Source organism: Microcoleus sp. Pol8_D6 (genome assembly GCF_036700965.1).
Classification (GTDB): Bacteria; Cyanobacteriota; Cyanobacteriia; order Cyanobacteriales; family Microcoleaceae; genus Microcoleus.
Window position 1 is genome coordinate 1 of sequence record NZ_JAUBPW010000036.1, and the last position, 57,671, is coordinate 57,671.

The following is a 57,671-nucleotide window of genomic DNA, read 5'->3' on the forward strand; positions in this document are numbered from 1 at the left end:
ATGCTTTCATTAGGTTTGATTACACAATGATATTTCATTATTATTGATTGTACCTCATTACAGCGGGAACCGCTGTAGGAAAGATGCAAAGCTTTTTAAAGTCTCCGTCCTGAGTCTGCGAAAGAATGAATCCGGGGGCTTATGACCACATTACTTTCGGTCAGTCGATTGTAGATTTAAAACTTTTTCCATAGAATTAATGATGAGAGGCTTGGCGATCGCCCGCGTTCGACGGGCGTCCTCGAACACAAAAAACTCGCGCCCGCTTGCGAAAAGCCCCGTATGCCGAAAATTTTGGATTGGCCTAGAGAAATCAAACTAAACTAAATCTATCTAAAGACGTAAAAAAATACCTTAACCCCCGGCAGATGGAATACTTTAAGGTTAAAAAATTCCAAATTTCACCGTATTTAGCAGCTATTTCGGTATCAATAGCAATTTTGGTCGGAGTTGGCATTTTAGATCGATCTGAACAGCGGCGGTTTTTTCACTACAACCGCGCTACCACGCTCGATCGCCTCAGCACAGTGCGTTCTAAGCTGGAAGGATCTTTGAATTCTCGCCTGTTTTTGATGCGGGGTTTGGGGGCTTACCTTTCCAATAACCCAAACATCACCGAAGCCGAGTTTACAGCGACGGCGAGAATTCTGGTGGGACAGCAACCGGGCATTCGCGCCATCACTTTAGTTAAAGGCACGACGGTCGCTTACATTTACCCGCGGGAGGGAAATGAAACGGTGATCGGGGTTGACTTGACGGCGCTACCCGAACAGCGGCAAATGGTCCAAGAGGTCATCCGAACCAGAAAAACTTTGCTTGCCGGGCCCGTGAAATTATTGGAGGGGGACGAGACTTTCATCAGCCGATCGCCGATTTTTCTCACACCCTCCGGCGCCGAGCCTGAAACAGGAGTTTACTGGGGCTTGACAGGTTTGATCATCGACAAAAATTCCCTGATTGAGGAAGCAGGACTCAACGACTCCTCAGCGAAGCTGCAATACGCTCTGCGGGGCAAAGACGGGAAGGGAGCATCCGGCCCTGTGTTTTTCGGTGACGGGTCAATTTTTCAGCACAATCCCGTGCTGCTGGAAGTGACTTTGCCCAACGGTTCCTGGCAGTTGGGAGCAATTCCGGCGGGAGGATGGGCTGCGAATTCGCCGTTTCGGGGCTGGCTGCTTTTTGGAGGTGGCTTGCTGGCACTTTTGAGCGGGGCGGCGGTTTTTAACTGGGTGTACGGCCGTGCGAAACTGCGATCGAGCGAAGTTAAGTATCGGCAATTAGTTGAGAATGCTAACAGCATGATTGTGCAGTTAGACAGTGAAGGCAAGATTACTTTTTTTAACGAGTTTGCTGAAACTTTTTTCGGGTATTCAGAAGCAGAAATCATCGGCAAAAGTGCGATCGGCACAATTATACCGAAAACAGAGTTATTTGAAAGTGACCTCGCGACAAAGATTCGAGACTGTTTGGCACAGCCGCAAAAATACTTCCAAAACGAAAATGAAAACATCCGCAGCAATGGAGAAAGGGTGTGGATAGCGTGGACAAATAAACCTTTACTAGATGCGAAGGGAAATGTGGCAGGACTGCTTTGTATCGGGACGGATATTAGCGATCGCAAACAAACTGAAATCGCTCTACAAGCTTCTGAATCGGAACTTCGAGCTTTGTTCGCTGCCATGAACGATGTAATTTTTGAGTTCGATATTGAGGGACGGTTCCTGAAAGTTGCCCCGACTAATCCCCAATTATTGTACAAAGAGACGGCGGAATTTGCCGGTAAAAAAATTAACGATTTATTCGCTCCCGAAAAGGGAGAATTTTTTCTGGAGCAAATTCGCACCGCCTTCGCTACAAATAAAACCTGTACTTTTGAATATCACCTGGAAATTGCCAGCGTACAAAAGTGGTTTGCAGGTACCATTTCGCCAATGAAAAAAAACACGGTTCTGTGGGTTGCCCGCGACATTACGGAGCGCAAGCAAGCTGAAAATTGGTTAACCGGTCAAAAACAAATTTTAGAAATGATTGCTAAGGGCGCTCCTCTTGGCGATACTTTAAATACCTTAGTTGAAATTATGGAGCTGCAATCTAGAGATGTCATCGGTTCGATATTGCTTCTAGCCCCAGACGGCAAACATTTACTCCACGGAGCCGCGCCCAGTTTACCCGACAGTTACAATGCGGCTATTCATGGCAGACCCATCGGCCCGGAGGTAGGCTCCTGCGGCACTGCTGCGTTTACCCGCCAACAGGTGATCGTTACAGATATTGCCAGCGACTCTTTGTGGGAAAATTATCGAGATTTAGCCTTGAGTTTTGGACTGAGAGCTTGCTTGTCTACTCCTATTTTCTCATCTCAGGCTCAAGTTTTGGGAACTTTTGGAATGTATTATTCCCAACCGTGCCACCCCCCAATTGTTGATCTGCAATTGATAGAAGCGGCGATGAATTTAGCAGGAATTGCGATCGAACGCAACCAGGCAGAAGAAAGTCTCAAACAGCTCAATCAAGAACTAGAAAATAGAGTCAAAGATAGAACTGCTCAATTGATGCAAACTGAAGAACGCTGGCAGTTAGCACTCAAAGGCAACAATGACGGCATTTGGGACTGGAACTTGCAAACAGGGGAACTATTCCTGTCCGATAGATTTAAAGAAATAACTGGATACGAACACAGCGAAACTCTCGATTACTTTGACGAATTGAACAGGGGTACGCATCCCGACGATTTAGCCTTAGTAATGCAAGCTCTCCAAGACCATTTAAACAAGAAAACGCCACATTACATCATCGAATACCGCTGCTGGTGCTACAACAGCGCCTACAAATGGATATTGAGTCGGGGACAAGCTTTGTGGGACGCATCTGGAAAAGCAGTCCGCATGGTTGGTTCAATTACTGACATTACGGAGCGCAAACAAGCAGAGGAAGCACTACGGGAAAGCGAGGCAAGATTCCAAAAGCTGTCGGGTAATGTGCCGGGAGTAATTTATCAATTTGTATTGCGTACAGATAGCTCTTTCAGTTTCCCTTACATTAGTCCGGCTTGCCGAGAAATGTTTGAGCGAGAAGCCGAAGCTGTTATGCAAAATGCGGCTTTGATTACAGATTTAATTCATTCCGATGACCGCCAAAATCATGACGAATCCGTTGCTATTTCATCCCAAACTTTGCAACCTTGGCACTGGGAAGGACGGTTCGTACTACCTTCCGGCAAAATTCGATGGTTTCAGATAATTTCGCGTCCTGAAGCTAAAGAAAACGGTGATATTATTTGGGACGCCATCGCCGTTGATGTTACGGATCGCAAACAAGCTGAGTTAGCTTTGCAAGAAAGTCAGCAGTTCATTCAAAAAGTAGCATCGGCTACTCCCGGTATTTTGTATCTCTACGACTTGGAAGAACAGCGAAATATCTACACTAATACTTCAATGATCCAGCTTTTGGGCTATACCAGCGACGACATTACAGCGATGGATTCGTCACTGATGCCTCAGTTAATACACCCGGAAGATTTGCCTAAAATTGTGGAACATCACGCCAGCTTTGCAGGAATTGAAGATGGCGAAACTAGGGAAATTGAGTACCGGGTGCGGGCAGTAGACGGTCAATTGTTGTGGCTGCAAAGTCGCGATACTATTTTTAGTAGGAATGGGGAGGGTCAGGCTAAGGTAATAATTGGAGTTTCCCAGGATATTACGACTCGCAAGCAAGCAGAGGAAGCACTGCGACAAAGCGAGGCGCGAGAAAGAGAAAAAGCTCGAGATTTAGAGTCGGCGCTCCTGGAATTGCGCTCTACTCAAACTCAGCTCATTCAAACTGAAAAAATGTCTTCTTTGGGGCAATTAGTTGCCGGGATTGCTCACGAAATCAATAATCCAGTTAACTTCATTTACGCTAATATTGATTATCTCAACCAGTATACAAAACAGTTGCTCGATCTGGTGAGTCTTTACGAACAGGAGTATCCCAAACCTAATTCACAAATTGTCGATCGCATTCAAGAGATTGATTTGGACTTCATGGCTGAGGATTTAAGAAAACTTGTGGGCTCGATGCAGGTAGGAACCGAGCGCATCCGGCAAATTGTTTTGTCCCTCCGAAATTTCTCGCGGCTGGACGAATCGGCAATGAAGCCGGTCGATATTCACGCGGGAATTGAAAGCACTTTGTTAATTTTGCAGCACCGCTTGAAGAGTCGGGAGAGTCGCCCGGAAATTGAAGTAGTTAAGGAGTTTGGAAAACTGCCACTGGTGGAGTGCTATGCGAGCCAACTGAATCAGGTGTTTATGAATATTATTGCTAATGGAATTGATGCTATTGAAGAACAATATCACCAGTTATCGGTTCCACAATCAGAGACAAAGAGTGGACGGATTGCTATTTCCACAGGTGTAACTCCCCAGAACACTGTTAGGGTAGAAATTTCGGACAACGGTACGGGAATTCCCGAAGGGATAGTCGATCGCATTTTTAACCCGTTTTTTACTACAAAAGCTGTGGGGAAAGGTACGGGTTTGGGAATGTCTATCGCGCACTCGATTGTGGTGGAAAAGCACCAGGGCAAGATTGACTGTATTTCGTCCATAGGATGCGGAACAACTTTTAAGATTGAGATTCCGATCGACAAAGTGGATAAATAGTAGGGTGCGCCAGTCGATTTGAGACTTGAGATTTGAGATTTGAGAATTAACTCCACAGTGGTAGGGTTCGTCAGTCGATTTTAGATTTAAGATTGAGTCCACACTGCTAGTATGCGTCAGCAGTTATTGATTTTCAGGCGCGCCGCGATAAGCTGACGCACCCTACAAGTTAACGACTAAAATAGACTGAAGCTGCTAACGAAGCGGTGCTGCATCAAACCTTTAATTGTATAAAAATTGACATGATGGGATTAATCCTGGAAGCCCTGCAAGCAATGGGACACAATGTCCGCTGGATGTCTTGGAATTTGTTTTTGGGTTTAGTACCGCTGGGCCTGAGTTTTTGGCTGTTCCGCAAACCTCGATCACGCTGGCTGCTGTGGGGTACGGGCATTCTCCTGGGCGCTACTTTTTTGCCCAGTATGCGCCATGTTTTAGGCTATCTGAAGCACATTGTGCAAGATGTGGGCAAAACTTACGTTTTGGGGGCGATCGCCATTACACTCGCATTGATGGCTGTAGACATCTGGGTACTGCGGCAGCGCGGAGTTCGCTCTCTTCGATGGTGGGTCGGCTTTTTCTGGTTTATCGCATTCTTACCCAATGCGCCCTATGTTTTAACTGATATCATTCACCTGATTCGCCAGATTAAAGAGGGGAACTCGGTGTGGACTGTGACTCTAGCTTTGATCCCACAGTATCTGGCGTTTATGCTGGCCGGGTTTGGGGCTTACGTGCTGTCGGTGATGAATTTGGGTTACTATTTGAAGCAACAGGGTTGGAGTAAATTTATCCTGGCAACGGAGATAACTATACACGCACTTTCGGCGATCGGCATTTATTTAGGGCGATTTATCCGCTTCAACACTTGGGACATTCTGACTAACCCCGATGCGCTAGTTAACACAGTAATGAACGATTTGATAGGCAAGCGTCCGGTTTTAGTAATGGCTGTCACTTTTCTAGTAATTGCTGTTTTGTATTGGCTAATGAAACAAGTAATTTTAGGGATTAGCCAACGATTTTACAGCAGTAAGTTGCAGTCGGACTTGGCCGGCGATAGCGCAACTTCTTCGAGCTAGAGCGATTTGAGATTTGAGATTAAAGAATTGATTCAACAGATGAATCTCAGAGCGTGAACTAATTTCCTAAGTTTTTTTTTCCCACCCGTTAACTCGGAAAACAAGTTTCCGTCTGTGGGTGAGACAAATTTTTTCGCCAAACTCCCAAATAAATTACGGCTGCATTTTGTCACAAAACTTGATATGTTAGAACAGTCAAAGTAGTTTTGTAAACAGCAAAGATGAATCGATTTGACCGTCACTTGTGGCAGAGATTTATTGCGATCGCCCAACCTTACTTTTATCCTTTAGAGCCTGGGGGAGGCAGAATCTTTTTAGGATTAGTAGCGCTGTTGTTGATATTTCTCTTCGCTGCGATGTTTGTGTTCGTCAGCGCTGTATGTTTGGGTACTCAAGTCTTATTCCCAGAGGCTTTTAATGGAGTTGCGGCTGGTTTAGCTACTTTAATCAAAGGAATTATCTACTCACCGAAAATTGCGATCGTTGGTTTAATGCTAATCCTCCCGCTAGCTGCTTTTGTCTTTTTTAGAAGCAAGTTGATACCGCGCTGGAAACAGTGGATTATGTTAGCTCTGCTGGTATTTTTGTCGCTGTCTGTTAGCGGAATTAACGTAATTATTAGCTATATTAGTAATTTTTTCACGACAGCGCTGGCTGAAAAAGATCAGATTACTTTTTGGCGGTTTATGTGGGTTTATGCTGGAGTTTTTATTATCGCTACCCCGATAGTTGTTATTTATGAGTATACCCAAGATAAACTGGGATTATACTGGCGAGAGTGGATGACTGATAGTTTCCTGGGTAGTTATTTTCAAAACCGCGCTTATTACGAAATCAATTCTCAGAAGAAAATCGACAATCCCGACCAGCGGATTGCTGAAGATATCAAATCTTTCACTAGCACAAGTTTAGAGTTTTTGCTGCTGATATTGGGGGCAATTATCGATATTATTTCTTTTACCGGCATTCTGTGGTCTATTTCCAAAGGTCTTTCGATCGGACTAATTATTTACGCTGTCTTTGGCACGACAGTCATGATATTTTTTGGCAAAAAGTTAATATTTTTGAACTTCAATCAGCTCTCCACAGAGGCTGACTTTCGCTATGGATTGGTTCACATTCGGGATAATGCAGAATCAATTGCTTTTTACCGGGGAGAAGCACAGGAATCGGTTCAGGTAAAACACCGATTTTTAGCAGCAGTTCGGAACTTTAATTTCCTAATTGGTTGGCAGCGAAGCCTGGGATATTTTAGAGTTAGCTATAGATATGCAACTTATATTATCCCCTCTTTATTCTTGGCTTCTATCTACTTTGCGGGTGAGATCAGATACGGCGATATCACTCAAGCTGAATTTGCTTTTCGTCAGGTTTCAGAAGCATTTTCTTTGGTGGTATATAGGATTGAAAGTTTGAGTTTTTTTGCGGCCGGCATTAATCGTTTAGCCACGTTCAATGAGGCTCTAAGAGATGAAAAAAGTGCTGTAAAACTAGACTTCAGAACAATCGATACAGTTATAAGTTCGCCATTGACACTGGAACACGTTACTTTAGATACTCCGCAGCATCAAAAGACTTTGATTAGGGATTTGTCGGTAGCCGTGTCGCCCGGTGAAGGACTGTTAATTGTCGGTCAAAGCGGTGCTGGGAAGAGTTCTTTGCTGCGGGCAATTGCGGGATTGTGGGAATCGGGAACCGGCCGTTTGGCGCGGCCGGAATTGGAGGAAATGCTGTTTTTGCCACAGCGTCCTTATATGATTTTGGGGAGTTTGCGATCGCAACTTCTCTATCCTAACAGCAGCAGCGAGGTTGATGAAGAAAAATTGCGCCGCGTTTTGGCATCAGTAAACTTAGCAGATTTGCCGGACAGATTGGGCGGTTTTGAGGCAGATTTAGATTGGGGTGAGATTTTGTCACTGGGAGAACAGCAACGTTTAGGTTTTGCTAGATTGTTATTGACGGAACCGAAATACACTATTTTAGATGAGGCGACCAGTGCTTTGGATTTGAAGAACGAGCAACATTTATACGAGCAGTTGCAAGCCACTAAAACTACGTTTGTGAGTGTCGGCCACCGATTGAGTTTAGTGAAATATCACCAGCAGGTTTTGGAACTTCTGGGCGATGGGAGTTGGCGGCTGCTTTCGGCCCAAGAATACCGCGCTAGTGCGACAAATTTTAGCTGATACAGCCCTGCTTTCAAGAATTGTGAATTTACCCGGTTGTTGGTTCGCGGTGGGTTGTGGTGCGGTTGGAAATTTATGGTTGGGTGCTATAAATTAAGCGTCGCGCCTCCACTCTACAATAGGTTTTAGTGGTAGGGCAATAGCAACAATTAATGCAGATTAACTCCCTCCTTTCTCATACCATCTTAGATTAAAGGATTAAAGAATTGAGAATGACTGATTGTGTATTGGTTTGGAGCACAGGTCTAGAGTTGCATTTTTTTAAACTGGTATCACAATCGATAATTGGGTATAAATATCTAAAACTGCCCAAACAACAAAAAGCAAGCTGAACGTTAGTAGATTCGATTCAATTGCTCGCCTACGATAACTCACACAATATAATAGAAGATAGATTTTTAGTATAGGCGAGATTCCTACCTTGACTACTCCGATTCCTCAAAACTTTGTGCAAACGATCGCCAAACAGCGCGGTGTCACAGATGCCGAGTTAGAAACTGTGTTTATGGCTCTCGACGGTCAATCTACAGCGACCATCGCCACAAAGCTTGGCATTAGCGACATCGCCGTTCGCAAAAGACTCGGCGAAGTTTACAAAAAGTTTCAGATCGGGGGGAACGGCCCTGGAAAGCTTTCGGAATTGAGGCATCAGTTGCTGTTTTCATACCACATCGATCAGGGAACGAGCGATTTTAGTGGAGGTAAAGGCTCTCTATTGAAGATGGCGATTGGACACCGACAGGAAGATTGGGGCCAAGCACCGGATGTTTCGGTTTTTTACGGACGGACTGAAGAATTAACTACTTTAAAGAAGTGGATTGTATCAGATAATTGTCGCGTCGTAGCGCTGCTTGGTTTGGCTGGTAGCGGCAAAACAACTCTGTCGGTGCAGTTGGCAAAACAGGTACAGAATGAGTTTGATTTTGTGATTTGGCGATCGCTGCGATCGGCACCAGCACCATCCGACTTCCTAGGAAGCTTAATTCAACTTTTTTCTAACCAACCAAAACCCGATGTGCCCATCGACCTCAACAGCAAAATTTCGCGCTTGGTCGAGTATCTGCGGAAACACCGCTGTCTGGTAATTTTAGACGATTTTGAAGCGGTTCTCAAACCCGAAGAATTAGCGGGACACTACCGGGAAGGCTGCGAAGGATATCGAGATTTAATTGTGCGGCTGTGTGAGGTCAATCACAATAGCTGTTTAGTCCTAGTTAGTTCGGAAGAACCTACGGAACTGGCTTTGCTGGCGGGAGAAAAAGTGCGGTCTTTAAAACCTGCTATTTCCTCGGAAATAGCGCGGGAAATTTTCCAAGAAAAAGGTTTGTCGCCTCAAGAGCAAGAGTTGAAAATCTTGTTATCCAGGTACGGAGGCAATCTGTTAGCATTAAAGATTGTAGCGACAACAATTAACGAGTTTTTCGAGGGAAATGTTTTAAAGCTTTTGGAAGCAACGGCGTTATTTATTGAAGAACATATCAGCAATTTGCTGGCGCAGCAGTTCGATCGAATGTCGAGTTCCGAACAAGATATTGCCTACTGGATTGCTATTGCTCAAAGCCAGATTTCCCTGGCAACTTTACGAGAGCAGATGTTGGTCAATTCATCGCTGTCAGATTTGCTGAAAAATCTCGATTCTATGGGTCGTCGCTCGCTGATTGACAAAATCAGTGAGGGCGGGGAAACTGTTTTTATGCTTCAGCCTTTGATCGTGCAATATGTAACGGACAGATTAGTGGATCAGATTCGAGCTGAGGTTTTGGAGACGGTTAAGACCCAAGGAATAGAAAGAATGCGACTGTTGAAAACTCACCAATTGAGCATCAACATTGCTAAACGGAAAGGGGATAAAGGCGCACAAAGTAGCTCTATTTTAGTATTAGTAAAAAATCGGTTGCAAGTGTTGTTTTTGAAGACGACAGGCTCTGAAGAACCTCTAAATATCTTGAAGAAAGTTGCCTCTGATCTGGAAAATAAATCGATCCTTGAGGTGGGATATGCTAGGGAGAATCTGGCGCAGATTATTTCAGAAATTCAGCGATAAGAAAAAAGCGATCGCCTTTTGACAAAAGCGATCGCCCAATTTTCAACACAAACAGAGTTCGATAAAATTATTTGACAATGCCAAAAACCGATGCAGATTCAGACCGTGTAATTTTGTCCAAAGCAGGCGATTTTTGAGCTTGGGCAATCTTGGGAACCAAAAGTTGATTCGCATAAATCCGAGGATTTTGTTGAGCAATTTGGATGTAAGATTGGCGGACTTCTGCGTTGACTGCGACAGTCTTGGCATCGTAGACTTGCATCGCCATGTTGGGATAAAAACCAATGCCGACAATCGGTATCAAAAAGCAAAATGCGATCGCCACTTCCCGAGGTTTAGCATCAATAAACGGTGCATCACCAGGCAAAACGCAACTATTACCAAAACAAACCGCTTCATCCAGATTGTTTCTCTGATTCTGCAAATTTAGATCCTCAAGGTCGCAAGCCGCGAGTGTCCCACAGTTGTAAAATAACTGTCGCAGCATCGAGAGCAAATAAATCGGCGTCAAAATCAGTCCTACTGCCGCCAGGAACACTGTCACCGCGCGGAAAGAACCGCTGTACATATCGCTAGTTGCGACGCCCACAAACACTGACAATTCGCTAGCAAAACCGCTCATTCCGGGGAGTGCCAAGGATGCCATCGCGCCTGCGGTAAACAAAGCAAACACTTTCGGCATGACTTTCCCAATCTCGCCCATCTCGTCCATGATCATTGTATGGGTGCGATCGTAAGTAACGCCAGCCAGGAAAAACAATACTGAGGCGATTAAACCGTGGGAAATCATTTGCAACAGCGCCCCGTTGATTCCCAAATCCGTGAAGGAAGCAATACCCAACAACACGAATCCCATGTGAGAAATCGACGAATTCGCTAGGCGGCGCTTCATGTTGGATTGACCGAAGGAATTCAGCGCGCCGTAGATAATGTTGACCACGCCCAGCACCGCCATAATCGGTGCAAAGTAAACGTGTGCTTGGGGAAGAAGTTCCAAATTCAGGCGAATCAGTCCGTATCCGCCCATTTTCAGCAATACGCCGGCCAGAATCATCGACACGGGAGAAGATGCTTCGCCGTGGGCATCAGGTAGCCAAGTGTGGAAGGGGAAAATCGCCAGTTTCACACCGAAGGCAATCAGCAATCCCGCATAAAGCAGTAATTCTAAACCCAGTGGGTAGTCCTTCAAGCCAAGTTCTACCATGTCGAAGGTGGGGGTGCCTCCGCCGTAGAATGCCATTGCTAAGGCCGCTATCAAAATAAAGATGGAAGCGCCTGCGGTGTAAATCAAGAATTTGGTAGCTGCGTAGCGACGGTTTTGTCCGCCCCAAATCGAGATTAGGAGGTACACCGGAATTAGTTCGAGTTCCCAGACAATGAACAACAGCATGATGTCTTGGGCGACGAAGACTCCTATTTGTGCGGAGTACATCACCAGCATTAGGAAGTAGAAGAGTCGTGGCTTGCGATCGACTTCCCAGGCTGCAAAGATTGATAGTGTCGTCACCAATCCCGCCAACAGTACCAACGGCACAGAGAGTCCGTCAACCGAAACAGACCAGTTGAGGCCTAAAGAAGGTATCCAGGGATATTGTTCTACGATTTGGAAACTAGAGATGCTTGGATCGTAATGAGTCCAAAACACCCAGCACATTAATACAAAATCTGCAATGCCTACGCCTAGGGCATACCAGCGAATGGTTTTGCCGTCTGTATCCGGCAGAAAAGGGATGGCGAGGGAAGCGAGGAGGGGTAGGATGACAATTGCGGTCAGCCAAGGAAATTGATCCGCTATCATAGTGAGAATAAATACTTAGTGGGAAGTTACCAAAATTATAATACTAAATTTAATTAAAACTTAAGATTTATTCATAAATATTTTTTATATCCAGATAAATGGGGTTTACAATATCACGAGTTGCTACACACGTCAATTGATTTTTGATTTTCGATTTTCGATTTTCGATTTTTGATTTAGGACTTACGAACAAAAAAATATAGCGTTTTGTAGGCGCAATCTGCCTGGGGTTGCGCCTATTGTGGTAGATGGTTGGGTAAGTCCTGTGTATTAAGGGCGATCGTAAATTAGCTGTCAATCAGCTTTCAATCTGGATCAACTCCCAATTCGCGCAACTTAGCCGCCAATCGTTCAGCCCTTTGGCTTTCTTGGTCAGCCCTTTGGCTTTCCTGATCAGCCCTTTGCCTTTGTGGCTCAGCTTGTTCTGAAATCCACAGCAACAAATTACCTAAATTATCCCACCAGCGCAGCCAGTTCATGGTTTGTCCCAACCTTTCCCCCGACCAAATCCCCAGATATAGTTCCAGTTATGGAATCCACACCCGCCCCTGCTCATTGGCTGAATGTGAACTACCCAACACCCATCTGACTACAGATAGGGTGTGGGCTTCCCAATTCAACGGGGATTGCCTCAGCCTTCATGGATTTTTGGCGTTGCTGATTTAGGGTATGAAAGGCTAAATATGCAAGTCATAGAAACCAGTATTCACAAAACTTCGGGATTTTCAATTGATTTTTTTCATACCCTGATTAAGTAACGCCAATTATTTATCTGGTTCCTGGGAATTGTCACCCTTGATTTAAAACCTTGCCTAACAGATTACCAATTAACAGTAATTGGGCGATCGCCATTTTAATTAATTATTAGAAAATTTCATGATCACCCATTATCCCACACACTTTTGAGTTTAAATCGGTTTGTCTTCTCCTGCTTGCTTGTGACGGAAATATTCGCGGATCGCATCAATACCTTGTTCGGCAATTTCAATTGGGGGGTCTTCGAGGGGGTTGCGACCTAAATAAATTTGGGATAAATTGGTTAGACGGGTGATAGTTGATGGTACTATCGTCAGTTGGTTGCAAGCTAAATCGAGATAAGATAAGTTAATCATGCGAGTGATAGCATCTGGTAGGCTTGTCAGTTTATTTCCACGTAAATCAAGTACGGATAAGTTAGTCATACGGGTGATAGCTTCTGGCACGCTCGTCAGTTGGTTTAAAGTTAAATTAAGTTCCGATAAATTGGTCATCCTGTTTATAGCCTCTGGTAGGCTCGTCAGTTGGTTAAAAGTTAAATTAATTTCGGATAAATTTGTCATACGGGTGAGCGCTTCTGGTAAGCTTGTCAGTTTGTTGAAACTTAAATTAAGTTCGGATAAATTTGTCAGAAAGTTGAACGTTTCTGGCAGGTTTGTCAGTTGGTTTAAACTTAAATTAAGTTGGGATAAATTGGTGAGACGGGTGAGCGCTTCTGGTACGCTCGTCAGTTGATTGGAACGCAAATTAAGTTGGGATAAATTGGTGAGATGGGTGAGCGCTTCTGGTACGCTCAGCAGTTCGTTGTTACCTAAATCTAGTTGAGATAAATTGGTCAGAAGTTTGAGCGTTTTTGGTACACTTGTCAGTTGGTTGTAACTTAAATCTAGTTGGGATAAATTGGTGAGGTCGGTGAGCGCTTCAGGTACGCTCTTCAGTTGATTTGCAGCCAAATTAAGTTGGGATAAATTTGTAAGACGAGTGATAGCTTCTGGTAGACACGTCAGTTTGTTTCCACCTAAACTAAGTACGGATAAATGTGTTAAACTGGTGATAGCTTCGGGGACAGTTATTAGTTGATTTGAAGCTAAATTAAGTACAGATAAATGGGTTAACCGGGTGATAAATTTTGGTAACTTTGTCAATTTATTGTGACTTAAATTAAGTTGGGACAAATTAGTCAGACGGGAGATGGATTCTGGCACAGTAGTCAGTTTGTTGTAACTTAAATCTAACTTTTCTATCCAGCCTAAATCGAACACCTCTGTCGGAATTCCGGTTAATAAATTACCGCTCAAATCTAATAAGTTAGTCAGTGGCGTGATAGCTTTAGGTACGGATACCACTTTTTTTACCCGTAATTTAACTACGGCTAAATTGGTCGCACGGTGGGTAGTTTGTTGTAAATATATTAGTTTGTTTGTACCTAAATTTAGGTGAGAAAATGGGTCATTCGGTTGAAAAAGTTTGGTATTTTGTCAGCTTGTTGTGACTTAAATTTAGTTGGGATAAATTGGTAAGATGGGTGATAGCTTCTGGTACAGTAGTCAGTTTGTTGTAACTTAAGTTCAAGGTTTCCAACCATGCTAACTCAAACACCTCCGTAGGAATTTCTGTTAATGATTTAGCGCTCAAATCTAATTCAGTGAGGCGTTGTTCCTTGACTTGTTGAATTTTTGAGCGAATTTTGTAAGAAGTCATTTTTCTGTCACCAGATATCTTTAAAGATGGCGTTAAATGGCAAATCTGACCACTCAGGCTAATATTGATGTTAACCTGTCCCTACCCGAACTCAGACCTGTCCATGACACCCGATGCCACCGCCGGAGCTACTTCCGCCCCTGCCACTCAATCAACACCCGAAGTCAGCTTGGAGCTGCAAGTCCGACTCAAAACCGAAGATGGACAGCTACTGTTGCTACTCCCCCCAGAAACCAATAGCGAACCCGCAACAGCCGCGGCCTCGACTTGGACTGAACTTTGGCAACAGCTAAAAGTTAGGCTGAATGCGGGAGAACGCTTTTGGCAGCCAAACGCAGAAGTACAATTGATGGGGAACGATCGACTTTTAGATATCCGCCAACTGCAAGAAATCGCCGATGCCCTCTCCGAAGTAGAACTGCAACTCAAACGAGTCCACACCAGTCGCCGCCAAACTGCCGTTGCCGCAGCTACGGCAGGTTATTGTGTAGAACAGCAGCCTCCGGTTTCTTCCCTGAATAAAGCCACCTCTGAAAAACCGCAATCGCTGGCGGAACCTTTATATTTGCAGATGACAGTGCGATCAGGCGTAGAAATTCGCCATCCGGGCACCGTCGTACTTTTGGGAGACGTAAATCCCGGCGGATCAGTTATCGCTGGAGGCGATATCCTAGTTTGGGGCCGTTTGCGGGGAGTCGTGCACGCCGGTGCCGGTGGCAACACCAAAAGCGTGATTATGACCTTGCAGATGGAACCGATGGTGATTAGGATTGCTAAGTATGTTGCCAGAGGCCCAGAAACCTCACCCGCTCAGTTTTTCCCGGAAGTCGCCTATGTGACGCCCCAAGGGATTCGGATCGGTAGAGCCTCTGATTTTGACAAATCGCAGTTAGTCGGGGGTAATGAGTAATTGGGAATTGGTGATTGGGAATTGGTGATTGGGAATAGGTAATGGGTAATTTGTAATACTATTTCTCTTTAAGCCTGCACTTGATAATTTTTCTCTTGGCTAAATCAGCAACTAAAGGACGATTTAAAAATCTAGTGCAAATTAATAGATAATTAGTATTACAAGGAGAGTTTTGAGTGTTGAGTTAATTCACTGAATAACAGATTGCTGCAAAATTACCAAAGAATAATTGCTAATTATCAACCAATAATAAAATCAATTCCCAATTCCCAATTCCCAATTCCCAATTCCCAATTCCCAATTCCCGGTCACCAATTCCAAAAAAATCTAAAATCGCTTATGGCTCGCATTATTGTTGTTACATCAGGGAAAGGCGGGGTAGGAAAAACCACCTCCACAGCCAATCTCGGCATGGCTTTAGCTAAGCGGGGGCGCAACGTTGCCGTAATTGATGCCGATTTCGGTCTCAGAAATTTAGACTTGCTGCTGGGCTTAGAAAATCGGATTGTTTACACGGCATTAGAAGTTCTTGCTGGAGAGTGCCGATTAGAGCAAGCTTTGGTGAAAGATAAGCGGCAGCCGCGCTTGGTGCTGTTGCCTGCTGCCCAAACTCGAATGAAAGATGCCATCAGCGCTGAGCAAATGAAGCAGCTTGTGGGGATGTTGGGAGCAAAATACGACTATATTTTGATCGACTCTCCTGCTGGAATTGAACAAGGTTTTCAAAATGCGATCGCCCCGGCTCAAGAAGGGATAATTGTCACTACTCCCGAAATCGCTGCGGTCCGCGATGCCGATCGAGTCATCGGCCTGCTGGAAGCCAACAACGTCAAGAAAATCAACCTGATCGTCAACCGGATCAGACCCGCAATGGTGCTGGCAAATGATATGATGTCGGTGCAAGACGTGCGGGAAATCCTCGCCATTCCGCTGTTAGGCGTGGTTCCCGACGACGAGCGCGTCATCGTTTCCACCAACCGAGGCGAACCATTAGTATTGTCGGAAACAGCCTCTTTAGCTGGAACTGCCTTCGACAATATTGCCCGCCGCTTAGAAGGCGAAAAAGTTGATTTTCTAGATCTCAATCCCCGTCGAGAAAACTTTTTTACTCGCCTCCGCAAGTTCTTAAATACTAAAATTATGTGATGTGCTGCAATATTGGCGATCGATCTTTAACAGCAGCGACCGCATCACAAAAACTAGCCCAAATTTTCTCCCCGTGACACCATTTCCCAAAAAGAATGAAACTGTAGGTCAACTTCAAACCATTAGGGAATGAGTGATTCCCCAATCGAAAATCGAAAATCGTATAACGTTTTCTATGCCTAACCCTTGACAAATCAGCCTGACCCATGATACACACACTTCTCGAACGACTTTTCCCGCGCACCCCTGACAACAGCCGCGACGAGGTAAAACGGCGCCTCAAACTGGTTCTAGCCCACGATCGCTCAGAACTCAGCCCAGAAATGGTTGAGTCTATGCGCCGAGAAATTCTAGAGGTGGTGTCTCGCTACGTGGAAATCGATACCACCGGGTCTGAGTTCTCGCTGGAGAGCGACCAGCGGGCCACAGCACTAATTGCGAATCTCCCGATCCGGCGAGTCAGGCTGGAGCATCCACCGGAGAATTTGCCCCAGAATTTGCCCGCGAATTTGCCCGAAAATCGACTCGAATATGTACCGGAGTATGTAGTCGAAATTCTCCCCGACACTAGAGATTAACAGGGATTGAGCTTTTATTGTCAGGCAAAGAGTTCGATTCGAGCCGATCGGCATTTAAATTAAACTATAGCAACCGCTTTTGTCGGTTAGAAAATAGACTACAATTAGTCGCCTGTTTTGCAGAGCGATCGCGCCGACTTTTGGGCACAAACTGTACATTTATACCTCCTTCATCAGGTCATCCCAGCGATCGAGTTAAATGGCATGAAGAAATCGAAGCCACTCAAGAGTTTGGAATCCATCGCAACACCATCGACGCCACAAGTCTCGTGTGTTGCAACACACGAGACTTCCAAGCGGAGGGCATTGTGGAAACTGCCGGGTAATGGTCACTTGCATCACAAAACACGGTCAAGTTCCGAGAGTTTGTCAAAATACACAAGTATAATAACCCAAGCTGAGATTACACAACTGTGGGAGGCAGAGCATGATTGCTTTATAACCACACCCAAAAAATAATTAAGAGTTGTAATCGCTATTGACATCGGCACAGTTAGCTAATATTCTTTTTATTTAAGATTTAAAATTCTCCAACTATTTCCCGCAAAAACTTAAACAAAGTTTTCAAGTCCGCGGCTCCCTCGATAACCACTTCTAATAATAAAAAAGAGGAAGATTGAATCATGGCAGTATCTCTGACCAAAGGACAACGGGTATCGCTTGAGAAAGTTTCACCCGGTCTCTCAGAAGTATTCATAGGACTGGGATGGGACGTTAAAGCTACAGACACGGGTTCTGACTTTGACCTAGACTCATCATTGTTCCTCTTAGGTGCGAATGAAAAATTAATTTCTGACAACCACTTCATTTTTTATAACAATCTCACAAGTCCCGATCCAGACAAATCCGTGCAGCACATGGGAGATAATCTCACGGGGGCCGGCGAGGGGGATGATGAAGTTATCAAAATCAACCTCAAAAAAGTGCCTAATGATGTCCAAAAAATTCTTGTAACTGTAACCATCCATGAAGCACAGCAACGCCGTCAAAATTTTGGTCAGGTGCAAAATGCCTTCGTGCGGATCGTTAATGCCCAAACACAACAGGAAGCTGTTCGCTATGACCTGGTAGAAGATTATTCCATAGAGACAGCACTGATCATGGCTGAACTTTACCGGAAAGACGGTGAGTGGCGTCTCAATGCAGTGGGAGCCGGCTATCAAGGTGGTTTACAAGCATTACTCGATCGCTATAGCTAAAAGGTAAAACACATGGGAATTAACCTACAAAAAGGACAGCGCATCTCGCTTTCCAAAGAAGCGCCAGGGCTAACAAAACTGATCTGCGGATTAGGCTGGGATGTGGCGAAACGCTCCGGTGGAGGTTTGTTTGGGGCTTTTAGCAGTACTCCAGATTATGACTTGGATGCCTCAGTGATTTGTTTAGATCGAAATGACAAAGTGAATGATATGACCAATATCGTTTATTTTGGCAATCTCTCCCACCGTTCAGGAGCTATTACGCATCTAGGTGATAATCTGACTGGAGCGGGAGACGGAGATGACGAGCAAATTCTCGTCGATTTATCTCGAATGCCCTCGCAAATTGTCAAACTGGTTTTTACAGTTAACATTTACGATTGCATTGCACGCAAGCAAGACTTCGGACAAGTTCAAAATGCGTTTGTGCGTTTGGTTAATACGTCTAATAATCAAGAACTCGCAAAATATAACCTATCAGGTTCTGAATACAAAGGCATGACGGGGATGCTCATGGCAGAAATCTACAAGCATAATGATGAGTGGAAAATGGCGGCGATCGGTAACGGTGTTAAGGTTAATGGGTTACAGGAACTTGTGAAAACCTATGCTTAACCCTCTTTTGTTACTTTCGGCAAAAAATAATCAGGAACGCTTAGAGCATAAGACTTGTACCAAAAATCCTGATTTCCGCCATTCTGTTAGAAAATAAACGCTCAAATTATCGCTATATCTACAGGTAAAAATTTGGCTCTAATTTTTATTTTCCCAGAGTGATAGAAGAGGGTTAACAACTCCTTCGGTACATAGATGCTCCTTATTTTCTGGAATCAGACACAGAATCAATGTCTCTGTACGATCGCCTAGACTTAACCAAACACAATCGCAAGCTAAAACTCCCCCTTTCTCAACGGCTAAACCTGACTAAACCCCCCAAACTCCGCTGTCATATCTGTCGTTCCCGTATCCAGCCTCAGTGGGAGTTTTGCCCTTCTTGTGGAAGAGTTCTAATTGATAATGACAGCGATTTTCGGCGTTGCATTTGGGTAGATGTATCGGGAATGGATGTCGCACCCGAAAATAGAGAAGCGATCTTTTCCCTGCTGATGGACGCCTTCTCCAAACTCTACGGCGCATTTAGAAGCATCAAAATATTTTTGACATCTGATCCCCCCGATCCCAAAGAGTGGGGGGAAGATTTTACCCATGTTTATATATTCGTGGACAGCCAGCCGGTTGACTATCTCGGCGTGGCTAGCTTCAAGTCGGGAATGGTTACAGATCGGGCGATTATTCGGATTGACCAAGTATTCTATGCTTCCTACAATGCCAGCCTTAGTCTCAATCAACTATCTAACTTAATTGCAAATACCATTGCCCATGAAATAGGACATACACTAGGACTCGATCATTCTGCCCTTCCGACAGATGTCATGCACAATGGACTCCTTCATACTGTTCATAGCTTAATGCCTCCCTCATTTCATGCAGAGCAAATAAACTCAATGAACAATGCTATTCGCAGATATAAAGCCTTGAAGAATTGATTGGCCCGAACCAGGAAATAGCTGAATTTAGAGATCGAATTCCCCAGGATTAATGCCCACAGCATGGCAAGCTTCTTTGACAACCTTCTTTTCATCTTTGTCAAAATTACCATCCGCACCACCGATAATAATGCCAATTTGGATGACGGCACGACCTTGGTCTAGTTTTTTATTAAGTTTCCCTATCGCTTGGATAGCCTCAATTTTACCAAAATCGAAGTCCTGTGAGAGCTTCTCACAATAAAAATCAAATTTTTGCTTTAACTCCGACGCCGGAAAAATTTGGAGTGTTTTATTGGAAATTATTAGAGCCGCCGTTTTTTGTCTTTCCTCGGTATTGATAGTGCCATCAGCAGCAGCAATCAATGCACATATTGCCATTGAGGCATCAGCAAAATCATTATTTTTAAACTTGGAAATATTGGTTTGCAGAGAATCATTGATTTGTGATACGTTCTGCTTTAATTTATCCCAGAAAGTCATTTTTTCTCCTGTTTGGTGAATGAGATATGATGTTTATGACCGGATTCACAGTAATCTAAGCTGCTCTTAACTTGTCAAGCAATTGCCAGACCCCGTAAGACCCTTAACTTTATCAATTACACTCCCGTAGTGTATCATGGTTCTTGATGTTTTAGATTAATCAAGTCAATCTTCATAACTAATAGCTCTTTCACAGGTTTTTTCGTAGCCTATCTTACTTAATAGCCAATCGCTCTTTCCAGAGGATCTTGTAACTGAAGTTCTAAGGGCCTGCCGGAGCGAATTTCTAAACCAGGTAACTCATGTTTGACTAACTTTTTTTCGCTTGTGGTAGCAGTTGCCAACGGCCAGAGTACCCAGCGGCTGCCTAGGGAAAGAGTGCTTAAACTTGCAGAGTTTTGAGTCAGCCAAATTATCGGCAGTTTCGGCAAATTCTCAACCGCATCTTCCCCAGCATTAACCGCCGCTAAAGTTTCCAAAACTACCCGGTTCCCCGATACAAGTCTAGTCCCGGCCGTCCAAAGTTTGACGTTTAACAGGCGCTTGCTAGCATAGAAGTAAAGAGACGCAGCTACTGTCACGGCTCGTTCAAATTCTTCTGGCTGCCACGCCGCAGCGCTGTCGAGAGCAATAATAATTTCTTGACCGCCGGCTGCAACTTCTAACTCTCTTACCCGCAGTTCTCCGTAGCGGGCGCTGGTGCGCCAGTGAATTAGGCGGGTGGGGTCTCCGTGGCGGTAAGGTCTGAGGTTGCGGGTGAGGCCTTCGGTAGCAGTTTGCGATCGACTGCGATTGTAAAATTGCGGGCTGTCTTCTTGACCGATGCGATCGATCAAAGGACAAGTGCTCAACGGCAAAACTTGTGGATACACAACCGCCACAGCTTTGACTGGGCGGCTGCGTCGGCACCAAAACAACCCTAAAGGTGCCGCCGTCCTCAAGTTTACCTCTTGCCAACGATAGACGCCCCGCTGCCGGACTTCCAGATAGTATGTATCCCTGTATATACTGTTAGCCTCTATGACTTCGATCGGGCGGACGATCGGTTCTCCCAATACAAACGGCAAGATGTCTATCACTTGCAACAAAGTCTTAGGTTGGCGGGCGCGATTTTCGATTTCTAGTTCAACGGTGATTTGATCGCCCGCACTCACCGGTTCGATCGTCCGGCGACGGACTTCCAAGGAACGGAGCGATTTTCCCGGCAAAACCGCCGCTACTCCCAACAGCGCCAAACCCCCACCGCTGAGCACGTACAGCCACCCAGACATTGTATTAGTCGCCGACCCAAAAAAGAAAACCGTCATCCCCAACAGCAGCCAACCCGCGTAGGCAGGGGTAACAGCACGATTTTCAAGCCAGTCGGCGATTTTGTGACCGATGTTCATAGGAGTTTAAATTGTTAATTACTAGATCGCCCCATCCAGCCTAATTGTAAAATATTCTCAGCATTTAACACCGAATTAACTGCGAGCGATTAGATTAGAAATCAGGCATTTTTTCGCAATAAATCTACATTGACCCGCCCAAAAACGGACAAAAGCCCCCGACACTCAGTCAGGGTCGATCCCCAAATTTTAGACTCTAGTTCCTGCTCCCAGATTAATCTGTGGAGTAAATCTAAAATCTAAAATCTAAAATCTAAAATAGACTGACTGGAGACAAAAAAATGAACCCATTAAACAATCCTACACCCGTTCAACCAGAGGCTCAAGCCCGACGACGAACACCGCCGCCGCCGCCGCCCTTGGCTGCAACTCCCGCGCCGCCTCCACCCGCGCCGAGTGCGCCCCCCGCAGCCCAGCAGCAGCGGCCTGTTGAAACACCCGTCAGTACGATCGAACAAATGGTCAGAGATGCCCATAGCGTCTCGGCTTCCGACATTCACATTCGAGTCGGCCAAGTACCTCGATTTCGGATTCGTGGCGCGATGCAAGTAGCAACAGCCCACCCCAAAGTAACGCCAGAAATTTTTGAACAGTACCTAGCCGAAATTCTCACCCCCGAACAGCGAAAACAGTTTGCAACTACCAAGGAATTAGATTCAGCAATTTTTTACCCTGGCTTCGTGCGGTGTCGGCTAAACTGTTTTGATTCCCTCAGCGGCGGTGCGATGGTATTGCGGTTGATTAGTTTGGAAATACCTACTATCGATTCCTTGAGGTTGCCAGAAGTTTTCAAAAGTATCATTTTGCGATCGCAGGGATTAATATTGGTTACAGGGCCTACGGGTTCGGGGAAATCGACAACCGTAGCTGCGATGATCGACCACCTCAACCAGATGGAGCAAAAGCACGTAGTTACAATTGAAGACCCGATCGAATTCATTCACCCTTCTAAAAAATGCTTGGTCAGCCAGCGGGAAGTCGGCTTGCATACCCACGAGTTTCAGCAGGCTTTGCGGGCTGTTTTGCGTGAAGATCCAGATGTAATTCTGATCGGGGAAATGCGCGATCGAGTTACCATCAATACAGCGTTGCAAGCAGCTCAAACTGGTCACTTAGTATTGGGAACTCTCCACACTCGCAGCGCCATTAACGCTATTAATCGGTTGTTGAACCTCTACCCACCCGAGGAACAACAGGCGATGCGGATTCAAATTTGCGATTCTTTAGTAGCAGTAATTGCCCAACTTTTGCTGCCAACAGTTGACAACCGTCGGGTAGCAGTTCACGATATTTTGGTGAATACACCTGCCATGCACGATTACTTAATGAAAGGTGATGATGATGAAGCTTTCCGATTAATGGAACATGATACTTACGAAGGAATGCAGATTATCAACCAGGGTCTTTACAAACTGGTGCTGGAAGGCAGAGTGACGATCGAAGAAGCAGCAAAAACTTCTCCTGAAGCCAGCGATTTAGACCGCCGCTTGCGGACAGGGGGCTACGATGTTGGGGACGCTCGCGGCTTTGAAGGCAGCAAAAAAGAACGCACAGTTCGCGCCTAATAGCAGCACACATACAGGGGTAGGCACTGCAGGACTACCCCACCCATCAAGTAACAAGATTTTTAGCAGGCGGAAATATTTGATTAAGGCTTTTGTGCGTATTTTTACTTAAAATAAAACTATATTTAGTAACCAAAAATACATTTTAATTAAAAAGTAAAATGCTATAATCAATAATGTCGAGTGTATTGTTAAGTTTTTTAAACGTAGACCCTACTTTACATAAACTTTAAAATTGCGTGAAAACTCGTAGGTTATTGCAAAGAAATAGTAAAGATATGTTCGGAGTATTGCCAACACTCAGTCATTTAAGTATATAGTTGTAGTGACAAATTTTGGACAGAGAACATTCCGACTTTGCCGATATTTGCCGATCGCAGAAGTAAGCAGGTTACAAAAGCGCTTAATAAAACTACAAGCAGAGCCGATGCCGTGTTTTTCCAATTAAGTAGCTTTTCGTCGAAAAAATCCTAAAACCAAGCAGACTTTTAAAGATTCTGTCCCTCGAAAATTTGTTTAACAACGCGCTTATCAGCAAGGGTATTTCTAGAATTTAAAGGAGCAAAAAAAGTGAAGAGTGCATATAACCAAAGAGAACTGTTTGAAGGTGCCAGCAAAGCGGAAATAATTGAGCGCATCCAGCAGCTAGTTCCGCCCGGTTCCCCGGAACCCCAAGATCCTGAAATCTTCGTGGCTCTCCAAACTCTCACCGCACAGCTAATCGCAGCCTATCAAGCCGATGGACAATTAGAAAGCGAACCTTTTAGCGATGTGCGCGGTCGCACTATTCACCTATACGCATCCGCAGTCAGCAGCCAAATCAAAGGAAAAACCATCTTAATCACCGGAGGAGAAGGATGTGTCGGTCGTTTCTTAATCGCAAAACTCCTCGAATTAGGCGCAACTAAAATCATTTCCGCAGACAACGCCCGATGTCAAAACCCCGAAGAAAATCTCCCGCTTTTTACCAGAGAAGGTGCAGTAACTTTCTATGCCGCCGATATTCGCAACCTCGACGCGCTCAAACACATATTTGAGGTAGAAAAACCAGAAATTGTTTTTCACCTAGCAGCCCAGCGCCAACCCGGACTAGCTGAAATCAAAATCCGAGAAACAGTTACAACCAGCCTGTTAGGATGTAAACACGTCATCCAACTCTGCGAACAATACGGCGTAGAACACTGCATCTTCTCTTCTACAGGCAAAACATCTCGATATTTTACAACCGAAGTTTACGCGGCATCGAAGAAGTTTGCCGAATGGCAATTTGCCAAAGCAGCTCAAGAAGGAAATGTCACTTACGGGATGGTTCGCTTTACTCATATGTTGGAAAATAGCTTGTTCTGCGAGCAAATGTCCAAAAAAGTAGAGCAAGGTAAAACTGTCAACGTTCACGCTCCCCACCGCTACGTAACTGCTCAAAATCTTTTTGAAGCCGTACATTTATTACTGAATTCTCTGATTGTGTCCGTTCCCGGAAAACTGAAATTTGTCGCCGTGAGTAATCTCGGTTGGCCGACAGAAACCTTGGAAGTAGCTCTTTATAAAATTCTTGAATCAGGCAAAAATCTGCCGATTTATTTTCAAGGACTTTTGCCGGGATACGAAGAACCGTTTTTCCTTGGACAGTTTGACTGGAAAAAACCTACAGAAATTCACCTTTTAATTAATGTGTTGGAAGATCCTTTTAGAAGTATTAACGATACAGGCGACATGGTGAGTGTAGAATTAGCTCCTTTTTCTTTGCCTGTCTTAGATAAACAAGTGTCGAAGCTCGAAAGCTTAATCATCGATCCAGATTTCCCCGAAGTGCAAATCAAGCACGCTCTTGTCGCAGCGGAAAAAGAAGTGATTGCTTCCTCTTTTGCATGGAGTGCCCCTGAAGACTTGTTGAAGATTTTGCAGTGGGGAATCAATCCCAAGAAATTGCAAGGTTACGGAACGGAAATCGCTGACTATCGCGAGATTATCGAACTCCTCCTGCAAGGAATCTGCGGGCGGCTTAACCAAGAAGTGTTGCACAGTGCTGGAGTTACGGCAGATGAGTTTGATGACTTAGTTGAGAGTCTTTCTACCCTGGATTTGATTCAAGCAGAAGTGGGATATTTGCGCTCGGTGTCGAGATATCTCAGAGAATTTGCACCCCCCGCACAGTTCACCACCAAAAAATCTGAACCTGTTGCTATGCCCGATGCAGCGTAGCTTGAACATACTTTTGAGTTGGGAGATTGCTTCCTGAGTGCCTACCTACAGGAGATGAATGAGTTATATCAATTCCGGTTGCACGAGCGAAATGGTTTTTGACAGTTGACAGTTGACAGTTGACAGTTGACGGGCGGGTCGAAAAACTTAATGGTTGAGTGTTAACTCTTGGCTGGATTTTATTATTCCGATGCAACCGGATTTGATGTTAAACATTGACTAAGTGTTTAGTTGATTAAAAATAAAATACGCAGAAACCTGGTTTCTAAAAGAAACTGGGTTTCTTCAGTCTGGGCTTGTTTAAGGTTTAATTAAATTGAGTGACTTAACATTGTCAGAATAGACATGATATGATATTAGTTACGAGCGCACAATCGCAATCAAATTAATTGGTAGTGATGACGCTAGTCCTAGTAGTTTTAGGAGGACTTAAGTCCTCAAAACAAAGGTGATAACGGTGATTTTTTGCAGGCATGATAGGATGATACTTGAGATAGAGTGGCGCTGTGAGTTAACAAAGGTGCAATTAGATTAAATAAACTCAATGAACGCAACCAATTAAATTAAGGTACTAGAATTGTGGAAATTAATCAGCTACTCTTCCTATTGATAGATGTTGTGCTATTGGCGATCGCCCTGATCCTTCTAATTCCCGTTGCAGTTCTATTTCTAGAATGCAGTGCAGCTTTCTTCTCCGGCTTCGACCCCACAGCGGAAACTAAAGCACCCCGCCCCAAAGTAGCAGTTTTAATTCCCGCTTACAACGAAGCAGCAGGAATTGCCACCACCATCTCCACCATATTGCCGCAGCTAACACCTCAAGACCGCCTGTTAGTGATTGCAGACAACTGCACGGACGCCACGGCAGAAATCGCCCGTACCTGCGGTGCAAGTGCGATCGAGCGCCAAGACACACAACGCAAGGGCAAAGGATACGCACTGGATTTTGGCTTGCAGTCGATCGAATCCGACCCCCCCGAAGTAGTCATCATGGTTGACGCAGACTGCATTTGTCAGCCAGAATCTATAGAAAAATTAGCCCGGGTTGCATTTGCCGAACAAAGACCGGTGCAAGCAACTTATCTCATGGAACAGCCACCAAATCCTACTCCGAAAGATTCCATTTCTGCTTTAGCATTTCTTGTGAAAAACTTAGTCCGTCCCAGTGGATTAAAACAGTTAGGATTCCCATCATTACTAACAGGTACTGGCATGGCTTTTCCCTGGTCGATAATTCGATCGGTTTCCTTAGCTAGCAGCAATATTGTTGAAGATATGCAGATGAGTTTGGATTTGGCGATCGCCGGACACCCAACAGTATTCTGCCCGGAAGCCAAAGTCACCGGGTGTTTGCCACAGCAGCAGCAAGCAGCTAAAAGTCAAAGAACCAGATGGGAACACGGTCACATACAGACATTGTTAACTCAAACTCCCCGGCTGACAGCAGCTTCAGTCCAGCAAAAACGTTTTGACTTATTGGCGATCGCCCTCGACTTATCCGTCCCTCCCCTATCGCTTTTAGTCGCTATTTGGCTAGCCGCTTTTGCCGCCTCATTAATAGCAGCAATTTTGGGGACATCCCCAATTCCAGCCGTCTTGTTAGGACTACAAGGATTGCTGATTTTAGTTTCCATTGTCGGCGCATGGGCCAAATTCGGGAGGGCCGATATTTCTGGCTCAACTCTTTTATCTGTACCTTTTTACATCCTTTGGAAAATCCCTTTGTATCTGGGTTTTCTCCTCAAGCGGCAAACTAAATGGGTACGGACAGAACGCGATGTTTAGTATTCGGTAAGGTGCGTCAGCCAGATAGTTGAGTCAACTCAACTATCTAGTTTCTGAGGCACCTTACGACGCATAATATGTAATATAAGAAGTAACTTTTTTGAGTGCCACGACTCATGTTTTTGAGTGGGATGGTGCGCCGAACTTGATCCAGAAAAGGAGATTCCCACAGGGAGTAAGAAGGTTGACATAGATGATAAATTTGCGGTAGTTTTAGGTTAAACAAAGTATTATACCGGATCTGCGATACAATTATGAAAGCTAATTCAAACTCTCGTACTGAAAGAATTGGTGTTGCCGGAACAAACTTACTCTTTGAGAAATTAGGTTGGATCTTTCGTGAGCAACCTATAGAAGACTATGGTATCGATGCTCACGTTGAAGTAGTTGAGAGTAATACAGCAACAGGTAAATTAATTGCACTTCAGATCAAATCTGGGAAAAGTTGGTTTAAGGAGAAAACCACTGAAGGCTTTGTTTTTCGTGGCAAGACAGAGCATCTAGAATACTGGCAGGAACACTCATTACCTGTCATGGTTGTTTTATATGATGATGAGGAAGAAATTGCTTATTGGCAGGCAGTTAATAGTAGTAATGTCCAGAAGACCAATAAGGCATGGAAACTTATTATCCCTTTTGAACAGCAGATCAATATTCTATCGCTTAAAAAAATTCAAGAGTTTAGTAGAAAACTTACTGCAACTAATGGTTACACAATCCTTTCATTTCGGGATATTAGTCATGGTGGGGCAAAAAGATATTCTGCAAACATTCTTCTAAGCAAGGAATATGCAAAACCCGATATGATAGAAATTGTCAGAAAAATTACTGCTGAACTAAAATCTAGCGAATATTATAGAAACAACGAGGTAAAACTACACTGGAAAGGAAAAGAAGCTCAAGTAATTTGGCTATTCGTGTATCTTTCTCTAGATGATGTGAGTTCTGCAAACTGGATTTGTAGAACTGAGTGGATTAGTAAAAAATTATCTACCCAATTTTTCCCTACAAAGCTAGATGGTGAACAGATTGATGATGAAATTGTTATTGACTGGAACAAAAGCTATGGAGAGCTTGCGACTATTTTTGATTCGTTTAAAGTAACGAAGGAAGCCTATCTAGATTCTATGAATTGCATCTTGAGTAACACAAAACTTATTGTTGATAAAACGATCGAATTCACAGATATGTTCAATCGGAAGCAGCTAATTGAAGCTAATTATCTAGATCGTATGTCACAACTATATCCAGAGATAGAAAAGTTATATCTTCAGGTGGATCGTATCGGTTCAGCCCCAACTGAATGTAGTGATTTGAGTCAACGCTTTCAAGGCGTGATGGCTTTTGCACACAACATCGTCTTGCCTTTTTCTGAGAAAGGGCTAGAAACCTGGGAAAGAAGTAATAGAAACTATTTGGTAGGTCAAGCTATTAAGAATTATCAAAAAGAACTGCTTCGACTAGAATTTGAACTTGAGAAGATTCACTGATAATACAAAAAGACTTCGATTGCCAATAAATCCGTTGGTGGCGAAGCTAGCTAACAACCCGGTCTGAGCTGACTGCCGATAGATATTGGTGCTGTTGTAAAGGTTGTTTGCAGCCGCTCAATTGTTCGGTTGGGCTACATTTCACCGATGGTCATCTTGAGTCACAATACACAAATGGTTCAACAAATAAAAAAAAAAAATCTGAAGCTGGAAAATTCCAACTTCAGACTTTTACTAACTCCCCGGGTAGGATTTGAACCTACGACCAATCGGTTACACTTATCCCAACGTTTCCGAAGGGGGCGGACTATTTCATCATCCCTACAAATCATGTTTGTGATCTGTCGTCGGATGTCGGGCGCTATGAGATTTATTGGTTAGGCTCCTCATCTCTAGTCTCTGCACCTTTCCGGCTACTTGTGGTTTAAACCACGGCCTTTCGCCAGACTTGGCTCAAGATTGCCGCCACCCGAAGTGCTGCGGTTTCCTTGAATTCACCCGATTTTTCAGTACCCGTTACCGGATAGAGCTGCTATGTCACTAGGGCTTTTGGTTGATGCCAAAGGCTTGCATTCATTACAGCCGACCGCTCTGCCACTGAGCTACCGAGGATTGGGGGTTTTTGTTACCCACATTTACTAACAATAGCTGAACTTACTCGATTTGGCAAGGCCTTTGAGAAACTTTTTTTTTATCAGACAGCGAGCGGGTTTCAGCAGCTAATGCAGCCCCATTCTCAACTTGGCGAGGCGCTGCTGGGATTCTGGATCGAGGGAACTGGCGAGAAAGCGACTGGAATTGTGTTTGCGGGATTTGTGCTGGCGCTCGCTGCGGCGGGCGGTGGATTCTACGTCAGCCGCTAGTTGTTCGGCGGACATCCATTCGGCACCGTAGCCGACTACGGTCAATTGCTGCGCTCGGTCTGATGTGGCGACAATCATGCGGCCTTTGCCTTTGACCGATCGCAACTCGTAGCGCAAACTAGCACAAGATTTTTCAATATAGGTATCTGCTGTCTGACCGAAGTCAGTGTAGTGCACTGATAAATTTTTAGTAATAATTTCTTTAACGCCGGGAGTATCTCGATAGTGCGCGTCAAACACCAGCCTCGCCTCAAAATCTTGAACGGCGCTGTAGTTAACTAAAACCTCTATTAACTCGCGGCGAGCGGTTTCGAGTTCATCGCGATCGCGCTTCTCTCGGAGTCGAGGCCAAAGTCCAATTATGTTATAGCCGTCTACAAGTAAAACTGCTTGTGATACATAGGGTGACATGGTTCAAGGCTGAAGAGCTCCAGCACGTATAGGACATTATTTGCATTGTTCATCAAAGCTTTTGTTCAATAATATTACCTATTGATGTGTAATTGCTAGGTTACATCGCAATAATTAAACCCCCCAGACCCAGCTTTACCTGAGTTTTGGGGGGTTAGATTAACGGATAAATTTTCCGGATTATTCGGCAGATTCCAACGATACGGGCGATGGCTTACGCCCCGCTTCGCTACGTACAACTGTCGGCAGGGATATTTTCTCAACAGCAGGAGTGCAACCGAGCCACTGCACCGACAACTCCGCAAACTGCTGCGGGGGGCCGCTCACGCAAAAACGAGTCGGTAGCGCAGTACCAGCATTTCGCAGCCCCAAAAGCTCCAATTCTCTGGCGGCAGCAGCCACCACCCGTACCGCAGGATCGACCAACGTCACCCCAGCAGGCAAAAGCGAGCGCAGCACAGGAGCCAACAGCGGATAATGAGTGCAGCCGTAAATCAGCGTATCGATGCGCTGCTGAATCAAAGGAGCCAAATATTCCCGAGCCACCTCACAAGTATAAGGGTCGTGAATCCGGTTTTGCTCCACCAGCGGCACAAAAGCCGGACAGCTAACCTGCCACACCAGGCAAGAATCGTCCATCTCCAAAATCGCATTTCGATAAGCATTGCTAGCAGCCGTCGCAGGAGTTGCTATGACCCCGATCCGCTTGCCTTGCTGGACCGCCGCCTGCGCCCCCGGCAGAATTACTCCCAGCACCGGGATATCAAATTCAGCCTGCACCATCTCCATCGCCAAAGCAGAACTGGTGTTGCAAGCCATAATGACCATTTTCACATCCTGTTCCACCAACCAGGCCATAATTTCGCGGACAAACTCCACAATTTCTGACGGCGTGCGAGTGCCGTAAGGCAGCCTCGCCGTATCTCCAAAATAAAGTATCGATTCGTTGGGCAATTGTCGGTACAACTGGGTCAAAACAGTCAAACCGCCCACGCCGCTGTCAAAAATACCGATTCTTTGTTGTCCAGAGTCTGTTGTCATTTGTTAATAGTTAGTTATCTGTTGACAGTTGTCAGGAAAGCTGTTGTCAGTTGACACGAAAGCAGTTGGCAGTTGTCCGATGCCCGATGCCCGATGCCCACTGCCCACTGCCCGATGCCCACTGCCTATTATCTTTGTTGAAGATAAAACAAAATGCCGCGAGCGATCGAAGCCGCCATTTGACTGCGGTAAGCTGGGTCAGAAAGCCTAGCAGCATCCTCAGCACCCGTCACAAAACCAACCTCCAGCAAAACAGAAGGCATAGAAGTCTTTCTCAAAACATAAAATCTCGCCTGCCGCACCCGGCGGTCAGTCGCCCCCGTCCCCTCCAAAATACTGGCGTGAATCACCCTCGCCAAATCTTGGCCGTTATTGAAATAATAAGTCTCAATCCCGCTAATATCCGGCCGACTCATATTAATCGCATTAGCGTGAATGCTGACAAACAAAGTAGCATTCACCCGTTCCGCCAAAGAAACTCTGGGTTCCAGGTCGATTTCGCTGTCATCAGTCCGAGTCATCACCGCCTGCACCCCCTGCTGTTCCAGCAGCCTCGCCACCTGAAAAGAGATATCCAAAACAATCTCCTTCTCCTGAATGCCCTGAATCCCGACTGCCCCCGGATCGCGGCCACCATGACCAGGATCGATCGCTACTACCGCGCGGCGGTTAGAAGCTTGGGGCAAATCTTCGGTTCCGAAAGTCCTTCTCGGCAAAGGCTGCAAATTGGGAGTGCGAGTCAAAGGCTGCTGCGCGCTAGCATTCGAGCGCAACTGCAAAGACAGCAACTGCGGACTCGGCCTCGTCACCCTGCCTACCTCTACCCCCGATCGCGGCTGCACCCAAATCACCACAGTCTCCGAGTCTTCTTGGCTGGCTGTAAACGATACAGGACTGTTGGCATCGAGCTGAGGAATTTCCCCCGTTAGGACAGCAGAGGCAATCCTGATCCAGTAAGCTCTCGACCCCTGGTCCCAGCCGCTGGTATAGGAGACTTGGCGGTCAGTTCTCACCACCAGTTGCGTGCCGTTACTGGCTAAATCAATTGACTGAACTCTCGCTAAATTTCCTTGAGCTTGTCTAGCCGGAGGGTCTACAGTCACGCGGCGGGAAACCGAGGGCTGTCGTACTACACTTCCCGGCAATAGCACAACCCCGCCCAAATTGCTCACAGATGCCCGCCACTGAGTATTAGAATTCTTCATCCGCAAAGTCACGCGGGTAACGGGCGGGTCTGTTGGCAGTTGCCGGACTTCAATCTTGTCAACCCCGTGCTGACCGTTGGTTTGAGGCTGTTGGCTGCTTAGGCCCGGAGCTACACTAGCTCCTTCAATATCGAGGGTGGCGATGTCCCCAGCCCGACTTTGTTGAAAATTAATTTGGGGGCGACCGCCCGCAGTGCGGACTAAAAAACCGTCCGCCGTCGCCTGAACGTTCTGAACTACAGTCGCCTCAGCCGACTGGGCTTGGGATGCTGAAGGTTCAACCGATAACCTTTCTCCCCCTGGCTCGGAAATTGGATTTTGAGTTTCTCCCCGCACCGGCGTTGGCAAATCCACTGTCCACTCGCTCGGAGAAATGCCCCGGAATTTTACTTGCTGAGGGTCTATGGTAAACCCATCTCTGATCTCGACCACAATTCTGGTCGTATCGTTGTCAAACTGCCCTACCCGTACCGATTCGATCGCGCCTGAGAGCGGTTTGCTGACCGAGGGACGACCCAGACTCGTCCCCGGCAAGTCGATTACCAACCGCATCGGGTTAAAAATCAGTTGAGCCTTGGGTTGTACTCCCCCATCTGTTGTAATGTAAAGCCGGTTCTCTGAAGCATCAAACCGCCAAGATTGCAGTCTAGCTGCTTCGGCGGCTCCGGCGAGCAAAAATACACTTAAGAAACTCGGTAGTAGCCAGTGGAATTTCACGACAGTTTTTTCCTCGTTTGCGTTACTGCCAAAAGCTGGAAGGGCGCTGCTTGCCCTCAGAGGCTTTCAGCAGTTAGCCGCCAGCAGACCGGGGGCACGGGAGCCCTCAGTTGTTGGCTAAATTGACTTTTTTATGCGTTAACAGGCTCCCAAATGCCAGATACGGGCATTTTTGAACTTTCCCGTATAGTTGGGGGCGATCGGTTATAAGCAGACTGAAAGATTGTTGGCACAAGGGAAGGTATTTATTTTTAGGAGCAAGAAACAAGGTGTTTCTTGAAGCTAGAAGGTACAAGTTAGAAGGTACAAGTTAGAAGGTAGAATTTTACCTTTCTTCCAGGGAGGGGTTTCATAGCTCTTTAATGTTGGCGAAGCTCGTTACAGCAAGGGTTATAATCCGCTTTACACTTGCGTTTTGTTCTAACTTTTCCTAAACTACCTCAATAACTTAACAACTTACCTCGGTAACAATCCGGATTTCCAAGATTGAGGTAACTTTTCAAGGTCACCAAATGTTAGTCCCTGACAAACTGACATATTCTTTGGAAAAAGCTTTTTTGCTACTTTTTTGCTAAGAGATTGACAGTTAAATACAACTACATATCGCCCCTGCTCTCTTTTTTTCTGGATTTTTTTAATCAGTGGTTTTCGGTGCTGCTTGACACTTAGTCGGGCGCTCGTAATCGCGCCCGCCAATTTTACACTATGATAGCTAGTCCATGTTTTCAGCAGTAACGGGAGAGTTTTGTGTGTTACTTGGGTCGGCAATGCTTTGTACTTTCGACTCTTTTTGAGTGAACGATCGACACCCAGAGCATTAGTTGGTTGACCTAAGAAAAAGTTTTGACCGTAGATATAATAGTTATCGCAGTTGTAAAGTTTGTTGGACAGCAAAGACAATCGATCGGCTTCTGGGTAAAACCTGTAATTTGGTTTAATGACTTGCCTTTCGACTAACTGCATAACTTGGATGTGTACTACCAGTTAGAGAAGATACACTATCTTGGTGATTGTGTCAATCTCTGACCGAAAGCATCCAGGATACAAGCCCTCGGATTCATTCCTTCGCAGACTCAGGACCCAGAAATAAAAAACCTGTATCCGATAAAGAAGCCCTCGAATTGATCCGTGAGGTCAATGCTTCAATTCTAAAATCTAAAATCTAAAATCTAAAATCTAAAATCGATTGACCTTCTAAAAAAATGGCAATCAATAACAGTAGATACATGACATCACAGAAAGACGGGGACTTACTTTCCTGCAGGAGTCGTCCACAGCAAACAAGTGGTTTAGGTTAGCTCAAGCCTGTAGATAGCCGCTGGGGAGTCAATCTCGAAGATCAAATCGACTGACTCTCAAGATAGGGAAGTTTTGTACTATAGCAACTGCCGTGACGGTGAGGACGTTCTTAATTTCTGAAACCTAAGCGGTCGATTGCGCCTTCTTGCAGGACTTCTTTTTACCCGCTTTGCTTCGCCCCTAGAGCTTTCAACATCTGCTATACAATACCACCGATGCGATCGAGTTCTAGCAAATTTATTTTTGAGCGGGATCGATACCTGCAAGTTATTTTTTTCCCTTAGTAATCCATGGCCCCATGTCTAATCAACAGTGCTGCAATTCGCTCTCGCCCATAGGTGCAAAATTCCGGCTCATCCAGTTCAAAATTGCTTGATTTACTTGTTCCGGGCATTCATCCTGGGGACAGTGGCCCGCATTGTCTAATTCAACTAGCTCTACATAATTGGGATTGCATTCGACAAATTGATGGGGTCGGGCGAACCGAGGGGGAATCATCCGGTCTTGTTTGCCCCAAATTAACAGCATGGGAATTGTTAAATTTCGCATCACAATCTTGACGCTGGGGCAAAATTGTGAACTCCCTACAGCTTTAAATAAAGCGCAGAAGGCGCGGGCGGCTCCCCGATCGCCTGCTGGCCCTGCTAGAATTTCCACTAATTCGTCGGTAACAGCTTCGGGGTTGGAGTAGGCAAAGCCAACCCAGCGACGGACAAAGGAAGGCTTGCGGGCCAAATAAAACAGAGGCCTGAGTACGATCGGAGAAACAAACAAACTTTCAACCGTTTCGATCACCGGAAGCAGCCATCCGGGCACCGCTTCGGCTCGCACAGAGGGGTCTGGGAGGCTAATCATCACCGTGCCGGCTACCATGTCCGGGTGAGCCGCGGCTACGGCCAGACAAATTAGCGAGCCGATCGAGTTTCCTGCCAATATTACTGGCTCTCTGATAAAAGTTAGCCAAAAATCATAAACTTGATCGACCCACAAAGACACAGAGTAGTCGATGGGAGCTTTTTGGGAAGCGCCAAACCCTAACAAATCCAAGGCGTAAACGGTTTGGTTTTCGGCGAGTTGGGCGAGATTTTGTCGCCAGTGACCGATCGAAGCTCCAAACCCGTGCAGTAAAATAATCGGCGTTCCCGATGCGCGCGGGGCTATTGGTTCGGCCGCATAATCTTGAAATTCCAGCGCGCCTTGATTTCGTAGCCTATCGGGCCGCAAATAAGTGTAGCGAGTTTGCCACCCCCGCCACATCCAGTCTCGTTGAGTTCCCACCCGTTGGTGCCACACCAGAGAATTTGTCAATTTTGCCTCAACTCGCAACATAAATTTACACTTGCTTATACCTATTCTACAAGGCAAATCAGGCGACTTGGGGGACTTGTCCGACCCGGCGAGATGGGCTAGGAAAAGCGACTTTACCTCATCCTTAAGCTTTTACCCTGAATTTTTGACGGTTTTGTCATCAATCGGGCAAGGGGGCGGGCGATCGTGTGTGAAGTTAAAATAAAACTAAGCAGAAACTCAGCCAGACTGAGTAGAATAGCAAGTATTGTAAGAATTCATTTACGATCGTCCAAATATTCCCCAAGGCTTTAGCGGAGGGGACACAGGGCGCGGTAGTACGTCCGGTAAGGGTAACACCTTATAAAACAGTTCGATCGTCAATCGTGAAAAATTGACCGATCAAACCTGTAACTATCAAGAAGCTTCGCTATTAAACTACTGCTTGTAAAACCATTCATGCCTGTGATTGAAAGAAGACAAAATCGCAACCTACCCCAGATCAACGAAAATATTCGATACCCCAAAATCCGGGTAATCGATACCGACGGCGCGCAACTAGGGATATTGACGCCTGCAGAAGCGCTGCGCCTGGCAGAAGAAAAAGAACTCGATCTCGTACTTGTCAGCGACAAAGCTGACCCGCCCGTATGCCGGGTAATGGACTATGGGAAGTACAAATTCGAGCAGGAAAAGAAAGCGCGAGAAGCAAAGCGGAAGCAGCACACTGCCGATGTTAAAGAAGTGAAGATGCGCTACAAAATTGAAGAACACGACTACCAAGTGCGCCTCAAACTAGCAGACCGCTTTATCAAATCTGGGGACAAAGTAAAAGCCACGATCATGTTCAGAGGTCGGGAAATCCAACACAGCAACCTAGCAGAGGACTTGCTTAAGCGCATGGCTACAGATTTGCAGGAAATCGCAGAAGTGCAGCAAGCGCCGAAAAAAGAAGGACGCAGTATGATGATGCTGCTGTCGCCGAAAAAAGTATAAATAGATAGTCATTAGTGAGCAGTCATCAGTCATAAACTGGTGACTGATAGCTGATGACTTCCGAAGTTAGTCAGGAATAAGCTACCACACAGGGAAATCAACGCTGCATGGAAAATTTTCAAATCAGCGGTTCGGCGGGAGTAAGACAAGGAGTGCTACGATCGCTCAACCTGCGATCGGAAGAAGTAGAGCGAACCGTACTGATGTTCCTCGTCTACACTCTAACCTCCGTGGGGCTGATCTGGCTGGAACTCAGCACAGTAGGTCTGTTTTTAGACGAGTACGGTGCCGACAAAATGCCTTTTATCTACATAGCCAGCGCCTTTATCGGTTCTGGCTTGGGATTTGTCTACTCGTGGCTGCAAAAAATCCTGCCGCTGAGGCGCACCGTCGTAGTGGTTCTGGGCATGATGTCGGTACCGCTATTTTTGTTTCGATTCGGAATAGGCTACGAAAATACTAAGATAGCTGGCATCAGCATCGCTTTTATTACTATTTTTTTGATGTGGCTGTGGGTGGAAGCTTGCTATGTCCTCAATGACCTTAATACTTCTATCACTTCCAACCAACTGTTTAATATTAGAGAAATCAAGCGCACCTATCCGCTAGTCAGTAGCGGCTATCTAGTAGCTGGAGTAGTCAGCGGATTTTCTCTGCCTGTTTTGCTGTACGTAGTCGGACTCAAAAACGTTACCCTCATATCGGGGCTGATGGTGGCGACAGGCTCGGTGTTGCTCTACTACCTCACGGAAAAATACAGCCAAGCATTCCCGGAAACTGCTCACTGGACGGATGACGACGAAGACGACGACCAAGAAGAATTTACCGCCCGCAAAGTTACAGGCCCACTTCAAAAATACGCCGTACCTCTAGTCAGTTTCTTCATCCTCGCAGAAGTCGTCTACGTGCTGGTAGATTTCCAATTCTACAGCCAGCTAGAATACCAAAACCCGGGGGACGGAGCTAGCTGGATCGCTAGCTTCCTGGGCATTTATGAAGGCATACAAGGCCTGTTTCAAGTGGCGACTCAGTGGTTCGCTTCGAGCCGGTTGGTGGAAAGAATCGGTGTATTCGTGACGGCGATGATTTTGCCGGCGGGCATCGCTATACTAGGGGTGCTGACCATAGGAGCATCTCTGGGCCAGCTAGTATCTGTGTTTATCGGGCTAATATTGCTGAGATTTTTAGACGAACTGCTGCACTACACGCTTTTGGAAACCGTTAGCCCGGTTTTATTTCAACCGATTCCCGACAATATTCGATCGGGCATTCAAACTCTGGTCAACGGTGTGGGCGAACCTTTGTCCTGCGGAGCTACAGGAGTAGGCATCCTGATTATGCTGTGGGTGACAGGCAAGATACTCCCCCAGCAAGACGAAAATGTATTTCACGACCAGCAAAGCTTGATATTTATTGGCGTGATCGTCATATTGGCACTGTTGTGGGTGTTTGTCGTATGGTTGATCCGCTCTCAATACGTGGGTTTGTTGGTCAAAAGTGCGGAGCGGGGGCGCTTGGGAGTCACAGACGTTGACCTCAAAGCTCTCAAACGCGCAGTGGTGGAAACTCTACAAAAGCCGGGGGGCGAAGATGAAAAGCGCTCTTGCATAGAACTCCTGACGCAAATTGACCCCAAAAATGTCGGAGAAGTTCTGGCTCCCCTCCTCGATTCGCTGTCCCCAGGTTTGCAGCGCCAGAGCTTGGAAACGATGCTGCAACACCCGAACCCCGCATATTTAGAATCAGTCCGCGCACTCTCGCAGCAATCCTTGCCGCCGGAGGTTCTGGCCTTGGCTTTGCGCTACATCTGGCTGACGGAAGCTGAACCGAATATTGAGAGCTTGAGGCCTTACTTGCAGCCGACGGTTGATCCGGTGGTGCGGGGGACGGCGGCTGCTTTAATTATGAGAAGGGGCGATCGCCAGCAAAAGGCAGAGGCTACTAATACGCTGCGGCAAATGCTGACACACAAGCAAGAGCGGGAACGTGTTATGGGGACGCGGGCTCTGGGAGAAGCTGATTATTTGCAAGGACTGCGGCTGCATATTCCCAATCTGTTGCAAGATGAATCTCTGCGAGTGCGCTGCGCTCTGTTAGACGTGATTTCGTCTACTCATTCGGAAGAATATTATCCTTCGCTGCTGCGCGGACTTGGTTACAAATCGACTAGGGAAGCGGCTTTGCAAGCTATAGTCAAACTTCACAACGACGCCATTCCTTTGCTCGTGTATTTGGCTGAGGATATCCATAAGTCGGATTTGGTCAGGTTGCAAGCTTGGACTGCTCTGGGTCAAATTGGGACTCCGGAGGCGATAGACATTTTGGTCAGCAATTTGATGACTGCTTGGGGAACGACGAGGCGCAATATCCTCCGCATCCTGTTGAAAATGCCTTCGGAAGCTGGGATAGAAGGGGTTCTAGACCGCATCGGCCGTAGCGGCTTGGAAACTCTTATCGAACAGGAGTTAATGTTTATCGGTCAAATTTATGCAGGTCTGGTAGATTTGTCTGGGGTAACAAGCTACGGCAATTTCTCACAGCGAGAGGCCAACAGCGCTCGGAAACCTGGGAACGATACGGCTCAATTGTTGCAGCGGGCTCTGGCTGGGTTGGAAGCTGATGCTAGGGAGCGGTGTTTTTTGCTGATGAAGTTTCTTTATCCGCTGGACACGGTACAAGCCGCTGCTTTCAACATCGCTTCTGGCCAACCTTCTTTGGTTGCTAGGGGATTGGAAATTCTCGATAATACTGTGGATATAGCTAGGAAGCGATCGCTCATCAATTTGTTAGACCAACACTCGGAAAGAGAAAAATTGAGCAACCTCTCGGAATTGATGGTTTACAAACCTCTAGCCCCTAGCGATCGTTTGCGCCGCTTGCTAGAATTGCGCCATTTCCTTTCGGATTGGGCCTTGGCCTGCTGCTTTCACTTGGCGAGAGAAGCGCGCTGGAGTCTTACGGCTCAACAAACTCTCGTCTGTCTGCAGCACCCGACGGGTTTTGTCCGCGAAGCAGTGTTAGCCTATTTGAAAATAGCCTCGCCCCGGGCTTTGGTCGAATTGTTGCCCAGGCTGCAAAATGACCCCGATAATTTGGTATCGGCTCAAGTTGAAGAGATGATGGCAGAGTTGGGTGCTGGGGGAAAAAGGTAAAGAAGGAAGAAGGAAGAAGGAAGAAGGAAGAAGGAAGAAGGAAGAAGGAAGAGGGAAGAGGAAATAAAAATAAACTATGCCCAATGCCCAATGCCCAATGCCCAATGCCCAATGCCCAATGCCTCTTCCTTTGTTTAAGTTTAAATTAATCATTGCATCTCATTATGTTAACAAGCGTCGAACGCCTATTGTTTGTGAGGGAGGTTCCGATTTTTAAGGAACTGCGGGATGATTTTCTCGTGCGTCTAGCATCGGTAATGGATGAACTTTCGTTTCCTTCCAAGCACAGGATTTTTACGGAAGGACAAGAAGGGCGGTCTCTCTATATTTTGGTATCGGGAACGGTGCGCGTGCATATAGGCGATCGGGATTTGGCACAGTTGAAAGCAGGGGCTTGTTTCGGGGAAATGTCGCTGTTTGATGCAGAACCTCGATCGGCTTCTATTTCTACTCTCGAACAATCCGAGTGTTTGATGCTGACTCAAATGCAGCTATACGATGCGATTGATGAAACGCCGGGAATTGCGGTGAATATTATTCGCTTGCTGTCGCGCCGGATTCGGGAGTTGAATCAAAAGTTGAATGCTAAAGAGGCAATTATGCCTCCTACAGAGACTGTGAGAGTTCCTGAAATGCGATGAAATTGGGGAATTGAGAATTGTGTTTTTAGTCGATCGGTAATTCTGCACAATTTATATTCTGTAAGGTGCCAATAGCGCATAATTTCTCTGGCTAGTGTCCGCTATTGGCACCTTACGAATAGCCAGAGTAAACGCATCTAAATTAATTTGATAACAAGGTGAATTTGTGCATAACTAAATAGGACTTGCTGAATAATTGCTCGCTTTTTGGCGATGGGGAGTGATTGATTATTCAACCAGAGTTAAAGATGAGTTTTTCCTGCCTCATTTTGAGTAAAATATAAGCGCAAATTATGTTAAACCCAAAAACAGGCATTGTTTTCCCCGAACCGCATAAAAATCTACAAAAAACCGGGCGCCACCAGGTAGAAAGGTTCATTACTAAAAAATGATAGCAATAGCTGTACTAGAGGTATTCTCAAGTTTTGTCATTACCAGATTCAGGCTAAATATTCGTTTACGCAAGCCCCAAATTTTCCTTCAATTGCCTGACGAATCCTCTCCTCTTCCTTTGCTTGCTTCTTTTTTTCTTTACTCACATTGGCTGGAGGTCTTTCTAGAGGTGCTTCACTGATTCTAATTCCTTTTTCTTTACACCAAGCTCGGTTTTCTCGCTTTACGATAAATCCGCTCTGCATGAACGGACTCACCGATAATATCCTGTGAAGCTATAATAAGCTTCTACTGATGCTTTCAAGTCTCCTGATTCCTTAAAATTATCCCAGCTCATCCGGTCTAAAAATACATATCCTTCAAATTAAGATTTAATTTAATCGCTGGTATTTATAATTATGAACTTTCTTTAAAGACTAAATTAGATATCGCCTGAGACTTTCGCAAGAGGTCTAATGATACTCTCATCAAAAAAAATGTAACTATAGAGAAGCACCAAACCCGAATCTTTATCAGTCATAGGCAATCTCAAATCTCAAATCTCAAATCTCAAATCTCAAATCTCAAATGGCATGACTATCGCCAATAAGGCCGGCCCTTCCAAAAAACTCCCACAGTAACTCCGATTAGTGCAGCTTCCGATAAACTTGCTAATAAAGGAGGGATGGGTAGGAATGACTTTAACACCAAACCCAAGAGCACGCAGAAAACTAAAACCCACAAACTAATTCGGTTGAGCAAAAATTGTTGTTGCCAATACTCTAAAAAGTAAACTGCTAAAGCTCCCATTCCCAGTGCAGCAACGAAAGGTATCAATGTCCCGAGGGATGGGCCGTAAAGAAGCGTCACGACGTTGCGGATTGGCCGCGATTGCGTGAAACCCCAGGCTAAAAATAACTCCAATCCAACCACGATGCAGTTGACGAGGGCGGCAATTTGCAGCATTTCTCGCCAAGGTAAAAGTTTTAAGCGCCGCAGAAAATTACTCACGATCGGCAGATTAGGTAGGTTGCTTTGATTTTATAACAGTTTTGCCCTGGCGATCGACCTTTGAGGACAATTTGTGAAGTAAAATAAAGATATAGAGCAGTCTCTTGACAAATTCACCCAGAGTACCTGCCTATTAGTTGTTGGAACCGTGAAAGGAAAAAAGTTATGGTGGAGAACACTGTCGATTGTGCTGTAGCTTGCGTCAATGGCTGCGTTCTGGGCGACAAGTGCCCGAAGCGGGAATACGCAGAAGCAACGTCCAACTTTATTGAAAATACTTCTCTGGATAAAATGCTAGAAATAGCAGAGGAAGCGGTGAGAAGGAAACGGACGGAACCCCCCAAATGGATAATTCCTGATTTTCCCGAATAGAATTAACATCCACATTAAAAAGCGATCGCCCGTTGCAAAAGGGCGATCGCTTTTTGTATGCCCAATGAAATAGCTGCTCCAAATCCATATATTTCCTGGGATAGAAGCTAAAAGCTTAAATAGTAATTAAAATACTACTTAACTATATGCATCGGCAATTACTAAAAACAATTCCGTTAAAGCCAAATTCGGACATTTTAAATTTAATTGAGTTCAAAAAGAAACAGGAGTAAGTATCGTGGCAAAGCCAAAAAAACGCAACCCAAAAACAACAACTGAACGCGATAATTTGGGCGAATTGCCTCAAGAAATTACCGAATCTTACGGTACCGGCGTCATCGATCAACCGGGATTGAGCCAAGACGACATAACAACCCTGCAGGACAGCAGTTCGGAATACTCTTCCACCAGTTCCCAAATCGGTGGCGAGGATGGCGATCCTGCTGCGGAACAAGAAAGTGCCACTGGCGAGCAATCGGTGGGCGGAACTGCGCCTACTCCCGACCTGGATATGGTTGACGAACTCGGAGCTGCTGCGGGCATAGAAATGCCCGATGGCGCTATTTTAAACACAAAAAATATGCTTGAACATCGAGATGAAAGTCGCTGGGAATTAGACCCTAGTTCTGCGGAAGATTATCAGGAACGACCGGATTTCTAGGTAGATTTTTCACCAAAAAATAGGTAGTATAATAGGAGCGGATTCACCAGTATCCATACTTCATCTGCCAAGTATTTGTAAATCCGCCCCTCATCACTTTTGCTCTCGCAACACATATCCAACTCCCCGAACACTAGGCAGCAGGCGTTTGGATTTACTTGCTTCTAATTTAATCCGTAACGCACGAATATACACTTCAATCAGGTTGCACAAGCCAACCCTTGTGACGCCTAGAAAATCGTTAATCGGAAGCTTTATCTCAACTACGACAAGAAAGTACAAGCACAGTGGATTGGGCGATATCCCTGGTCACATTGCTTTAGCGAACAAAAATTAGCCTACTATTGTGAATAACAAAGAATTGTTCAGCTAAGCTCAAAGTGATGCAGGGAATTAGTGGCTAACTGGCACTGACATTACCGCCAGCAGTTTTCATTTCCCTGAGAACAAGGTAATTGTAATTGCTCGATTGCGTAATTGAGAAAGCTGTACCTCACCCAACTGACAACTGCTATATCTTCTTATTGCTTAACATCTCCGGTGAATTACCCCTCATAAAGCGTGTTTGTAGTCAGGACTTTAGCCTTCTATATGCGGCTGAATAATCACTATTAGTCCTGACTACAAACTTACTGTGCTTAGATCACCGGGTATGATATTATGTATCGCAAAAACCGGGTTGATGAAGCCAACCCTCTTCAACAAAAAGGTGATATATGGAATTTAAAGATTTTCTGGCTTTGCTGCATCCTATTTTAGCTGTAGCGATTGTTTTTCCTATGCTTGGTATTGTTCTCAATATGGGGTGGCAAACCATGCAGCGTCGGAAGCAAATTGCGATCGACACCAAGAGCAAAATTCCACCTGTAGTCGGTTCAGAACACGTCAAAGCAGGTCGAATTCTGTCAGGTTCTGTGGTAGGAGTGACGTTGTTGGGTCTAGCCTACCCGATTTTTGAGCATATTTTGAGCAAGGATGTTTGGAGCCAAAACTCGTTTCAGGTCATTTTCATTGTGCTAATGTTTGTTGCAACGATCGCCTCTTTGGTCATGCTATATCGAGCGACCCCCGCTTTATGGCGCGGCATATTTGCGACCCTAACAGGTACTGGTTTGGTGATTCTTGGCACTCAAGATGGCGTTTATCGGCGAACCAATGAATGGTATTGGTCTCACTACTACATTGGGATCGCCGCTGCGCTAATTATGGTTTTCTCGCTTGCCATCATTGAAGACATTTACAAAGACCGCTCAAATCGCTGGCGCACTATCCATGTGATATTGAACTCGATCGCTGTGCTGCTCTTTCTGGGACAGGGAATGACCGGAACCAGGGATTTATTAGAAATTCCTCTGAACTGGCAGAAACCCTATATTTATACCTGTGATTTCGCCAATAAGACCTGCCCAAAGCCGTGAGCGATGGCCTTATCGATATTCAAGTCTAAAATTAGTAGAAATTAGAGTGGGCGGGACACCCCACAAGGAATTTCATGTATTGTGGAACAGGCATCTTGCCTGTTTTTGAGATTTTATGTATTGTGGAACAGGCATCTTGCCTGTTCTTGAGATGAGAATGTTGGAATATCTGGGTCACTACCAATCAGTCACAAATCTTATTCATTGCGAGTCAAACCCTGAAGGCTAACTTGCAAAATCGACAAACCCAAAATTAGCAAAAACAAAACCAGCCCGATCGTACAAGCATAGCCAATTTCCAAATCCTTAAAAGCCCGTTCGTAAAGATAATAAACAACAGTCTTAGAACTATTGCGAGGGCCGCCCTGAGTCATAATATAAACTTCTTCAAAAACCTTAGTAGCAGAAATCGCCGAAATCACGGCTACCAAAACTAAATAAGGCTTCATCAGTGGCACAGTAATATCCCAGTGCTTTCCCAAACCATCAGAACCATCAATAGCAGCCGCCTCATAAAGTTCTGCCGGAATAGCTTGCAGCCCCGCCAAATAAATCACCATGTAGTAGCCCAATCCTTTCCAGATAGTAACCGCCATGACGCTAAAGATTGCTAGCTTCGGATTAGCCAACCAAGAAACAGGAGGCAAACCCAACAATTCCCCCAACTGATTCAGCAGTCCAGTCTCAGCAAACAGCCACTTCCAAGCAATCCCGGCGACAACCATCGAAATCACCGCCGGCGTGTAGTATGCTGCTCGAAACCAGTTCATCCCCTTAAGTTTTTGGTTGCACAAAATCGCCATTCCCAACGGTAGAACAACCAATACAGGCACAACGCAGGTGAGATACAGCAGCGTATTCGTCAAAGTTTGCCAGAATGTGCGATCGCCCCATAACCTGTTAAAATTCTTCAAACCCACCCACTGTGGCATTTGAGTTAAATCATATTCGTAGTTGGTAAAACTCAAATAAAAAGCTTGCACCGCAGGCCACAAAACAGTCAAACTCAAAATAAATAAAGCCGGAAGTAAAAACAAATAAGGCGTCAAGGAGCGTCGGGAAAAAGTCACAGACATAATAATTAGTAATTGGTAACTTTACTCGTTAACAGGCTATGCCTGGGAACCAGTTATAAAACTCGCATTTGTAGGGTACTATTCGGCGCACTGGCACTGAGTCCTGGAAACGATTTCTTGTCCCCCCCTTACTAAGGGGGGTTAGGGGGTATCTAGACTTCGACCCTACAAATAATAATTATTTAACTCCCGCAAACAAACCCTGCCAGTCTCCGGGAGAACTGGCATTTTCCCCCTCTTTCACCTCAAAAGTAACCTTGCAAGCTTGAGGTTGTTCCAAAGCCTGCACGCACAATTCTGCAATATCTTCCCGACTAACTTTGCCCCTAATATTGTCTCCTTGCTCAAATATTAAAGCTTTGCCTCCCGGTTCTTCAGTCAAAGCGCAGGGTCTGACAATAGTATAAGGTATGCCGCTCGATCGCACACAATCTTCCCCTTTCAACTTCCAAGTCAAAATCCCCCCCAACATATCATTCATCCTGACTGCCGGCGGTTCTTCTTCCAAGTTAATTCCAGGGCGGCCCGGGCGGGTAACTCCTGCCGAACTCACCATCACAAATCGCGGCAAAGTCTGTCCCCCATCAGCTTTAATAGATTCTAACTCCAGTTGAAAAATACCCGGTGTAAATTTCGGGTTGAGCGCCCCATCATATTCAAACTTGCTCAACATTAACTGAAAAGAAAAAATACTGCTGGCATCAAATTTAGAGCCATCCTTGACAGTTTTGGCGCGGAATACTGGAATTAACTCATCAAAAGGAACAGTGATAGTAATCCAGATATTGTAAACCGTATCAAACGAATAGCAATAGCCAATTCCATCCCATTTAGCTTCGCTGCGAACAATCAATTTGTAGCGCTTACCGTCTCCTTTGACCCGCAGTTGGAGGCCGCTAAATCCTGTGAGATTGAGCGGAGGATCAAAGTTGCGGGTACGCACCGAAGCAAAACCGCCCGAGTTGGCGGTAGAAACATTGCCTGTGAATATAGCCGTATTGTCTGTCAGCCGAATCGAACTTTCGCTGGTGCCGCCCATCACGATATCGTCTAGCGCACCCCAAGTTTCTTTTAAATCTTGGCTGGGTTTTGTGAAGTCAAAAATTGTTTTTTCGCCTGCTTGAATTAGCTGGTGGCGAACAGCTTGCACTAAATTATTGAGGCCTTTGTATTCGACTATTTCGGGAACATCCACAACTTCCGGCATATAAAATTTGATGCCTTGATAGTATTTTTCCCTGGTTGGGGTGTCTCCTTCTATCGGTTGAACTTTAGTGCCGGTACAACAGATAACTGCTTCCACGCCCTCGGTTACTAGCGGTGTTAGCGTTTCTGGGAGAGTGATATCTCCTTCGACTAATTCGACATTATCGCCGAGAATTTCTGTTGCTCTTTTAGCATCTCTGACGAGGCAGCGTACTTTATATCCGCGCTGTTGCAGCCGCTTGACAACTCGCTTCCCGACGCCGCCGGTGGCACCGGCTACCAGTATCAGTTTGGGTTGGTCTTTTTTAGTTTTGCTGCTGCTTCCAAAGAGTTGTTGCAGCCAGCTAATGCTGCCAATGAAGGGAATGACGCCGAAATAAGCCAAGGTTTTGAGAAACCGGCCGGCATCCCATTGGGCGGTTTTTTTTTCAGTCATACTAGCTTCCTCTGAAGTGGCTCAAATCTACTTAGCTGCTTTTGTATTTTAATCGAATTTTCGATTTGTGAATTTGGGCGATTTCCTAGCCTACCCTTCGGGAACCCCTACGCGGACTTTTTTTCACTTGACAATGGGTGTGGGATGAGTTTGGTTCAAGGGAATCTCAATAATCAACTCGGTTCCCTCTCCGGGGGCTGAAAAGCAAGTCAATTTGCCACCATGTTGTTCTACCGCAATTTCGTGGCTAATCGCCAAACCTATCCCTGCACCTTTGCCCACCTGTTTTGTGGTAAAAAAAGGCTCAAAAATTTTCTGGCGAACTTCTTCTTCCATGCCCCAACCGTTGTCCTTGATCCGAACTGCTACGGCTTTTTCTCCGGGACAAAGTTCAGTCATGATCCGAATTTGTCCGTACTTAACTGGCTCTTCTTTGTCCCCGCCGTGGGACGATAAATTCTTGTTGATAAAAGCCTCTTCGAGAGCATCAACTGCATTTGTCAGTACATTCATAAATACTTGGTTGATTTGAACTGCGTAACACTCAACCAAAGGCAGAGAGCCATATTCTTTGATGAGATGAATTGCTGGGCGATCGGGCTTCGGTTTGAGTCGGTTGCTCAAAATCAGCAAAGCGCTGTCCAATCCGTCGTGAATGTCAACTGGTTTAATCTCTGCTTCGTCAATTCTAGAGAAGTTTCGCAGCGACTGAACTATCTCGCGGATGCGGTTAGCTCCTACTTTCATTGAACCCAGCAACTTGGGTAAGTCTTCAACTATAAACTCTAATTCAACAGCTTCTATTTGTGCTTGAATTTCTGGCGAAGGCGACGGATAGTGCTGCTCGTAAAGCTGCAATAAATTGATCATTTTTTGACTGTATTCATTAGCATAGCTAAGATTTCCGTAGATAAAGTTAATCGGGTTAGTGACTTCATAAGCAACCGCCGCCACCAACTGTCCCAAACTTGACATTCTTTCGCTTTGCACCAATTGAGTTTGCGCCCGTTTAAGCTCGGACATCGCTGTTTTTAAATTAGCAGTTTTTTCCCGTTCTCTGGCGACTGATGCTTCTAGTGCTGTATTTAATTTTTCGAGTTTATCGACTTGGCACAGCACTATATTAATCATTGCTTTTCTCAGTTCCAATGCAGCGTCTATTTCGCATTGTTTCCAAGGCAACGATTTGTACCTGACATTTTCTTTCCACAGCTCGAAGGATTTCCGAGGAGACAGTCGAGGGTTCCCATCTTCATCGGTTTCAACTGGTTTGTTGGGGTTGCCCGCCCAATTCACCGTCTTAATTACTTCCGGGCGAAACCACAAAACGTATATTTTCTGCGTCGGCGATATTGCTATAGCCAAACACCCGCTGGCTGTGTCTTTAAATTCCTCAGCTTCTGGATAGCATTGGGTGAGCGAGTCTGTATAAAAAATTTCTTTATTTAAATGCTTTTGCACCCACTGAGTTAAGTATTTGAGGGATTCTCCTTGAGGTGTTTGCCCTACTTGATAGCAATTATCTCCAAATACTATTGCGGCTCCCTGGGCGTTGACTGCTTCTAGCAAATTATGCTGACATTTAACTAACACTTGTGACAAGTTGTCGGACGTGGATATGTCTTCAAAAATCTTGGTTTGAATCGATTTTAAGTGTAGTTTGTAGTCGTAGTCTTCGTTGCCTTCTTTTGATTGCAGTTCTAAGGACATTACTTGCCCGATAAATTCGCAGGCGGCGCGCAATTCATAGTTAAGGTGTTTTGGTGTATAGTTGTGGCAAGCAATCAATCCCCACAGTTTTTTGTCTTTGATTAACGAGATTGACATCGAAGCTGCAACGCCCATATTTTGGAGGTATTCTATGTGAATGGGAGAAACGCTTCTCAACACGCTGAAACTCAGGTCTAGGGGCTGGGGGGTAACAGCATTGTTTCCTGAAACAACGGGGACGGGTTGATAATTAATATCTGGGATTAACCTCAGCCAATTTAACGCATACAGTTGTCTGGCTTGTTTGGGAATATCTGAACTAGGGTAGTTTAATCCCAAGAAAGGACTTAGATTTTCTGCTTTGTCTTCAGCGATCACAGCGCCGTTGCCTTCGTGGTCAAATTGATAGAGCATAACTCGATCAAAACCAGATATTTTTCTGACTTCTTCTACAGTTATTTGAGATAATTCTTTGAGAGTTTTGGCGCTTTGAATTTTGCTGACCGTGGCTCTCACTGAATGATAAAAGCTAAAAACAGAAAGATTTTCTGGGTTGGTGGCTAATTCTAATTCGACCATCAATACTTCTTCTACTCGGTGAAGTATGCAGTCAAATTCTAAATATTTACCTGGCTTCTTGACAACAGTGAGTTTAATGGGATTAACGGTTTTTAAGTTTTCATTAAGCAAACAAAGCTTGAGTTTTTTTAATTGAACTCGATTGAATAATAAGCTCAAATTTTTACCGATCGCACTTGCTGCATCAATTCCTAACAAATCTTGCGTATTTTCGCTGACTTGGACTATTTCTAGTTCAGGTTCTCGTACCACAAGTAGCACCCCGTGTGGCTGAATGTGCCCCGATAGGTGAATTGGTTCTCTGTCGCAGTTTGTCAAGTCAACTTCTTCGAGTGCGGGAATTGTGATTTGTTGATCCATTTGCTTTGTCTTCCGCTGTGAAATTTGGAGAGGGTTCTATTGATTTGAGATTTGAGAGCAAATTGGCTTTTCCATAATAATCTCATATTGTTCGATCGCATAATGGCTCGATCCCTTGACGGACACGGAGAATCAATCACCCGATACTCAGCGAATCAAAAATGATTTAGTCGAAAACCAGCCTGCAGTATATGTTGCTGTTTAAGCCGCCTCAGCGTTCTAGAATTTTTACCGACTTGGCTATTCTATACTATCCCTTCCCGATGTTAATTATCATAGCAATTGTTGCCATTCTTCAAGTATGTTTAATAATTTCCCAAAACTTTAATATTTGTGGTAAAATTTTGCCTGCTGGAAAAGGGGGAGAGAAATGCGTCTCCAGAGCGGCCTACTTACTGAAATATTAAGTTAAGGTAAGGGTGACAAGATCTGAAAGTCAAGTCACGCTAAGCTCTTGAAGTATACCCAACAGGCCCGACAATTAGACTGATGATCGACTTCAATACAGTTACTGAATTTTCTCATACCTACTGCATAGCTATCTGTGCCTTTTTAGTTCCGGCAAACTTGCTGACTACTTTGCATACAGCGATTTTGATAGGACTAAACCGACCTCGAATGCAAATTTGGGCGTCTGTCGCTGTGGCCAGCCTTTGGGCTACAGCAATGATATTTCACGTTTTTACCTGGTTCGCGATCGGGGTAGTAATGCCTCCGACATACATCTTGCTAGTTATGGCAATTACTTGTCTGACAATCAATGTCTGGGCGATCGCTCATCCTGCAAGCATGATGCAATTAATTCGAGTTGCGGTATCAGTTGTTAGGGGATATTTCAGAAGGAAGAAGGATGTAGTTGTCTAAGAGAGACAGATATAGCTATCTAGCAACTCAACAAAAAATGGCAGGGGGTAATGTGAAAAAAATCAGGGAAAATATGGGTTTCAGAAGAGTTTGTTGGAAGACAAATCGTGCTTCTGAGGGCTGAGTTTTTAGCGCTTATTCCGGTTCGCGATCGCGACAATCTTCTGCTTCCGGGCCACGGGGATGGATCGTGCAGTTGAGCAGGTAGCCGCCATCGCTTCTGCCGTAATAGTAGCGGCATCCGATACAAATTGCGGGAGGTTCGATCGCACTTTGGTAAACCGGATAATCCGCAGTCGCCAGCAGCGAAAAGTCCCGCTGCGTCTGAACATTCCCGATAATAGCGCCGGAGAGTTCGACAGCTTGGCGGATGTTTTCGATCCGGGTGTAAGGCGGCAGGTAAATGTCAATACAAAGGCGTAGACCCTGGCTATCCTGATCGTGGCGGGTAATAGTGCCTCCGAGCAAACCGACGCGCGAAGCGATAGTCGAGGAAAATTCGCTCAGGGAGGTGCAGTAACCGGAGAAAACGTGAATATGTTCGTCCGTAGTAGCTCTCACCGTCAGGCGAGTGGGAATTCGCAATCTCAGGTAAGCGTCGAGTTCGTCAAAAACTGGTTCGGCGATTGATAGCATTTGGTTTGCATCTTCGTGCTTGAGCCCAAAACCCTTAGAAACCTTTGACACAAGGACTACTAAAATATCAAAAACTTCGCTTAAGAGGGATTGTAACCTGCTATCAATGGCGATCGGACATTCTCTCAGCAGCTTTAAATAATCCTCCAAACGATGAGCAATGCGCTGAATGCTGCTAAATCCGAGCATAGCTGCTCCCCCTTTAATCGAGTGCGAGGCTCGGATAAGCTGGTGTATTCTTTGGGGATCTGGCACGGTATTTTGCAGATCTTGCAAGCCTGGTTCGATAATTTGGATCTGTTCTGTGGCTTCTTCGATAAAGTAGCCGATGATCCGCTGTAGTTGTTCTGGCAGCATAATTTTATTCTCCTAAAGGCAACCGAGTATTATTAGTCATTACTCAAACCTTTGATAGTCCTGAATCGATATTTCACCGATCAGTTATTGGGGTTTTTAAGCCCTAATTTGTTTTATTCTGACTCACGGCAACTGTAGTGGCAATGTCGAAAACTGTTAACTCTTAACTGTTGACAGTAATTTTTTTTGCTCCGACGGTAGCGGTTGCTACCCCCAACAGCAGCACCCCAGCACCTGCGAGTACCGCCGGCGCAGGCACTTCCCCAAACAGCAAATAACCCAACCAACTCGCCCCAACCGGTTCAAACAAGATGGCAAGAGTTACCAGAGTTGGGGAAATCTGCATTACGGCCCAGTTCAAAATGGTGTGGCCGACTAACTGAGGCAAAGCGGCCGTTAACAAAATATAAAAATATACAATGTCGGGGTAATTAGTATAAGTAGTGCCGAAGGCGAAGGGGAGAGGCAACAGTACGATCGCAGCAACAGTATAGGCGATCGCGATATAGCCACCAATTCCCAGTCCCCGCCGCTGAGCTTCCCGGCCCAGCAGCAAATACAAGCTGACAGCCCAGGAACCAGCCAGAGCCAGGAAATCGCCCAGCAGTTGGCTGCTGCCAGCATCCGCTGCGCCCGCACTTCCCACAGCGATCGCCATTCCTCCAGTCAGGGCTATAGTAATGCCAGTGATCGACATTTTGCTGAGTTTTTCCCCGAACCAGAAGCGCGACAACAGCGCTACCCAGACAGGATTAGTGGTGACGAGGGCAGTCGAGGCGGCGATCGAAGTATAAGAAAGTGAGGTAATCCACAGAGCAAAATGCAGGGCGAGACACAAACCCGCAGCAACAGCATAGCGCCGAGTTCCCGGTTGCAGGGCGTTCCACTGAATTTTCCGCCAAGCCGGAAGCAGAATTAATGCAGATAAAGTCAGACGAGAGGCCGCGAGTACCAGACTGAAACCCAAACCGCCCGCCCCTGCTGAAAAGTTAGCCAGCCGAATTAAAATTGAGGAAGTTGAGACAGCTAAAACCCCAATAATTAACACTAGGGCGATCGACCAATTAGGTGCTTGTTTCGGAAGATTCATTTTTTAGGCATTGGGCATTGGGCATTAGGAAAATTTACAAAGCAATTTTCGCACAAATTATGAATAATTTCTATTCTCTTCTTCTCCTCTGCTCTTCTCTCTTCCTTCGCGTCCTTCGCGCCTTCGCGGTTCGTTAAAAAAAAACCGTTCCGAAGCACAAATAATTCCTATACTCCATAATTATTAATATAGAGCGCCCCTAAAATTCCCTGACCTCTGTTATAGTTTCCATATCGCAAAAAAAAATTAGCCAGTTACAATTTATAACTATCTATGGCTCCTACAGTTTTGATTACAGGCGCTTCTCAAGGAAGTGGCAAAGCAACAGCAATTTTATTTGCAAGTAAAGGTTACGATGTAGTGATGGTAGCTCGCCAGCCAGAGAGATTGGCTGCAGCAGCGGCTCAAGTGCAGCGAGAAGGCACTTCCGCTGTAGCTATTCCAGGGGATGTTGGCGACATTCAACAAGTGCGCGCGATCGTCCAAAAAGCCCTAGATACCTGCGGCAACATCGATGTTTTGGTTAACAATGCTGGCATTTGTCTCACGGGGGGGATCGAGTACACTACCTCCGAAGACTGGCAGCAATTAATGAATACCAATTTTTGGGGCTGCGTTAACACAATTCAAGAAATTTTGCCACATTTTCTGCAACGAAAAACAGGGACAATAGTCAATGTTGGTTCTATTGGCGGCAAAATGCCTTTGCCTCAAATGACTGCTTATTGTGCCAGCAAATATGCAGTAACCGGTTTAACAGAAAGTTTGCGATTGGAATTAGCGCCTCAAGGTATTCACGTTTGCGCCGTGCATCCAGGCTTGATTAACAGCGATTTTTTAGAAAGAGCTCAATTTCGCGATCGAGACGAACCCGCAGTCGAATTGCGCCGCCAGCAAATGAGCAAAATGCTGAAATCTGAGTGGGCAACTCAGCCAGAAGATATTGCTAAAGCTATCTGGGATGCTGTGAAAAATCAGCGTGCAGAAGTTACCGTCGGCCCTGCTTTTTTGGCATCGGAAGCTTATCGTTTGTTCCCAGGTTTGATGCAGTGGGCAATGGAAAAGGGCAAGTTATAATCCTAAGTGGGAATGGGTAATTGGTAATTGGTAATTGGTAAGATGCGCCCTAAGCACCAGACAAATTATTAGTAACGCGCCTGAGTCCTAGGCGCAGATCCACTTGAATATATACAACTAAAGAAAGAGACTGTTAAACCCGCCCCGAACACTATAATGGCAAACAAACCAGGAAACACCACCATGCAAATCAAAGCACTGGCAGCTAAAAAAACAGGGGGATTGCTTGAAGAATACAAATTCGATGTTGAACCTCCCAAAGTACATGAATGTCTGATAAAAGTCTTAACTTGCGGCATCTGTCACTCAGACTTACACATGATTGACAATGACTGGGGTCAATCAAAATATCCCCTCGTTCCGGGCCACGAAGTTATCGGAGAAGTGGCAGAAATAGGGCCGCAAGTGACTCATTTAAAAGTGGGCGATCGCGTTGGTGTCGGCTGGCAAAGGTCGTCTTGTTTGCAGTGCCGCGACTGCTTGCGCGGTAACGAAAATCTCTGCGATGAAAACCAGGGATTAATTGTTACAGGCCCGGGCGGTTTTGCCGATTATTTGATGGTAGATTCCCGGTTTGCTTTTCCTATTCCCAAAGGCATCGATTCCAAAATAGCGGGGCCGCTGTTGTGTGGCGGAATTACGGTTTACGCCGGTTTGCGGAATGCGGGGATGAGTTCCGGGCAAGAAATTGGCATTCTCGGCATCGGCGGTTTGGGACACATGGCGGTGCAATTTGCGAAAAAATTAGGCAACCGCGTTACAGTTTTTACTACTTCCCAAGATAAGGCAGAATTTGCACAAAAAATGGGGGCGGACGAAGCTATTGTAGTAGGAAAAGGCGAAATTCCTCAAGCGCCTAGCAGCAAATTAGATATTTTGTTGAGCACTGTTCCTGCTGCTTTAGATTGGGTTCCGTACATTGATTTTCTCGATTCTGACGGTGCGCTTGCTTTTGTGGGGGTTCCCGACGCACCTTTGAGCATTCCCTTGTTTCCGTTGCTGACAAAGCGGCGCAGAATTATGGCTTCGCCGATCGGCGGTCGCGCTATGATTAATGAAATGCTGTCAATTGCAGAGAAGTTTGGGATTGAGCCGATTATCGAAGTTTTTGCGATCGCACAAGCGAATGAAGCAATGCAGAAAGTCCGCGACAATCAAGTGCGCTATCGCGCAGTTTTGACGGTGAGTTAGATAATGCGTAATCGGTAAGGTGCGCCTAGCGCACCCTACTAGAGATATATAAGCAACGACTTAAAGCAAAGAATTAGCATTAATAAAACGACCGTTTAAATCGGCTGGGGTCACATTCAAAACAGTACCCAACAAAGCATTAGTAAAACCAAATCTAATATTAGTAGCTTCTACACGGCCGTTGCCATCGGGATCGAGACTTCGCTGGGAGATGCCACCCTTGGCTAATAAGCTAGTTCCACCGGCTATACTTGCAGGATCGATCAGCAGCAGTCTCGGATCGTTCAAGCTATAACTTACCTCTTCCAAGGAGATATTGCTACTGGTAAATGGCACACTAATTCCAATCGAATCGTTAGACTTATCAAAATCCACAATTACCGCGTCAGGAACTTCAATGCCAACTACTCGGACTCCCGCTTGATCGACTCTCAAAACAAATACATCGCTACCTGCACCACCTTGGTAAATATCTACATCTCTGTCGCCAATTAAAGTATCGTTGCCGTCACCGCCCACTAACAAATCAACACCTTGTCCTCCGCGCAGGAAATCATTTCCCGCACCCCCATCAAGGAAATCGCTATTTCTATCTCCTGTCAAGAAATCCTCGCCAATTTCTCCCACAACATCGTCATCATCTTTGCCACCGTAAATAGAATCACTGCCGACACCACCTAACAGACTGTCTTTACCATCGTTACCGAAAATCCGTTCTGCATCTGACGATCCCCTGACAGTATCATTGCCGCCCACCATCCAAAGTCCCCCAGGAAAACTAGCAAGTTGTCCTGGTGCAAGTGTAATATTTTCAGAAGAATTGTCTCCTACCAAACGAGAGGTGTCAGAATTATCTGGTGTGAGTACCATATTTGTAAACTTTGTGCGATGTGATTATGGATATTTTGCAATATTCTACAGCTTATTAGGGTGCGCCAGAACACAGTTACTATGTCTATGGAGCGATCGAGCAATCGTTGGCGCAGCCTACTAGCCAGCTCGATCGCTCCATCTTGGCACAAGCCTGATGGAAATACCCTAGATTAAAATAAAAGTTAAAATTTGAGCCGATGCCAATTATCTTAGTTGAAGACTTGAGCAAAGTTTATCCGGTAGCGATTAAAGAACCGGGGCTTAAAGGAACAGTGCGACACTTTTTTAGTCGCACTTACCGCAATATCAAAGCAGTTGAGGGCGTTTCTTTCAGTATTGAACCGGGGGAGGTCGTGGGGTTTCTAGGTGCTAACGGTGCGGGCAAAACTACTACGCTGAAAATGCTGACTGGTTTGATTTATCCCTCGGCTGGTACTGTGAGAGTGTGCGATCGTACTCCTTTTCGTCGGGAAGCAGATTTTCTCCAAAAAATCACCTTAGTGATGGGCCAGAAACAGCAGTTAATTTGGGATTTACCTGTGCTTGACTCTCTGCGAATCAATGCCGCTGTCTACGGCATTCCCGATACAGATTATCGGCGGCGAGTCGGAGAATTGACAGAGATGCTGTCACTAGAAGGCAAGTTAAATCAGGCAGTACGAAAGCTTTCTTTAGGCGAACGCATGAAAGCTGAATTGATGGCGGCGCTGCTGCACCAGCCGGAAGTATTATTTTTAGATGAACCGACTTTAGGTTTGGATATAAACGCACAGTTTAGCGTCAGGCAATTTCTGCGAGAATACAACGATCGCTATCAAGCAACGGTGCTGTTGACGAGCCATTACATGGCTGACATTACTGCTTTGTGCAAGCGCGTTTTGTTAATCCATGAAGGGCAATTAGTTTATGATGGCAGTTTAGACGGGTTGCTCGACAGGTTTGCACCTTATCGGGAAGTTCAGGTAAAATTAGCTAAGCCGCTGGCAAAGGATAGTGCTTTTGCTTACGGGGAGGTAGAATCTATTGAGGGACAATCGGTGCGTTTTTTAGTGAAAAGGGAAGAACTGACGGTGAGCGTGGCGAAGATTTTGGCGGAGTTGGAAGTGATAGATTTGACTGTTACTGACCCGCCAATTGAAGAGGTAATCGGTCGCGTTTTCCGCACGGGAAAAGTGTAATGTTTTTGGCTGGATTCATTCTCCATAAAAGGCAAGATATCTGTTTTACTAAAGTTTCAATGTTTTTTGGAACGGGCATCTTGCCCGTTGCTAACACTGAAAAATTGAACAGGCAAGATGCCTGTTCCACTAGAGTTTCAATGTTGTGTGAAACGGGCATCTTGCCCGTTGCTAACGCCGAAAAATTAAATCTAAAAATGATATGACAAAATCAATCAAAATTGCTAAAACTTTGTTATTTACCTACTACGCTTATATGCTCGAATACCGGGCAGAATTGTTTTTGTGGGCCCTGTCGGGAGCTTTGCCATTTATCTTGATGGGTGTTTGGACGCAGGCGGCGGAGACTGGTCAATTTGGGCTGAATTCCATCGACTTTGCCCGTTATTTTTTAGCCACTTTCATTGTCAGGCAAGTAAATGTAGTTTGGGTAATTTGGGAGTTTGAAAAGGAAGTAGTGCAAGGCAAGCTATCTAATAGATTGTTGCAGCCTCTCGATCCCGTATGGCACCACTTCGTATCTCACGTTTCCGAAAGGTTTGCAAGGCTGCCATTTGTATTCGGATTAGTGCTGCTGTTTTTTTCACTTTACCCGCAGTCTTTTTGGCTGCCGAGTTTGGGCAGGTTTTTGCTATTCTTGTTGGTTATCGTCTTGACTTTTTGTTTGCGGTTTCTGATACAGTATACTTTTGCGCTGTTTGCTTTTTGGCTGGAAAGGGCAAGTGCGATCGAGCAATTCTGGTCTTTAATTTACCTGTTTTTATCGGGAATTACCGCGCCGTTAGAAGTGTTTCCCGCACCCGTGCGCGAAGTAGTTTTGTGGACGCCTTTTCCTTATTTGATTCATTTTCCCGCTTCAATCTTGATCGGATTGCCCGTAGATGTAGGCCGCAGTTTGTTGGTAATGTTGGTTTGGGCTGCGGTGTTTTTTGTGTGGAATCGCTGGCTTTGGCGGCAGGGCTTGAAGCAGTATTCGAGCATGGGAGCTTAAATAATAATTAAAAATTAGAAAACTGTAAGGTGCGTCACAGTAAAAATATTACTCGTTTTGTCAAAAACACTTAGCTGACGCACCATTCTTAACTG

Annotated in this window: 43 protein-coding genes and 2 pseudogenes; 26 read left to right on the forward strand and 19 right to left on the reverse strand. The window is 45.4% G+C overall.

Annotation, left to right across the window (positions count from 1 at the left end; all coding sequences use genetic code 11):
* Positions 1-368: 368 nt before the first annotated feature.
* The 4 genes from QUA10_RS15815 to QUA10_RS15830 all read left to right on the forward strand — a co-directional run bounded on the left by QUA10_RS15815 (position 369) and on the right by QUA10_RS15830 (position 9,958).
* Positions 369-4,646 carry a PAS domain S-box protein gene (locus QUA10_RS15815; RefSeq protein WP_333083434.1) on the forward strand — a complete coding sequence of 1,426 codons (4,278 nt, stop codon included), beginning with the start codon at positions 369-371 and terminating at the stop codon, positions 4,644-4,646.
* 242 nt (positions 4,647-4,888) lie between these two features.
* The gene (locus tag QUA10_RS15820; RefSeq protein WP_333083435.1) at positions 4,889-5,728 is read left to right on the forward strand and encodes a DUF1361 domain-containing protein; all 840 of its coding nucleotides are present in this window, start codon (positions 4,889-4,891) and stop codon (positions 5,726-5,728) included.
* Between the two features lie 221 nt (positions 5,729-5,949).
* Positions 5,950-7,914: an ABC transporter ATP-binding protein/permease gene (locus tag QUA10_RS15825; RefSeq protein ID WP_333083437.1), complete on the forward strand. Its 1,965-nt coding sequence runs from the start codon at positions 5,950-5,952 to the stop codon at positions 7,912-7,914.
* A 421-nt stretch (positions 7,915-8,335) separates the two neighbouring features.
* Positions 8,336-9,958: an NB-ARC domain-containing protein gene (locus QUA10_RS15830; RefSeq protein ID WP_333083438.1), complete on the forward strand. Its 1,623-nt coding sequence runs from the start codon at positions 8,336-8,338 to the stop codon at positions 9,956-9,958.
* 67 nt (positions 9,959-10,025) lie between these two features.
* Here QUA10_RS15830 and QUA10_RS15835 read toward each other — a convergent pair whose 3' ends face one another.
* From QUA10_RS15835 to QUA10_RS15850, 4 genes are all read right to left on the reverse strand, one after another.
* Entirely contained in the window at positions 10,026-11,756 is a 1,731-nt protein-coding gene (locus tag QUA10_RS15835; protein WP_333083440.1) for an NAD(P)H-quinone oxidoreductase subunit 4, read from the reverse strand.
* Positions 11,757-12,061: 305 nt separating this feature from the next.
* The gene (locus tag QUA10_RS15840) at positions 12,062-12,235 is read right to left on the reverse strand and encodes a hypothetical protein (protein WP_333083441.1); all 174 of its coding nucleotides are present in this window, start codon (positions 12,233-12,235) and stop codon (positions 12,062-12,064) included.
* A gap of 429 nt (positions 12,236-12,664) precedes the next feature.
* Positions 12,665-13,858, reverse strand: a complete 1,194-nt coding sequence (locus QUA10_RS15845; RefSeq protein ID WP_333083443.1) for a leucine-rich repeat domain-containing protein — start codon at positions 13,856-13,858, stop codon at positions 12,665-12,667.
* A gap of 103 nt (positions 13,859-13,961) precedes the next feature.
* Positions 13,962-14,213 (reverse strand): leucine-rich repeat domain-containing protein, encoded by a 252-nt coding sequence (locus QUA10_RS15850; RefSeq protein ID WP_333083444.1) that lies wholly within the window; start codon positions 14,211-14,213, stop codon positions 13,962-13,964.
* A 103-nt stretch (positions 14,214-14,316) separates the two neighbouring features.
* Between QUA10_RS15850 and minC the strand changes: the two genes are divergently transcribed.
* The 7 genes from minC to QUA10_RS15885 all read left to right on the forward strand — a co-directional run bounded on the left by minC (position 14,317) and on the right by QUA10_RS15885 (position 19,593).
* Positions 14,317-15,123: a septum site-determining protein MinC gene (gene minC / locus QUA10_RS15855; RefSeq protein ID WP_333083445.1), complete on the forward strand. Its 807-nt coding sequence runs from the start codon at positions 14,317-14,319 to the stop codon at positions 15,121-15,123.
* A gap of 339 nt (positions 15,124-15,462) precedes the next feature.
* Positions 15,463-16,269 carry a septum site-determining protein MinD gene (gene minD / locus QUA10_RS15860; protein ID WP_006635273.1) on the forward strand — a complete coding sequence of 269 codons (807 nt, stop codon included), beginning with the start codon at positions 15,463-15,465 and terminating at the stop codon, positions 16,267-16,269.
* 206 nt (positions 16,270-16,475) lie between these two features.
* A complete protein-coding gene (gene minE / locus QUA10_RS15865) occupies positions 16,476-16,847 on the forward strand; it encodes a cell division topological specificity factor MinE (RefSeq protein ID WP_333083446.1) in 372 nt (123 codons plus the stop codon).
* Between the two features lie 17 nt (positions 16,848-16,864).
* The gene (locus tag QUA10_RS15870) at positions 16,865-17,173 is read left to right on the forward strand and encodes a hypothetical protein (RefSeq protein ID WP_333083447.1); all 309 of its coding nucleotides are present in this window, start codon (positions 16,865-16,867) and stop codon (positions 17,171-17,173) included.
* Between the two features lie 297 nt (positions 17,174-17,470).
* On the forward strand, positions 17,471-18,046 hold the full coding sequence (locus QUA10_RS15875) for a TerD family protein (RefSeq protein ID WP_333083448.1): 576 nt from the start codon (positions 17,471-17,473) through the stop codon (positions 18,044-18,046).
* Positions 18,047-18,058: 12 nt separating this feature from the next.
* Complete coding sequence (locus tag QUA10_RS15880; protein ID WP_333083449.1) at positions 18,059-18,661, forward strand: TerD family protein; 603 nt, start codon at positions 18,059-18,061, stop codon at positions 18,659-18,661.
* 230 nt (positions 18,662-18,891) lie between these two features.
* Positions 18,892-19,593, forward strand: a complete 702-nt coding sequence (locus QUA10_RS15885; protein WP_333083450.1) for a zinc-dependent metalloprotease family protein — start codon at positions 18,892-18,894, stop codon at positions 19,591-19,593.
* Between the two features lie 27 nt (positions 19,594-19,620).
* On the opposite strand, the gene QUA10_RS15890 is transcribed toward QUA10_RS15885, so the two are convergent.
* Entirely contained in the window at positions 19,621-20,076 is a 456-nt protein-coding gene (locus QUA10_RS15890) for a TerB family tellurite resistance protein (protein ID WP_333083451.1), read from the reverse strand.
* Between the two features lie 218 nt (positions 20,077-20,294).
* Positions 20,295-21,464, reverse strand: coding sequence for a DUF58 domain-containing protein (locus QUA10_RS15895; RefSeq protein ID WP_333083453.1), 1,170 nt, complete (start codon positions 21,462-21,464; stop codon positions 20,295-20,297).
* Between the two features lie 281 nt (positions 21,465-21,745).
* Here QUA10_RS15895 and QUA10_RS15900 point away from each other — a divergent pair, with 281 nt between their 5' ends.
* From QUA10_RS15900 to QUA10_RS15915, 4 genes are all read left to right on the forward strand, one after another.
* Positions 21,746-23,029, forward strand: coding sequence for a PilT/PilU family type 4a pilus ATPase (locus tag QUA10_RS15900; protein WP_333083455.1), 1,284 nt, complete (start codon positions 21,746-21,748; stop codon positions 23,027-23,029).
* Between the two features lie 570 nt (positions 23,030-23,599).
* Positions 23,600-25,231 (forward strand): polysaccharide biosynthesis protein, encoded by a 1,632-nt coding sequence (locus tag QUA10_RS15905; protein ID WP_333083456.1) that lies wholly within the window; start codon positions 23,600-23,602, stop codon positions 25,229-25,231.
* Between the two features lie 579 nt (positions 25,232-25,810).
* Complete coding sequence (locus QUA10_RS15910) at positions 25,811-27,016, forward strand: glycosyltransferase (RefSeq protein WP_333083457.1); 1,206 nt, start codon at positions 25,811-25,813, stop codon at positions 27,014-27,016.
* Positions 27,017-27,270: 254 nt separating this feature from the next.
* Positions 27,271-28,506, forward strand: a complete 1,236-nt coding sequence (locus tag QUA10_RS15915; protein ID WP_333083458.1) for a DUF4365 domain-containing protein — start codon at positions 27,271-27,273, stop codon at positions 28,504-28,506.
* A 719-nt stretch (positions 28,507-29,225) separates the two neighbouring features.
* Here QUA10_RS15915 and QUA10_RS15920 read toward each other — a convergent pair.
* From QUA10_RS15920 to QUA10_RS15935, 4 genes are all read right to left on the reverse strand, one after another.
* Complete coding sequence (locus QUA10_RS15920) at positions 29,226-29,780, reverse strand: NYN domain-containing protein (protein ID WP_333083459.1); 555 nt, start codon at positions 29,778-29,780, stop codon at positions 29,226-29,228.
* A 180-nt stretch (positions 29,781-29,960) separates the two neighbouring features.
* Entirely contained in the window at positions 29,961-30,821 is an 861-nt protein-coding gene (murI, locus tag QUA10_RS15925; RefSeq protein WP_333083460.1) for a glutamate racemase, read from the reverse strand.
* A 128-nt stretch (positions 30,822-30,949) separates the two neighbouring features.
* Positions 30,950-32,743 carry an N-acetylmuramoyl-L-alanine amidase gene (locus QUA10_RS15930; protein ID WP_333083461.1) on the reverse strand — a complete coding sequence of 598 codons (1,794 nt, stop codon included), beginning with the start codon at positions 32,741-32,743 and terminating at the stop codon, positions 30,950-30,952.
* A gap of 1,605 nt (positions 32,744-34,348) precedes the next feature.
* On the reverse strand, positions 34,349-35,371 hold the full coding sequence (locus QUA10_RS15935; protein ID WP_333083463.1) for an alpha/beta fold hydrolase: 1,023 nt from the start codon (positions 35,369-35,371) through the stop codon (positions 34,349-34,351).
* 417 nt (positions 35,372-35,788) lie between these two features.
* On the opposite strand from QUA10_RS15935, the gene infC reads away from it, so the two are divergent.
* From infC to QUA10_RS15950, 3 genes are all read left to right on the forward strand, one after another.
* Positions 35,789-36,325: a translation initiation factor IF-3 gene (gene infC, locus QUA10_RS15940; RefSeq protein ID WP_006635262.1), complete on the forward strand. Its 537-nt coding sequence runs from the start codon at positions 35,789-35,791 to the stop codon at positions 36,323-36,325.
* Between the two features lie 107 nt (positions 36,326-36,432).
* Positions 36,433-39,477: a HEAT repeat domain-containing protein gene (locus tag QUA10_RS15945; protein WP_333083464.1), complete on the forward strand. Its 3,045-nt coding sequence runs from the start codon at positions 36,433-36,435 to the stop codon at positions 39,475-39,477.
* A 164-nt stretch (positions 39,478-39,641) separates the two neighbouring features.
* Positions 39,642-40,118 carry a Crp/Fnr family transcriptional regulator gene (locus QUA10_RS15950; RefSeq protein WP_015176146.1) on the forward strand — a complete coding sequence of 159 codons (477 nt, stop codon included), beginning with the start codon at positions 39,642-39,644 and terminating at the stop codon, positions 40,116-40,118.
* 232 nt (positions 40,119-40,350) lie between these two features.
* On the opposite strand, the pseudogene QUA10_RS15955 reads toward QUA10_RS15950, so the two are convergent.
* Positions 40,351-40,872: pseudogene (locus tag QUA10_RS15955) on the reverse strand (transposase); the annotation flags it as partial.
* 215 nt (positions 40,873-41,087) lie between these two features.
* The gene (locus QUA10_RS15960; RefSeq protein WP_333083466.1) at positions 41,088-41,501 is read right to left on the reverse strand and encodes a peptide chain release factor 1; all 414 of its coding nucleotides are present in this window, start codon (positions 41,499-41,501) and stop codon (positions 41,088-41,090) included.
* Between the two features lie 165 nt (positions 41,502-41,666).
* Between QUA10_RS15960 and QUA10_RS15965 the strand changes: the two genes are divergently transcribed.
* Positions 41,667-41,873 (forward strand): hypothetical protein, encoded by a 207-nt coding sequence (locus QUA10_RS15965; protein WP_190740439.1) that lies wholly within the window; start codon positions 41,667-41,669, stop codon positions 41,871-41,873.
* A 238-nt stretch (positions 41,874-42,111) separates the two neighbouring features.
* The gene (locus QUA10_RS15970) at positions 42,112-42,534 is read left to right on the forward strand and encodes a DUF6335 family protein (RefSeq protein ID WP_333083467.1); all 423 of its coding nucleotides are present in this window, start codon (positions 42,112-42,114) and stop codon (positions 42,532-42,534) included.
* Positions 42,535-42,627: 93 nt separating this feature from the next.
* Here QUA10_RS15970 and QUA10_RS15975 read toward each other — a convergent pair.
* A pseudogene (locus QUA10_RS15975) lies at positions 42,628-42,744 on the reverse strand (winged helix-turn-helix domain-containing protein); the annotation flags it as partial.
* Between the two features lie 506 nt (positions 42,745-43,250).
* Between QUA10_RS15975 and QUA10_RS15980 the strand changes: the two are divergent.
* Entirely contained in the window at positions 43,251-43,952 is a 702-nt protein-coding gene (locus QUA10_RS15980) for a DUF4079 domain-containing protein (RefSeq protein ID WP_333083468.1), read from the forward strand.
* 197 nt (positions 43,953-44,149) lie between these two features.
* Here the strand turns inward: QUA10_RS15980 and QUA10_RS15985 are convergent, their stop codons facing one another.
* From QUA10_RS15985 to QUA10_RS15995, 3 genes are all read right to left on the reverse strand, one after another.
* Complete coding sequence (locus QUA10_RS15985; protein WP_333083469.1) at positions 44,150-45,028, reverse strand: sugar ABC transporter permease; 879 nt, start codon at positions 45,026-45,028, stop codon at positions 44,150-44,152.
* A 178-nt stretch (positions 45,029-45,206) separates the two neighbouring features.
* Positions 45,207-46,670, reverse strand: coding sequence for a CIA30 family protein (locus tag QUA10_RS15990; protein ID WP_333083471.1), 1,464 nt, complete (start codon positions 46,668-46,670; stop codon positions 45,207-45,209).
* 123 nt (positions 46,671-46,793) lie between these two features.
* A complete protein-coding gene (locus QUA10_RS15995; protein ID WP_333083473.1) occupies positions 46,794-49,319 on the reverse strand; it encodes an ATP-binding protein in 2,526 nt (841 codons plus the stop codon).
* Positions 49,320-49,808: 489 nt separating this feature from the next.
* Between QUA10_RS15995 and QUA10_RS16000 the strand changes: the two genes are divergently transcribed.
* Positions 49,809-50,183: a hypothetical protein gene (locus QUA10_RS16000; RefSeq protein WP_333083474.1), complete on the forward strand. Its 375-nt coding sequence runs from the start codon at positions 49,809-49,811 to the stop codon at positions 50,181-50,183.
* A 135-nt stretch (positions 50,184-50,318) separates the two neighbouring features.
* Here QUA10_RS16000 and QUA10_RS16005 read toward each other — a convergent pair whose 3' ends face one another.
* Together QUA10_RS16005 and QUA10_RS16010 are read right to left on the reverse strand one after the other, a co-directional pair.
* A complete protein-coding gene (locus tag QUA10_RS16005; protein WP_333083475.1) occupies positions 50,319-51,176 on the reverse strand; it encodes an Hpt domain-containing protein in 858 nt (285 codons plus the stop codon).
* A 163-nt stretch (positions 51,177-51,339) separates the two neighbouring features.
* Entirely contained in the window at positions 51,340-52,266 is a 927-nt protein-coding gene (locus QUA10_RS16010; RefSeq protein ID WP_333083477.1) for a DMT family transporter, read from the reverse strand.
* A 273-nt stretch (positions 52,267-52,539) separates the two neighbouring features.
* Between QUA10_RS16010 and QUA10_RS16015 the strand changes: the two genes are divergently transcribed.
* Positions 52,540-53,343 (forward strand): SDR family oxidoreductase, encoded by an 804-nt coding sequence (locus QUA10_RS16015; protein WP_333083479.1) that lies wholly within the window; start codon positions 52,540-52,542, stop codon positions 53,341-53,343.
* A 183-nt stretch (positions 53,344-53,526) separates the two neighbouring features.
* A complete protein-coding gene (locus tag QUA10_RS16020) occupies positions 53,527-54,534 on the forward strand; it encodes an NAD(P)-dependent alcohol dehydrogenase (protein WP_333086305.1) in 1,008 nt (335 codons plus the stop codon).
* Positions 54,535-54,594: 60 nt separating this feature from the next.
* Here the strand turns inward: QUA10_RS16020 and QUA10_RS16025 are convergent, their stop codons facing one another.
* Positions 54,595-55,404, reverse strand: coding sequence for a calcium-binding protein (locus tag QUA10_RS16025; protein ID WP_333083482.1), 810 nt, complete (start codon positions 55,402-55,404; stop codon positions 54,595-54,597).
* Positions 55,405-55,604: 200 nt separating this feature from the next.
* Here QUA10_RS16025 and QUA10_RS16030 point away from each other — a divergent pair, with 200 nt between their 5' ends.
* Entirely contained in the window at positions 55,605-56,585 is a 981-nt protein-coding gene (locus QUA10_RS16030; protein WP_333083483.1) for an ATP-binding cassette domain-containing protein, read from the forward strand.
* A 202-nt stretch (positions 56,586-56,787) separates the two neighbouring features.
* Complete coding sequence (locus QUA10_RS16035; protein ID WP_333083484.1) at positions 56,788-57,576, forward strand: ABC-2 family transporter protein; 789 nt, start codon at positions 56,788-56,790, stop codon at positions 57,574-57,576.
* Positions 57,577-57,671 lie beyond the last annotated feature (95 nt).

What these genes read in the sequence shown, in the direction of transcription:
- QUA10_RS15815 (WP_333083434.1), top strand. Translation starts at nt 369, where the DNA reads ATGGAATACTTTAAGGTTAAAAAATTCCAAATTTCACCGTATTTAGCA.
- QUA10_RS15820 (WP_333083435.1), top strand. Translation starts at nt 4,889, where the DNA reads ATGATGGGATTAATCCTGGAAGCCCTGCAAGCAATGGGACACAATGTC.
- QUA10_RS15825 (WP_333083437.1), top strand. Translation starts at nt 5,950, where the DNA reads ATGAATCGATTTGACCGTCACTTGTGGCAGAGATTTATTGCGATCGCC.
- QUA10_RS15835 (WP_333083440.1), bottom strand. Translation starts at nt 11,756, where the DNA reads ATGATAGCGGATCAATTTCCTTGGCTGACCGCAATTGTCATCCTACCC.
- QUA10_RS15840 (WP_333083441.1), bottom strand. Translation starts at nt 12,235, where the DNA reads ATGAACTGGCTGCGCTGGTGGGATAATTTAGGTAATTTGTTGCTGTGG.
- QUA10_RS15850 (WP_333083444.1), bottom strand. Translation starts at nt 14,213, where the DNA reads ATGACTTCTTACAAAATTCGCTCAAAAATTCAACAAGTCAAGGAACAA.
- minC (WP_333083445.1), top strand. Translation starts at nt 14,317, where the DNA reads ATGACACCCGATGCCACCGCCGGAGCTACTTCCGCCCCTGCCACTCAA.
- minD (WP_006635273.1), top strand. Translation starts at nt 15,463, where the DNA reads ATGGCTCGCATTATTGTTGTTACATCAGGGAAAGGCGGGGTAGGAAAA.
- minE (WP_333083446.1), top strand. Translation starts at nt 16,476, where the DNA reads ATGATACACACACTTCTCGAACGACTTTTCCCGCGCACCCCTGACAAC.
- QUA10_RS15875 (WP_333083448.1), top strand. Translation starts at nt 17,471, where the DNA reads ATGGCAGTATCTCTGACCAAAGGACAACGGGTATCGCTTGAGAAAGTT.
- QUA10_RS15880 (WP_333083449.1), top strand. Translation starts at nt 18,059, where the DNA reads ATGGGAATTAACCTACAAAAAGGACAGCGCATCTCGCTTTCCAAAGAA.
- QUA10_RS15885 (WP_333083450.1), top strand. Translation starts at nt 18,892, where the DNA reads ATGTCTCTGTACGATCGCCTAGACTTAACCAAACACAATCGCAAGCTA.
- QUA10_RS15890 (WP_333083451.1), bottom strand. Translation starts at nt 20,076, where the DNA reads ATGACTTTCTGGGATAAATTAAAGCAGAACGTATCACAAATCAATGAT.
- QUA10_RS15895 (WP_333083453.1), bottom strand. Translation starts at nt 21,464, where the DNA reads ATGAACATCGGTCACAAAATCGCCGACTGGCTTGAAAATCGTGCTGTT.
- QUA10_RS15900 (WP_333083455.1), top strand. Translation starts at nt 21,746, where the DNA reads ATGAACCCATTAAACAATCCTACACCCGTTCAACCAGAGGCTCAAGCC.
- QUA10_RS15915 (WP_333083458.1), top strand. Translation starts at nt 27,271, where the DNA reads ATGAAAGCTAATTCAAACTCTCGTACTGAAAGAATTGGTGTTGCCGGA.
- QUA10_RS15920 (WP_333083459.1), bottom strand. Translation starts at nt 29,780, where the DNA reads ATGTCACCCTATGTATCACAAGCAGTTTTACTTGTAGACGGCTATAAC.
- murI (WP_333083460.1), bottom strand. Translation starts at nt 30,821, where the DNA reads ATGACAACAGACTCTGGACAACAAAGAATCGGTATTTTTGACAGCGGC.
- QUA10_RS15935 (WP_333083463.1), bottom strand. Translation starts at nt 35,371, where the DNA reads ATGTTGCGAGTTGAGGCAAAATTGACAAATTCTCTGGTGTGGCACCAA.
- infC (WP_006635262.1), top strand. Translation starts at nt 35,789, where the DNA reads ATGCCTGTGATTGAAAGAAGACAAAATCGCAACCTACCCCAGATCAAC.
- QUA10_RS15945 (WP_333083464.1), top strand. Translation starts at nt 36,433, where the DNA reads ATGGAAAATTTTCAAATCAGCGGTTCGGCGGGAGTAAGACAAGGAGTG.
- QUA10_RS15950 (WP_015176146.1), top strand. Translation starts at nt 39,642, where the DNA reads ATGTTAACAAGCGTCGAACGCCTATTGTTTGTGAGGGAGGTTCCGATT.
- QUA10_RS15965 (WP_190740439.1), top strand. Translation starts at nt 41,667, where the DNA reads ATGGTGGAGAACACTGTCGATTGTGCTGTAGCTTGCGTCAATGGCTGC.
- QUA10_RS15980 (WP_333083468.1), top strand. Translation starts at nt 43,251, where the DNA reads ATGGAATTTAAAGATTTTCTGGCTTTGCTGCATCCTATTTTAGCTGTA.
- QUA10_RS15985 (WP_333083469.1), bottom strand. Translation starts at nt 45,028, where the DNA reads ATGTCTGTGACTTTTTCCCGACGCTCCTTGACGCCTTATTTGTTTTTA.
- QUA10_RS15990 (WP_333083471.1), bottom strand. Translation starts at nt 46,670, where the DNA reads ATGACTGAAAAAAAAACCGCCCAATGGGATGCCGGCCGGTTTCTCAAA.
- QUA10_RS15995 (WP_333083473.1), bottom strand. Translation starts at nt 49,319, where the DNA reads ATGGATCAACAAATCACAATTCCCGCACTCGAAGAAGTTGACTTGACA.
- QUA10_RS16000 (WP_333083474.1), top strand. Translation starts at nt 49,809, where the DNA reads ATGATCGACTTCAATACAGTTACTGAATTTTCTCATACCTACTGCATA.
- QUA10_RS16005 (WP_333083475.1), bottom strand. Translation starts at nt 51,176, where the DNA reads ATGCTGCCAGAACAACTACAGCGGATCATCGGCTACTTTATCGAAGAA.
- QUA10_RS16010 (WP_333083477.1), bottom strand. Translation starts at nt 52,266, where the DNA reads ATGAATCTTCCGAAACAAGCACCTAATTGGTCGATCGCCCTAGTGTTA.
- QUA10_RS16015 (WP_333083479.1), top strand. Translation starts at nt 52,540, where the DNA reads ATGGCTCCTACAGTTTTGATTACAGGCGCTTCTCAAGGAAGTGGCAAA.
- QUA10_RS16020 (WP_333086305.1), top strand. Translation starts at nt 53,527, where the DNA reads ATGCAAATCAAAGCACTGGCAGCTAAAAAAACAGGGGGATTGCTTGAA.
- QUA10_RS16025 (WP_333083482.1), bottom strand. Translation starts at nt 55,404, where the DNA reads ATGGTACTCACACCAGATAATTCTGACACCTCTCGTTTGGTAGGAGAC.
- QUA10_RS16030 (WP_333083483.1), top strand. Translation starts at nt 55,605, where the DNA reads ATGCCAATTATCTTAGTTGAAGACTTGAGCAAAGTTTATCCGGTAGCG.
- QUA10_RS16035 (WP_333083484.1), top strand. Translation starts at nt 56,788, where the DNA reads ATGACAAAATCAATCAAAATTGCTAAAACTTTGTTATTTACCTACTAC.